At 69.7% G+C, this 54,697-nt stretch carries 54 protein-coding genes, 1 tRNA gene and 3 pseudogenes (2 of these 58 running past the window's edge); 22 read left to right on the forward strand and 36 right to left on the reverse strand.

What is annotated here, in order from left to right; genetic code table 11:
* A protein-coding gene (locus QA634_RS14515; protein ID WP_012332687.1) for a NosR/NirI family protein crosses the window boundary here: on the reverse strand, positions 1–1,298 show its 5' portion. Its footprint begins 952 nt before the window's first position; the window shows 1,298 of its 2,250 coding nt (coding positions 1–1,298); the start codon lies at positions 1,296–1,298; its stop codon lies beyond the left edge, outside the window.
* Positions 1,299–1,607: 309 nt separating this feature from the next.
* Here QA634_RS14515 and QA634_RS14520 point away from each other — a divergent pair, with 309 nt between their 5' ends.
* Positions 1,608–2,426, forward strand: coding sequence for a ferritin-like domain-containing protein (locus QA634_RS14520; RefSeq protein ID WP_012332688.1), 819 nt, complete (start codon positions 1,608–1,610; stop codon positions 2,424–2,426).
* A gap of 219 nt (positions 2,427–2,645) precedes the next feature.
* On the opposite strand, the gene hmpA is transcribed toward QA634_RS14520, so the two are convergent.
* The gene (gene hmpA, locus QA634_RS14525) at positions 2,646–3,881 is read right to left on the reverse strand and encodes an NO-inducible flavohemoprotein (RefSeq protein ID WP_012332689.1); all 1,236 of its coding nucleotides are present in this window, start codon (positions 3,879–3,881) and stop codon (positions 2,646–2,648) included.
* Positions 3,882–3,976: 95 nt separating this feature from the next.
* Between hmpA and QA634_RS14530 the strand changes: the two genes are divergently transcribed.
* The gene (locus QA634_RS14530; protein ID WP_012332690.1) at positions 3,977–4,450 is read left to right on the forward strand and encodes an Rrf2 family transcriptional regulator; all 474 of its coding nucleotides are present in this window, start codon (positions 3,977–3,979) and stop codon (positions 4,448–4,450) included.
* Positions 4,451–4,724: 274 nt separating this feature from the next.
* On the opposite strand, the gene QA634_RS14535 is transcribed toward QA634_RS14530, so the two are convergent.
* The 3 genes from QA634_RS14535 to QA634_RS14545 all read right to left on the reverse strand — a co-directional run bounded on the left by QA634_RS14535 (position 4,725) and on the right by QA634_RS14545 (position 6,281).
* Positions 4,725–5,240: a hypothetical protein gene (locus tag QA634_RS14535; RefSeq protein WP_150108652.1), complete on the reverse strand. Its 516-nt coding sequence runs from the start codon at positions 5,238–5,240 to the stop codon at positions 4,725–4,727.
* A gap of 206 nt (positions 5,241–5,446) precedes the next feature.
* Positions 5,447–5,809, reverse strand: coding sequence for a response regulator transcription factor (locus QA634_RS14540; RefSeq protein ID WP_012332656.1), 363 nt, complete (start codon positions 5,807–5,809; stop codon positions 5,447–5,449).
* A gap of 79 nt (positions 5,810–5,888) precedes the next feature.
* Entirely contained in the window at positions 5,889–6,281 is a 393-nt protein-coding gene (locus QA634_RS14545) for a LuxR C-terminal-related transcriptional regulator (protein ID WP_050777486.1), read from the reverse strand.
* A 274-nt stretch (positions 6,282–6,555) separates the two neighbouring features.
* Here QA634_RS14545 and QA634_RS35555 point away from each other — a divergent pair, with 274 nt between their 5' ends.
* The 4 genes from QA634_RS35555 (at position 6,556) to QA634_RS14560 (ending at position 10,430) form a co-directional block, all read left to right on the forward strand.
* Positions 6,556–6,717: a hypothetical protein gene (locus tag QA634_RS35555; RefSeq protein ID WP_415926908.1), complete on the forward strand. Its 162-nt coding sequence runs from the start codon at positions 6,556–6,558 to the stop codon at positions 6,715–6,717.
* Complete coding sequence (locus QA634_RS14550; RefSeq protein ID WP_012332691.1) at positions 6,702–7,442, forward strand: HAD family hydrolase; 741 nt, start codon at positions 6,702–6,704, stop codon at positions 7,440–7,442. The genes QA634_RS35555 and QA634_RS14550 overlap by 16 nt, the downstream gene beginning before the upstream one ends.
* Positions 7,439–9,721 (forward strand): glycoside hydrolase family 65 protein, encoded by a 2,283-nt coding sequence (locus QA634_RS14555; protein ID WP_012332692.1) that lies wholly within the window; start codon positions 7,439–7,441, stop codon positions 9,719–9,721. Before QA634_RS14550 ends, QA634_RS14555 begins: the two co-directional genes overlap by 4 nt.
* Positions 9,722–10,088: 367 nt before the next feature.
* On the forward strand, positions 10,089–10,430 hold the full coding sequence (locus tag QA634_RS14560; protein WP_012332693.1) for a DUF1476 domain-containing protein: 342 nt from the start codon (positions 10,089–10,091) through the stop codon (positions 10,428–10,430).
* A 121-nt stretch (positions 10,431–10,551) separates the two neighbouring features.
* Here the strand turns inward: QA634_RS14560 and QA634_RS14565 are convergent, their stop codons facing one another.
* The 4 genes from QA634_RS14565 to QA634_RS14580 all read right to left on the reverse strand — a co-directional run bounded on the left by QA634_RS14565 (position 10,552) and on the right by QA634_RS14580 (position 14,205).
* Positions 10,552–10,782 carry a hypothetical protein gene (locus QA634_RS14565; RefSeq protein ID WP_012332694.1) on the reverse strand — a complete coding sequence of 77 codons (231 nt, stop codon included), beginning with the start codon at positions 10,780–10,782 and terminating at the stop codon, positions 10,552–10,554.
* Positions 10,783–10,961: 179 nt separating this feature from the next.
* Positions 10,962–12,968 (reverse strand): erythromycin esterase family protein, encoded by a 2,007-nt coding sequence (locus tag QA634_RS14570; protein WP_012332695.1) that lies wholly within the window; start codon positions 12,966–12,968, stop codon positions 10,962–10,964.
* Between the two features lie 48 nt (positions 12,969–13,016).
* Positions 13,017–13,472, reverse strand: a complete 456-nt coding sequence (locus QA634_RS14575; RefSeq protein WP_012332696.1) for a host attachment protein — start codon at positions 13,470–13,472, stop codon at positions 13,017–13,019.
* A 214-nt stretch (positions 13,473–13,686) separates the two neighbouring features.
* Complete coding sequence (locus tag QA634_RS14580; RefSeq protein WP_012332697.1) at positions 13,687–14,205, reverse strand: hypothetical protein; 519 nt, start codon at positions 14,203–14,205, stop codon at positions 13,687–13,689.
* 585 nt (positions 14,206–14,790) lie between these two features.
* Here QA634_RS14580 and QA634_RS14585 point away from each other — a divergent pair.
* The 3 genes from QA634_RS14585 (at position 14,791) to QA634_RS14595 (ending at position 20,076) form a co-directional block, all read left to right on the forward strand.
* On the forward strand, positions 14,791–17,667 hold the full coding sequence (locus tag QA634_RS14585) for an AMP-binding protein (RefSeq protein ID WP_012332698.1): 2,877 nt from the start codon (positions 14,791–14,793) through the stop codon (positions 17,665–17,667).
* Positions 17,668–17,670: 3 nt separating this feature from the next.
* Positions 17,671–19,509, forward strand: a complete 1,839-nt coding sequence (locus QA634_RS14590; RefSeq protein ID WP_012332699.1) for an AMP-dependent synthetase/ligase — start codon at positions 17,671–17,673, stop codon at positions 19,507–19,509.
* Positions 19,510–19,836: 327 nt separating this feature from the next.
* The gene (locus QA634_RS14595; RefSeq protein WP_012332700.1) at positions 19,837–20,076 is read left to right on the forward strand and encodes a hypothetical protein; all 240 of its coding nucleotides are present in this window, start codon (positions 19,837–19,839) and stop codon (positions 20,074–20,076) included.
* A 52-nt stretch (positions 20,077–20,128) separates the two neighbouring features.
* Here QA634_RS14595 and QA634_RS14600 read toward each other — a convergent pair whose 3' ends face one another.
* The 3 genes from QA634_RS14600 to QA634_RS14610 all read right to left on the reverse strand — a co-directional run bounded on the left by QA634_RS14600 (position 20,129) and on the right by QA634_RS14610 (position 21,696).
* Positions 20,129–20,269: a hypothetical protein gene (locus tag QA634_RS14600; protein WP_012332701.1), complete on the reverse strand. Its 141-nt coding sequence runs from the start codon at positions 20,267–20,269 to the stop codon at positions 20,129–20,131.
* Between the two features lie 223 nt (positions 20,270–20,492).
* On the reverse strand, positions 20,493–20,828 hold the full coding sequence (locus QA634_RS14605; protein ID WP_012332702.1) for a c-type cytochrome: 336 nt from the start codon (positions 20,826–20,828) through the stop codon (positions 20,493–20,495).
* A 52-nt stretch (positions 20,829–20,880) separates the two neighbouring features.
* Positions 20,881–21,696, reverse strand: coding sequence for a universal stress protein (locus QA634_RS14610; protein WP_012332703.1), 816 nt, complete (start codon positions 21,694–21,696; stop codon positions 20,881–20,883).
* A 213-nt stretch (positions 21,697–21,909) separates the two neighbouring features.
* Here QA634_RS14610 and QA634_RS14615 point away from each other — a divergent pair, with 213 nt between their 5' ends.
* Both QA634_RS14615 and QA634_RS14625 read left to right on the forward strand, forming a co-directional pair.
* Positions 21,910–22,560: a BON domain-containing protein gene (locus QA634_RS14615; protein WP_012332704.1), complete on the forward strand. Its 651-nt coding sequence runs from the start codon at positions 21,910–21,912 to the stop codon at positions 22,558–22,560.
* Between the two features lie 496 nt (positions 22,561–23,056).
* A complete protein-coding gene (locus QA634_RS14625; RefSeq protein ID WP_012332705.1) occupies positions 23,057–23,515 on the forward strand; it encodes a cytochrome c in 459 nt (152 codons plus the stop codon).
* A gap of 331 nt (positions 23,516–23,846) precedes the next feature.
* On the opposite strand, the gene QA634_RS14630 is transcribed toward QA634_RS14625, so the two are convergent.
* The 5 genes and pseudogenes from QA634_RS14630 to QA634_RS14650 all read right to left on the reverse strand — a co-directional run bounded on the left by QA634_RS14630 (position 23,847) and on the right by QA634_RS14650 (position 27,137).
* Positions 23,847–24,887, reverse strand: coding sequence for an ABC transporter substrate-binding protein (locus QA634_RS14630; protein WP_168169155.1), 1,041 nt, complete (start codon positions 24,885–24,887; stop codon positions 23,847–23,849).
* Between the two features lie 917 nt (positions 24,888–25,804).
* Positions 25,805–26,002 (reverse strand): hypothetical protein, encoded by a 198-nt coding sequence (locus QA634_RS14635; protein WP_012332707.1) that lies wholly within the window; start codon positions 26,000–26,002, stop codon positions 25,805–25,807.
* Complete coding sequence (locus QA634_RS14640) at positions 25,999–26,265, reverse strand: hypothetical protein (RefSeq protein ID WP_012332708.1); 267 nt, start codon at positions 26,263–26,265, stop codon at positions 25,999–26,001. Before QA634_RS14640 ends, QA634_RS14635 begins: the two co-directional genes overlap by 4 nt.
* Before the next feature lie 25 nt (positions 26,266–26,290).
* Positions 26,291–26,700: pseudogene (locus QA634_RS14645) on the reverse strand (hypothetical protein); the annotation flags it as partial.
* A 116-nt stretch (positions 26,701–26,816) separates the two neighbouring features.
* Positions 26,817–27,137 (reverse strand): hypothetical protein, encoded by a 321-nt coding sequence (locus tag QA634_RS14650; protein WP_012332709.1) that lies wholly within the window; start codon positions 27,135–27,137, stop codon positions 26,817–26,819.
* A gap of 615 nt (positions 27,138–27,752) precedes the next feature.
* On the opposite strand from QA634_RS14650, the gene QA634_RS14655 reads away from it, so the two are divergent.
* Positions 27,753–28,271 carry a Cache 3/Cache 2 fusion domain-containing protein gene (locus QA634_RS14655; protein WP_043702402.1) on the forward strand — a complete coding sequence of 173 codons (519 nt, stop codon included), beginning with the start codon at positions 27,753–27,755 and terminating at the stop codon, positions 28,269–28,271.
* Positions 28,272–28,788: 517 nt separating this feature from the next.
* Entirely contained in the window at positions 28,789–29,022 is a 234-nt protein-coding gene (locus tag QA634_RS14660; protein WP_150108654.1) for a hypothetical protein, read from the forward strand.
* Here the strand turns inward: QA634_RS14660 and QA634_RS14665 are convergent.
* The 4 genes from QA634_RS14665 to QA634_RS14680 all read right to left on the reverse strand — a co-directional run bounded on the left by QA634_RS14665 (position 29,006) and on the right by QA634_RS14680 (position 33,866).
* The gene (locus QA634_RS14665; protein WP_012332710.1) at positions 29,006–29,731 is read right to left on the reverse strand and encodes a recombinase family protein; all 726 of its coding nucleotides are present in this window, start codon (positions 29,729–29,731) and stop codon (positions 29,006–29,008) included. The two genes, QA634_RS14660 and QA634_RS14665, sit on opposite strands and share 17 nt — an antisense overlap.
* A 942-nt stretch (positions 29,732–30,673) precedes the next feature.
* The gene (locus tag QA634_RS14670; protein ID WP_012332711.1) at positions 30,674–31,609 is read right to left on the reverse strand and encodes a class I SAM-dependent methyltransferase; all 936 of its coding nucleotides are present in this window, start codon (positions 31,607–31,609) and stop codon (positions 30,674–30,676) included.
* On the reverse strand, positions 31,606–32,559 hold the full coding sequence (locus QA634_RS14675; protein WP_012332712.1) for a class I SAM-dependent methyltransferase: 954 nt from the start codon (positions 32,557–32,559) through the stop codon (positions 31,606–31,608). Before QA634_RS14675 ends, QA634_RS14670 begins: the two co-directional genes overlap by 4 nt.
* Positions 32,559–33,866: a glycosyltransferase gene (locus tag QA634_RS14680; RefSeq protein WP_012332713.1), complete on the reverse strand. Its 1,308-nt coding sequence runs from the start codon at positions 33,864–33,866 to the stop codon at positions 32,559–32,561. The genes QA634_RS14675 and QA634_RS14680 overlap by 1 nt, the downstream gene beginning before the upstream one ends.
* A 551-nt stretch (positions 33,867–34,417) precedes the next feature.
* Here QA634_RS14680 and QA634_RS14685 point away from each other — a divergent pair.
* The 3 genes and pseudogenes from QA634_RS14685 to QA634_RS14695 all read left to right on the forward strand — a co-directional run.
* A pseudogene (locus QA634_RS14685) lies at positions 34,418–34,603 on the forward strand (IS5/IS1182 family transposase); the annotation flags it as partial.
* A 600-nt stretch (positions 34,604–35,203) separates the two neighbouring features.
* Positions 35,204–35,398: a hypothetical protein gene (locus QA634_RS14690; protein ID WP_083784677.1), complete on the forward strand. Its 195-nt coding sequence runs from the start codon at positions 35,204–35,206 to the stop codon at positions 35,396–35,398.
* 76 nt (positions 35,399–35,474) lie between these two features.
* Positions 35,475–35,795 (forward strand): hypothetical protein, encoded by a 321-nt coding sequence (locus QA634_RS14695; RefSeq protein WP_012332714.1) that lies wholly within the window; start codon positions 35,475–35,477, stop codon positions 35,793–35,795.
* A gap of 31 nt (positions 35,796–35,826) precedes the next feature.
* Here the strand turns inward: QA634_RS14695 and QA634_RS35870 are convergent.
* Positions 35,827–36,094: pseudogene (locus QA634_RS35870) on the reverse strand (hypothetical protein).
* 1,765 nt (positions 36,095–37,859) lie between these two features.
* On the reverse strand, positions 37,860–39,260 hold the full coding sequence (locus QA634_RS14705; RefSeq protein ID WP_012330561.1) for an IS30-like element ISMtsp4 family transposase: 1,401 nt from the start codon (positions 39,258–39,260) through the stop codon (positions 37,860–37,862).
* Between the two features lie 322 nt (positions 39,261–39,582).
* Between QA634_RS14705 and QA634_RS14710 the strand changes: the two genes are divergently transcribed.
* Entirely contained in the window at positions 39,583–39,909 is a 327-nt protein-coding gene (locus tag QA634_RS14710; protein ID WP_026190613.1) for a hypothetical protein, read from the forward strand.
* A gap of 70 nt (positions 39,910–39,979) precedes the next feature.
* On the forward strand, positions 39,980–40,591 hold the full coding sequence (locus QA634_RS14715) for a 5-formyltetrahydrofolate cyclo-ligase (protein WP_012332718.1): 612 nt from the start codon (positions 39,980–39,982) through the stop codon (positions 40,589–40,591).
* Here QA634_RS14715 and QA634_RS14720 read toward each other — a convergent pair.
* Positions 40,578–40,892 carry a helix-turn-helix transcriptional regulator gene (locus tag QA634_RS14720; protein WP_150108656.1) on the reverse strand — a complete coding sequence of 105 codons (315 nt, stop codon included), beginning with the start codon at positions 40,890–40,892 and terminating at the stop codon, positions 40,578–40,580. The genes QA634_RS14715 and QA634_RS14720 overlap by 14 nt on opposite strands.
* Before the next feature lie 58 nt (positions 40,893–40,950).
* Here QA634_RS14720 and QA634_RS14725 point away from each other — a divergent pair, with 58 nt between their 5' ends.
* Entirely contained in the window at positions 40,951–41,913 is a 963-nt protein-coding gene (locus QA634_RS14725) for an ABC transporter substrate-binding protein (protein WP_012332720.1), read from the forward strand.
* 628 nt (positions 41,914–42,541) lie between these two features.
* On the opposite strand, the gene QA634_RS14730 is transcribed toward QA634_RS14725, so the two are convergent.
* Positions 42,542–42,617, reverse strand: a tRNA-Glu gene (locus QA634_RS14730).
* Positions 42,618–42,734: 117 nt separating this feature from the next.
* Here QA634_RS14730 and QA634_RS14735 point away from each other — a divergent pair.
* Entirely contained in the window at positions 42,735–43,556 is an 822-nt protein-coding gene (locus QA634_RS14735) for a TrmH family RNA methyltransferase (protein ID WP_018260626.1), read from the forward strand.
* Between the two features lie 15 nt (positions 43,557–43,571).
* On the opposite strand, the gene QA634_RS14740 is transcribed toward QA634_RS14735, so the two are convergent.
* From QA634_RS14740 to phnG, 9 genes are all read right to left on the reverse strand, one after another.
* Entirely contained in the window at positions 43,572–45,107 is a 1,536-nt protein-coding gene (locus tag QA634_RS14740) for a CYTH and CHAD domain-containing protein (RefSeq protein ID WP_012332722.1), read from the reverse strand.
* A 151-nt stretch (positions 45,108–45,258) separates the two neighbouring features.
* Positions 45,259–45,792, reverse strand: coding sequence for a phosphonate metabolism protein/1,5-bisphosphokinase (PRPP-forming) PhnN (phnN, locus tag QA634_RS14745; RefSeq protein ID WP_012332723.1), 534 nt, complete (start codon positions 45,790–45,792; stop codon positions 45,259–45,261).
* 1 nt (position 45,793) lies between these two features.
* A complete protein-coding gene (locus QA634_RS14750) occupies positions 45,794–46,930 on the reverse strand; it encodes an alpha-D-ribose 1-methylphosphonate 5-triphosphate diphosphatase (RefSeq protein ID WP_012332724.1) in 1,137 nt (378 codons plus the stop codon).
* A gap of 13 nt (positions 46,931–46,943) precedes the next feature.
* Positions 46,944–47,648, reverse strand: coding sequence for a phosphonate C-P lyase system protein PhnL (phnL, locus tag QA634_RS14755; protein ID WP_012332725.1), 705 nt, complete (start codon positions 47,646–47,648; stop codon positions 46,944–46,946).
* Positions 47,645–48,418 carry a phosphonate C-P lyase system protein PhnK gene (phnK, locus tag QA634_RS14760; protein WP_012332726.1) on the reverse strand — a complete coding sequence of 258 codons (774 nt, stop codon included), beginning with the start codon at positions 48,416–48,418 and terminating at the stop codon, positions 47,645–47,647. Before phnK ends, phnL begins: the two co-directional genes overlap by 4 nt.
* Positions 48,415–49,302 (reverse strand): alpha-D-ribose 1-methylphosphonate 5-phosphate C-P-lyase PhnJ, encoded by an 888-nt coding sequence (locus QA634_RS14765; protein ID WP_012332727.1) that lies wholly within the window; start codon positions 49,300–49,302, stop codon positions 48,415–48,417. Before QA634_RS14765 ends, phnK begins: the two co-directional genes overlap by 4 nt.
* A complete protein-coding gene (locus QA634_RS14770) occupies positions 49,299–50,411 on the reverse strand; it encodes a carbon-phosphorus lyase complex subunit PhnI (protein WP_012332728.1) in 1,113 nt (370 codons plus the stop codon). Before QA634_RS14770 ends, QA634_RS14765 begins: the two co-directional genes overlap by 4 nt.
* A gap of 3 nt (positions 50,412–50,414) precedes the next feature.
* Complete coding sequence (gene phnH / locus QA634_RS14775; RefSeq protein WP_012332729.1) at positions 50,415–51,020, reverse strand: phosphonate C-P lyase system protein PhnH; 606 nt, start codon at positions 51,018–51,020, stop codon at positions 50,415–50,417.
* Positions 51,020–51,433, reverse strand: coding sequence for a phosphonate C-P lyase system protein PhnG (gene phnG, locus QA634_RS14780; RefSeq protein ID WP_012332730.1), 414 nt, complete (start codon positions 51,431–51,433; stop codon positions 51,020–51,022). Before phnG ends, phnH begins: the two co-directional genes overlap by 1 nt.
* A 142-nt stretch (positions 51,434–51,575) precedes the next feature.
* On the opposite strand from phnG, the gene phnF reads away from it, so the two are divergent.
* Both phnF and QA634_RS14790 read left to right on the forward strand, forming a co-directional pair.
* Complete coding sequence (phnF, locus tag QA634_RS14785; protein WP_012332731.1) at positions 51,576–52,325, forward strand: phosphonate metabolism transcriptional regulator PhnF; 750 nt, start codon at positions 51,576–51,578, stop codon at positions 52,323–52,325.
* A gap of 522 nt (positions 52,326–52,847) precedes the next feature.
* Positions 52,848–53,267, forward strand: a complete 420-nt coding sequence (locus tag QA634_RS14790; protein WP_012332732.1) for a tellurite resistance TerB family protein — start codon at positions 52,848–52,850, stop codon at positions 53,265–53,267.
* A gap of 78 nt (positions 53,268–53,345) precedes the next feature.
* Here the strand turns inward: QA634_RS14790 and phnE (QA634_RS14795) are convergent, their stop codons facing one another.
* Positions 53,346–54,206: a phosphonate ABC transporter, permease protein PhnE gene (gene phnE, locus QA634_RS14795; RefSeq protein ID WP_012332733.1), complete on the reverse strand. Its 861-nt coding sequence runs from the start codon at positions 54,204–54,206 to the stop codon at positions 53,346–53,348.
* Positions 54,203–54,697 carry the 3' portion of a phosphonate ABC transporter, permease protein PhnE gene (phnE, locus tag QA634_RS14800; RefSeq protein WP_012332734.1) on the reverse strand. It continues 390 nt past the right edge of the window, so 495 of the gene's 885 nt are visible here — the last part of the coding sequence; its start codon lies beyond the right edge, outside the window; it ends in the stop codon at positions 54,203–54,205. The genes phnE (QA634_RS14795) and phnE (QA634_RS14800) overlap by 4 nt, the downstream gene beginning before the upstream one ends.

Raw genomic sequence — 54,697 nt, forward strand, 5'->3', positions numbered from 1 at the left:
CCGATGGCGATGCTCTTCGAGCGCCAGATCCTGATCCAGAGTGGCTCGTCCTGGATGGTGGTGGCGTCGGATCCCGCCACCGCCGCGGCGGGCGCCGCGGCAGGTCCCGGTGCGCCGGCGGGGGCTGGCTGCTCGGCAGCGGTGACGGCGCGCTGTTCCCGCCGGACGTAGCCGTCCGGTAGCGTGTAACCGACATCGAAGGTGAGAAAGGCCTTGTCCCGCGCGCCGACGGCCCGCTGCACCAGCAGCCGCAGCTGCCAAGGCTCGGTCGGATCGAAGGCGAAGTCCGGCGGGATCGTGAACAGGCCGATCTCCGGCAGGTCCGGCGCTCCGCCTTCGAGCGCGCCGAGCCGCGTGTGATTGCGGTCGCGGAAGCGGACACCGCTCCCGTCCTGGAGGAGTTCGATGCGATCGAAGATGCCGCCCCGGACGTAGGCCGCTCCCTTGAACGAGTAGGCCCCCTCCCCCGCCACGACGATGGCCTGCTGCCCCGGCCTGAGCTGGGAGCGCAGGCGGGCATAGCCGTCCTCCCCGAGCAGGCTGCGGCCGATCGTCGGCACCGAGACCAGGGCGACGTAGAGGTCGATGAAGGTGTCGTCCGGCGCACCAGGCTCCGGGTGCGAGGCCGCGGCCGCGTTGCCGGACTTGGCGAAGGCCTCGTTGATATCGGCGACGGACAGGTGCAGGCGCCGGATCGAGCCGTCGCCGAGCAGGGTCTGCCAGTCCTTGACCTCGCTCCTGTCCATGTCGACGGTCTTGGTGACCGTCGCGGCCGCCGCCGCGCCCGCTCCCGCCGCGCCGCCGAGGCGGCCGCTCTTGATCAGCTTCACGGCCGAGCGCACCGCGCTGTCGCCGATGACGAGCACCGTCACCGTGGCGCCGCTCACGATATCGACCTGCGGCAGCGGCTCCGCCCCGCTCGCGACCGGCCGCATGCCCTTGCCCACCAGCGTGTTGATCGCCTCCACGATCCGCTTCTCGGGGATGCCGATCAGCACGATCGGCTCCTTGTGATCGACAAGCTTCAGGCCGCGCAGCACACCTTGCGGGTCGATGCCGATCAGCACGTGGATCGGCTTGCCGGAATAGCCCGTTGCGCTGCTGAAATCCGTATTGAGGTAGACGTAGCCCTTGAGCGAGCTGCCGGTGTAGACGGGCACGATGGGCGGATCGCCCTGAGGAGAACCGAACCGGTCGGCACCTGCAAAGAATTCACCGGGCTGAACCTTGGCGAGGTAGTCGGTGAGCGGGCTGGTCCCGGCCGCCATGGCCGCCAACGCACCCCATAGGTGGATCATCGCGATGACGATGAATGTGGCCGGACTCCCGTACCGACGGCGGAGCTGCCCCCTGGGATCGCGTGCCGGCACCGTCGCCGCCCCTGCGTGGATGGCAGCTTTTCTAGAAGAATCCCCTAAACACGGCATAGGCACCGGCTCATCGTCACAATCCCGCCGAATCGGTAGGCTGATCGGGCGGTATGGCCAGAAAACCACTTCATTCTGCATCGGTCTTTGCGCTAGATCAAGCTTTCCGATACTGCATGCGCCAGCTCGACGTCAGCTCGATCTTGATTCAGAATTCGACAAATAGGGAGCAAGGCGACCATGCCCACCCTCAAAGCCGAGCCTGCCGGTCGTATCGAAAATCTGAAGAGCTTCTTCGCACTCGCCCACCTGATGGAGAGCGAGGCGGCGCGCAGCTATGCAGAATTTGCGGACCTGATGCGCAAGCAGGGGCGACCCGATCTCGCCGACACTTTCGCACGCATCGCCGGGGAGGAGAGCGGGCACGCCGCCCATATCTCCCATTGGTCGCAGGCGGCCGAGGGGCGCGGACCCGATTCGCAGGATCTGCGATGGCCGCCGCCGCCGACATTCGAGCGTGAGGATGCTGCCGAAATCGCCGGGTCGCGGCTGCTCACGCCCTATCGCGTGCTGACGATCGCGGTCCGCAACGAGGAGCGGGCCTTCGCCTTCTGGGCGTATGTCGCCGCGCAGACCCGCAGCGAGGAGGTGCGCCGGGCGGCGGAAGCCATGGCCCGGGAGGAGCTGGAGCACGTGACGACGTTTCGGCGCGAACGGCGCCGGGCCTTTCACGCCATGCGGCAGGCGGGGGCGGGGCCCGCCGCCAGGAGCAGCGCCGCCGATCTGGAGGCGGCGCTCGCCGCGATGCTGCGTCAGGGCGGCTCGGACGCGCTGGCCCAGGAAACCGAAGCGCTCGGCGCGCTGGCCCGGCCGCTGCAGCTCGACGTGGCACGTCCCGCGACACGCTCGATCGAGGCCTTGGCCGAAGCGCTGGCCGACGCCTACCTGCAGGCGGCGGAGACGAGCAGCGACGAGGACAGCCTCGTGCGGCTGCAGGAACTCGGGCAGCGGGCCATTCTGAGGCTGGCGAAGATCAGGGAGATCTCCTCGCCTTCCTGAATGAGGGCATCCGCACACGACGCGGGCGACGATGCTGACCATTTCTGGACCCGAATGGGACGATGGCGGTCGAACGCGGCGGCCACGCCCGCCGCCTCGGCCAGGGCGGTCTCGGCCAGGGCGGTCTCGGCCAGGGCGGTCTCGGCAATGCGCGCGAACCTCGTGCGCATGCTGCTCAGGAATGGGCGCCGCCCTGCTATGGGGACGGCGCCGTCGCATTCAGGCCGCCTGCTGCTCCAGCAGCTCGTCGGCCGGGCCGAAGAACTCGAACCGGATCCGCTCGGCCGGAACGCCCTGGCGCCGCAATCCGTTCACCAGGGCGCTCAGGAACGGCTTGGGACCGCACAGGTAGTAGGTCGCCGCCTCGTGCGGCGTCTGCCGCACCAGCCACTCCGCGGTGATCAGCCCCTGCCCGTCGTAGTGCTCCCCTGGCCGGTCCTCCGCCGCGGGCTCCGCGTAGAAGGTGTGCAGGCGAAGGTTCTCGTTGCCGGCCGTGAGCTCCCGGACCTGATCCCGCATCGCGTGCACGCGCCCGTTCTGGGCGCCGTGAACGTACCAGGTCGGGCGTTTGGGCGTGCTCCTGGCGATCGTCTCCAGCATGCTCACCATCGGCGTGAGCCCGACCCCGCCGCTGACAAGCACGACCGGACCCACGGACGTCCGGTCGAGGAAGAAGTCGCCCGCCGGCGGCGCCGCGCGCAGCACCGTTCCGGGCGCGGCCTCGTCGTGCAGCCAGTTCGAGACGATGCCCGCCGGCTCCTCCGGTCGGCCCTCGCGCTTGACGGTGATGCGGTAGGCCCGGTCGTTCGGCGCGCAGGAGATCGAGTAGTTGCGCTTGAGCACGCCGTGACCCGGCAGGTCGAACAGGAATCCGAGGTACTGACCGGGCTCGTGCCGCACCACTGGCCCGCCATCGGCCGGCACGAGAACGAACGAGCGGATGATCTCGCTCTCCGGCGTGACGCTCTCGATCACGAAGTCGCGCCAGCCGTTCCAGCCGCCGGGCTTCGCCGCCAGCTCCCGGTAGATCGCGGCCTCACGCCCGATCAGGAGCTCGGCCAGGAACCAGTAGGCCTCGCCCCAGGCCGCGCAGATCTCCGGCGTCGCCGCCGCGCCGAGCACGTCCCCGATGGCGCCCAGCAGCGCGTCGGCCACGTGAGGATAGTGTTCCGGAAGGATGTTGAGCGCGACGTGCTTCTGGGCGATGCGCTCCACCGCTCCGCCGAGTACGCCGAGATTGTCGATGTTGCGCGCATAGGCCAGCACGGCCTGCGCCAGGGCCTTGGGCTGAGAGCCGGTTTCGCCGTGATGCGACTGGTTGAAGAGATCGCGGATCTCGGGGTTCTTGAACAGGCGCTCGTACATGCGCCGGGTGATGTCCAATCCGTGCGCCTCGAGGGCGGGCACGGTGGCCTTGACGAGAGCAACGGTGGCGGGGGTGAGCGGGGTCGGCATCAGCGATTCTCAAAGGTGCATTGACGGCGCACCTTCTACCCAGCTGGCCGGAAAGATGCAAGCGTGATATACCTTATCTCCGTCCCGGAGCCCTCATGCACCTGACCCGCTACACCGACTACGCGCTGCGCACCTTGATCTATCTCGGCCTGCGAGAGCCGCAGCAGAGTTCGATCGCCGAGATCGCGCGGGCGTACGGCATCTCGGAGAACCACCTGACCAAGGTGGTGCATCAGCTCGGGCGCCTGGGGCTGATCCGCACGACGCGGGGACGGGGCGGCGGACTTCGTCTCGGCAAGCCGCCTTCTGAGATCGTGGTCGGCGCGGTGGTGCGCCAGACCGAGGAGGATCTGGCGTTGGTCGAGTGCTTCGCGAGCAGCGCCTGCGCCATCACGGCCTCTTGCCGGCTCCGGCGTGCGCTCGGGGAGGCCCTGGCCGCGTTTCTGGCGGTGCTCGACGGCTACACGCTGGCGGACCTGCTGGAGGATGGATCCGGGCCAGAGATCGCCCGGCTGCTGGGTCTTGCATCGCCGCAGGCTCGCAAGCAAAGCGCGCCCGAACCGGCCTGAGGAAGCTTGGCGCAAGCTGTCTCACGGCAGAAGCCGAAGGCGCGATTCACGAGATTCCGGAAGGTCCGTTTTCCCATGACGGTCGGCTGTCCCAGCGGTAACGGCCAAAATTCCGGAAGCGAATCATCTTGGAGTCTCCGCTCTCGATCAGTTTTTGGCAAAATGCTTGCGGTCAGAATCTGCAATCGTTTCAATGAAGCGGCTGCCCCAATCGAGACATCAGGCACGAAGCAAATTTGGTCGCAGAGTCTTACTCATCGGCGTCACCCCCTGCTCAGCACTGGTGCGGTGCGGTGCCGGCTGCTCTTTGCCCTTCCAACAATGCCTGCACGAACATCCACGCTTGCTCTCTGCATGCAATCAGTCTGTCTAGGATGACCCTGAAGTCTGCCTCCCTCCATTCGAGAAATTTGCCGGTTCGTTCGTCGCGCATCAGCAGCGCATCTGGCCGTTCATCCGCATAGTACCACTTACAATGAACGACCTCATTCCTTTGCTCGGCACATGAACAGCATTCGCTATGTAATATTTTCCAAGACTTTATGACTTCTTCATCCCTTATCAACTCGGCCAGTACGTCATCTACCATCTTTACTCTGGCTCTTATGTCTCTGAGCGATTGTATGGATATATTTGCAAACCGACTGTAATTTAGCCCTACACTCCAGTCGTCAGATACGGCGTGCCCACCCAATACAGACGCAAGCACATCGACAAGCCTGTCTTCTATGTATGTCCACTCCGTCGTGATGGCTGCGAGCAACGCCGCGCATTCCTTGCGCTCCAGCATGCCTCCAGACCGGCAAGAAGCCGAACTAAGGTGACTAGGTTGGGGCATGCTCAGGTTTCCTCAGGTTGGGGCTTTCTCGGCAGCCTTCAAAGTGATGGAACTCCCGATGGACGAGGAGGCGAACCGTCCAGCGTGCGCCTTGGACCGATCCGCACGTCGCCGTGTCCGCAGGGTTTCTGGGCGGGCAGCCTCCGGGAATGGCTCTCTCAGGCAGAGCCCACCTCGCGCGTGCGCGCCAGAACCGCGAGCAGCGCTTCCGACGAGAGCCCCTTCTCGAGCAGGGGGACCCCGGCCTCCCGCGCCCGCTCGCGGATGCTCGGGTCCGGATGGCCGGTGGTCAGGAGGATCGGCGCGTGCACGTCCAGCTCACGCAGCCGGCGCAGCACATCGAGCCCGCTCAGGCCAGGCATCATGACGTCCAGGATCACGCAGCCCGGCGCCGGGCCGGGGAAGGCCGAGAGCAACGCCGCCCCGCTGCCGAAAGCCGCGACCGCGTAGCCCTCGCTCTCGAGCAGGAACTGCAGGGAGCTCAGGACAGCAGGATCATCGTCCGCGATGAAGATGGGCATGACCGGCTCCTGATCCTGCGGTCTGGGGTCTGGGGTCTGGGGCCGGATTGGGCCATCCTCCCCGTCCGCAAGGGGCAATCTACCGGCCCAACCCTGACTCCAAATTGATGTCTCTCAAGGCTCGCTCCAGCCCGCTCAGAACGGCCCGGCGCACCAGCTCGGACAGGCGGCCGGCCTGCCTCTTCTCCATGCTCTCGGCTTGGTAAGCCGCTGCCGCCCGCGGGCGGATGGCGAGGGCCCGGCCGATCTCCTTGGCCGTGCTGCCCGCCACGAGGGGCGTGAGCACCTGCCGCTCCCGCCCGCTCAGTCCCTCGACGGGGCGCGCGAACGCCCGCAGCGTCGGGTCGGCGGTCGGAGGTGGACTTCCGGACGTGAGGGCGGCGCGCACGGCCCGCAGCGGGATCTCGTCGTCGAACGGCTTCTCGATGAAGTCCCTGGCGCCGAGCCGCATCGCCTCGGCCGCGACCGGCACGTCGCCGCTGCCCGTCCCACGATGACCGGCCGCGGGCTGCCGACGGCCTGCACCCGGCGCAGGAGGTGGAGCCCCCCGATCCCGGGCCCGTGGACGTCGGTCAGGATGCAGGCGCCGGTGAGGCTGGGCGGCGCCTCCCGCAGGGGCTCCGCGCGGGCGTAGAGGCGCGGGGCGAAGCCTGCGGTGTTGACGGTCCACTAACATTCCAACCGGGCCACCCAGTGGGGGCTGGTCACCGTCGCTTCTGCTCCAGGCCGGTGCCATCGACGGTCCCGTGCTCCAGCGGGCTTTCTCGACCGCGAGCTTGAGCGGCGGCGACTGGATGCTCTGTACGGCCGTCGCCAGCTCTGTTCTCCTCCTCGGCGAGGTCAGGAAACGGCTGATCCGCATGACACGCCGCCGGGTCGGGGGGAGGTCAGAATGGTGCCGCTCATGATGGCGTTCGAGACCCGTGCGCCGACCGATTCTCGCGCTTTCATCTTCGACGTGGATGGGGTTCTGCTGGCCTCCCCGCACGAACGCGCCTGGCGTGAGGCGCTCGACGGGCTGGCAGATCCTGACCGCTTCACCACCGCCCTGTACCAGGCCCACGTCGCCGGCAAGCCGCGGCTCGATGGAGCCCGTGCGGCCCTTTCCGCCTTGGGTCTGCCCGACGTGCAAGGCCTCGCAGGGGCCTACGCCGATGCCAAGCAGCACTGCCTCGACAGGATCATCGCGGCCGAGGGCGTCACCGCGTTTCCGGACGCGCTCCGCTTCGTCCGGGTCCTTGCCGAGCGGGGATGGCCCATGGCGGCAGCCTCGTCCTCGAAGAATGCCGAGAGGATGATGCGCATGGTTCCGCTGAGGGAGGACCGCACGCTGCTCGACGCGTTCGCGGCGCGCGTCTGCGGCCGCGCCCTGCGACACGGCAAGCCCGACCCGGAGATCTTCCTGCTCGCCGCCGCCGAACTGGGGGTCGAGCCGGCCCGCTGCTTCGTCGCGGAGGATGCCCCGGCGGGAATCCGGGCGGCCCGGGCCGGCCGCATGACCGCCATCGGCATCGCGCGGCTCGGCGATGCGGCCGGATTGTGGGCGGCCGGGGCAGACCGCGTGGTGGCGAGCTTCGACGAGATCCGTATCGCCGACCTCGCCCTGGACCGCCCTTCGGGAGACGCATCATGACGGTGACCGACACGCCGGCGCAGGCCGTGCTCCCCGGCGACGATCCATCCTGGCTCCTGCGCGAGACGGGATACGAACTCCTGCGGGAGAGCACCTTCGAGACGCGGTTCGCGGTCAGCAACGGCTTTCTCGGCTTGCGGGGAGGCTTGGCGACCCATCTCGGCGCCTGCCGGGCCATCCCGCCGCGCACCTACGTGGCCGGGCTGTTCGATACCCCCACTCCGGACAGCGCGGTGCCGGAACTCGTCCCGGCTCCCGACTGGACGCAGGTCCGCATCCTCCTGCCGGACGGCCCGCTGATGCGCTGCCCGGACCGGTCCTCCCGTGCCCTGACCTTGGATATGCACCGCGGGCTGCTCTTCATGGAAGCACGCCAGACCTGCAATGCCCCTCTCGACGTCTGCCTGCGCTCCCTGCGCCTCGTCTCGCTGGATGCGCGCGCGGTCGGGATGCAGGTGATCGAACTCCGGATCGAGAGCGGGGTCAGCGATCTCACGCTCGAAGCCGCGTTCGGGCCGACGGATTTCGAACTCGCGCCAGAGCGGGCGGAACTCGACCTGAAAGCGTGGCGCACGTGGCGGTCCGGCCGAAGCCTCGCCATCGCGGCGGCGGCCTCGCTGGAGATCGACGGCGTGGAGCGCCAGCCCGTGGCGCGGGGCGATCTGATCTGGACCTGGAGCTGGACGGCGCAGCCGGGGCAGGTGGTGAGCTTCAGGCGCGTCGTCGCGGTGACGCGCCACCACGGCACCGACGTCCATTCGGGCGCCCGGGCCCGCAGGGAGCTGGCTGCGGCACGCACGCTCGGCTGGCAAGGCCTCATCGCCCGCCACGAGGCGGCCTGGGCCGAGCGCTGGCGCCGCAGCGACGTGCGGGTGGAGGGCGACGAGGGCGCGCAGGCCGCCCTGCGCTTCGCCGTCTTCCACCTGAACGGGGCGGTGAACCCGGACGACCCGCAGGTCTCCGTCGCGGCCCGCGCCCTCACGGGCGACGACTACCGTGGCCACGTCTTCTGGGATACCGAGATCTTCCTGCTGCCCTTCTACACCCTGACGTGGCCGGAGGCGGCGCGCACGCTCCTGATGTATCGCTTCCGCACCCTGGACGCGGCGCGCGCCAAGGCCGCCCGGATGGGCTGGCGGGGTGCGCTCTACGCCTGGGAATCCGCCGATACCGGCGCGGAGGTCACGCCCCGGCAGAGTGTCGGCCCGGATCGCAAGATCCTCGACATCCGGTGCGGCAGCCAGGAGCAGCACATCAGCGCCGATGTCGCCTATGCGGTGTGGCAGTACTGGCAGGCGACGGCCGACGAGGCCTTCCTGCGCGAGGCCGGCGCCGAGATCATCCTGGAGACGGCGCGGTTCTGGGCCAGTCGGGCCGAAGCGGATCCGGATGGCAGCCGCCACATCCGCGGCGTGATCGGGCCCGACGAGTACCATGAGGACGTGGACGACAACGCCTTCACCAACATCATGGCCCGCTGGACCATTGAGCGCGGCCTCGATGTCGCGGCATTGCTTCGGGAGAGGTGGCCGGAAAACTGGGATGGCCTGTCGGGGCGGCTCGCCCTCGACGCTGAGGAACTGAGCCAGTGGAGCGAAGTGGCGCGGACGATCGCGACCGGTTACGACCCGCAGACGGGGCTATTCGAGCAGTTCGCCGGCTTCTCGGCGTTGGAGGAGGTTGACCTCGCGGCCTATGCGGGGCGCTCGGTCCCGATGGATGTGGTCCTCGGGCGCGAACGGACGCAACGGACGCAGGTCATCAAGCAGGCCGACGTCGTCGCGCTTCTGGCGCTGCTGCCAGAGGTCTTTTCCGCGCGGGAGGCCGAGGCGAATTTCGACCATTACGAACCGCGCTGCGGGCACGGGAGTTCGCTGAGCCGGGCCATGCACGGTCTCGCCGCCGCACGCCTCGGCCGCCCCGAGACAGCGCTGCACTACTTCCACCAGAGTGCAGCGATCGATCTTGCGGATACGCATGTGGCGATCAGCGGCGGCATTCACGTCGCGGCTCTCGGGGGGGTGTGGCTGATCGCGATCTTCGGGATCGCCGGGCTGTCCCTGCGCGACGACGGGCCGGCCTTCCACCCGCGCCTGCCGGCGTCCTGGCGCAGCCTCGCATTCCGCCTTCAATGGAGAGGCCGGTCTCTCCTGATCACCATCGATCGTGACGCCCGGGTTTTCCGAGCGACGCTCGAGAGCGGATCTAGTATGCCGATTTACTTTCATCACAAACGATACGTCGTTTCGAGCGATCACGATATCGAGATTCCAGTTTGAAACTGCAAATCTAAAGCTGATACGACGGTTCTGAGGTTTGAGCCGGAGGAAAATGCGGGTGCCTTGGCGCGGACCGGCGAACGCCGCCGCGCCGCCGATTGAGGGCGGGGCGCCGTCCCGGCACCCCAAAAGGGCGAAGCAGGCGCAAGTGCCGCCTCGACGGCCGTCACGCCGCGCCGTCCGCCAACACCCGCAGCGCGTCGCGGATGACGGCACCGGAATCGGCGGCGCGGCGACGCGCAGGCTGGCGGAACGGGCATGCCCTGCCGTCTACGGGTGCTTGATCTGCCGCAAGGTGGCGGCGGCTTTCACGGTACAGAATCCAGGCCGTCGAGGGCGTCCTCACTTCCATCCTGGAGACTGAGCCATGCCAACACTGTTCAAGGAACGCAAGCGGGCGTTCGAACAGCGGTTCGCGCACGAGGAGGATGTGCGATTTCACGTCCGGTCGCGCCGAAACCGGCTCATGGCTGCCTGGGCCTGCGAGCGCATGGGGCTGACAGGCACGCTGGCGGAGAAATACATCAGCGGCTTCTGCGACGCGGCCGTTGTCGCATCGGACGAGGACCTGATCGGCCGGTTTCGTGCGGACCTCGCGATGGCCGGTATCGAGGAGACGCTTCCTGGCCTCCGAACCCGGCTGGAGCGCTGCGCCGCCACGGCGCGGGCCGAGCGGCGCATGGGCGAGACGCTCGAGCGGGCCCGGTAGCGTCGGCGACGGCCGCCCTCCAACGCATTCTCGCCACCGCCCCTGCCGGGACGGGCTGAATGCCGCCCCGGGCGCCCCTCGCCCCCTCCTGCTGCGGGAGATGCACGGCGCATGCCCCGTCTCAGGCGCCGACCTTGCTCCTCTTCGTGAACACGACGGCATGGTCGAGCACCGCCGCGTCGCAGCCGTGGCCCTTGCCGAAATGCAGCAATCGCCGACTGGCGACGTCGTTCGTGCCGAAGATCCGGTCGTAGGCAGCGCGGTCGATCATGACCTGCTCGCCGACCGAGAGATGGGCGAGGAGGCGGTCGAGCGTCTGCAGCGAGATCCCCGGCGGGCCGTTCGTCGTCATAGCGTCCTCCTCAGGTCCCATCGGCGCGCAGAAACCGCTCGAACCAGTCCCGCGCCGAGCGCGGTCGTCTCCTCGAAAAGGTGCGTGGCGCCCAGGTCCAAGCGAGGTCCCTCGCGCAGGTCATGCGGCTCGGAGCCGCCTCGTCGAGTGCGAGGCCGGTCTCCCTCGTTGCCGGGCCGTCACAATCCTGCCGGGAAGGTCTCGGGCACTTCGCCGTCCTCCCACAGGGGTGTCGTCTCCAGCGGCGTGACCGCGCGCGTCTCGTCGAAATGCAGCACGACGTCGAACTGGTCCGGAAGGTGAGCCCTGACATAGTGGCTCTGCCGCTCGGTGTCCGGGCGATAGACCACGCCGATGGCGCGCTCGCTCCGCGCCGGCCCCAGGGCCCGCGCGGCCGGAGACCCCGGCGCGAGGGGAAGGCAGAAGCGGCCGAGGCCGAGCGCGTGGAACAGCGCCTCGTAGCTGTCGGGCAGGGCCGGGCGGACGCGCTTGCGCTCGACGGGGGCGCCCCAGTCCGATGCGGCGGTGACGCTGCCCGCGTAGGTGGTGAAGCCGACCCGCACGACCTCGGCCCCGTGGCGTTCCCGCAGGATCTGGCCGAGGTTGAGTTCGCCGCGCGCGCTCATCTCCGTCGCCCGCGCGTCGCCGAGGTGCGAGTTGTGGGCCCAGATCGCAATCTTCGGGGCGCTCCGGTCCCGGCCGAGATGGGAGACGAGGGCCGCCACGCATTCGGCCATGTGGCTGTCGCGCAGGTTCCAGGACGAGACCTCGCGCAGGAATATCGTGCGGTAGTATTCCTCCGCGTTCCGGACCACGCGGGCGTTCTGCCCGGCGCTGAACAGCTCCTCGGGGTCGGGGCTGCCGGCCCATGCGAGGCTGTCGGCGGCCCGGCGCTGCAGCGCCGCGAGCTGCGCGACCGCTTGGTCCTGGCAGGAGGGCGCGAGCTTCAGGCCGGTTATCAAGCCGTAGGCCTGGCCGTCCGGGCCGAAGCGGTCGAAGCAGGCGTAGCGGGCGCGGGCCTGGGCGGCGGCGGCTGGATCGACGGTCTCGAGGAAGCCCAGCACCGCCTTCATTGAGGCGCGCAGGCTGTAGAGATCGATGCCGTAGAGGCCCACCTTCTGCGCACCCGGAGGGAGTGCCAGGTTGTGGGCGCGCAGCCACTCGACGAAGGCGACCATCTCGGTGTTGCGCCACATCCAGGTCGGGAAGCGCCGGAAGCCGGCGAGGGCCTCGACGGCATCGAGGTCCTCGCTGTCGGCGCGCACGTAGCGGTTGACCCGCCACGCATCCGGCCAGTCGGCCTCGATCGCGACGGCCGTGAAGCCCTTCTCCCGGATCAGCCGCTTGGTGATCTCCGCCCGCTCCCGGTAGAATTCGTGCGTGCCGTGCGTGGCTTCTCCCAGGAGGGCGAACGTCGTCGCGCCGACGAGGTCGAGGAGCGCATCGTAGTCGTGCGCGCCTCCGGTCAGCGGGATGGCGGCCGCGCGCAGGGTCTCCACGAGCGCGGGGTCCGGTTCGGGAGCGCCGGCCACGGGCTGCACCTCGGCGGACCGGCCGAGAAGCCGCCGCACCTCGTCGTCGCGCGTCTGCGAGAAATCCTCGTAGGCGGCGCCCACGGCCCAGAACGGCTCGGGCATGTCGGCGCAGACGACCGCGTCGGCCTCCCTCTCCAGCCGCACGACGGTGTCGCGCGACCCGGTCGGCACCGCCACGACGATCCGCGCCGGATGGAGCTGCCGGACGGCCTCGATCGCCGCCTGCATGGTCGCGCCGGTGGCCAAGCCATCGTCGACGAGGATCACCGTGAGACCGCGCAGCGCCACGACCGGCCGGCCGCCCCGGTAGGCCCGCTCGCGCCGCCGCAGCTCCTCCGCCTCGCGCGCGCAGGCCGCGTCGATGGCGTAGGGCGGGATTTTCAAGGAGGCGACGACGTCGGCGTTGAGAACGCGGACGCCGCCACTCGCGATCGCGCCCATCGCGAGTTCCTCGTTGCCGGGAACGCCCAGCTTTCGCACCACGAACACGTCGAAGGGCACGCGGAGCGCCCGGGCGACCTCCGCGGCGACCGGAACGCCGCCGCGCGGGAGCGCCAGGACGACGACGTCCGGCCGGCCCTCGTAGGTGGCGAGCCGGCCCGCGAGCACCCGCCCCGCATCGGTGCGATCGTGAAAGACACGTGGGCCCATGCTCGCCTCCGGCCGCCCGTCCGCCCTGCTCGCCGATCCACCGGCCGCTCAGCCGGGCATCCCGCAGAGAAGGTGCTGGATCTCGGGCACGGTATGCTTCGTGAGGTCCTTGTCGACCTCGGCGAAGACGGCCTGTCGGAGCCGGTCCGGCAGGCCCTGCCGCAGGTCGGCGAGGGTTCGCGGCGGCGCGACGAGCGCCAGCGCGGTGATCCGGGTTCCCATCCGCTCCAACCCCGAGACGACCGCCTCGACGAAGCGGTGCTCGCCGAGATCGTGCCAGTCCGTCTGCGCGATCGCGCTGCGGCGTCCGTCCTGCACGACCCTCGGCGGCTTGTCGCAGCCTTGCTCGCGGGTCGGCGGGTTGGGGGGCGCGCGGAACACCTCCTCGACGTGGAGGTCCGGCGCGAGAGGGTGGCCGAGGTTCCGCAGAACCAGGACTTTGCGCCCGTCTCCGACCACGACGCAGCCGCCATGGGGGATGCGCAACCGCTCCGATCCAGTCATGGCATGCCTTCCTGTTGCCTCTGCGGGCCGACAGCGCGGCCTCCCCGGCGACGCGGCGCCGGACTGCCCGCCCCGGATCGGCCGCTGCGGCTGTCGGCCCTCGCCAGCCGGAGCGGGCCGAATCCGGGCCTCCTTCGCCGAAGGGGGCACCGATCCGGCGGAGGACAGGGTGCAAGCACGAGAGCCTCGGCAGACCCGCGGTGCACCGCCCTGCTCAGTAGGCCCATCCCCAGGACCCGATCGGGCGGCAGACGCCGTAATACGCGTCGAAATAGGCGTAGGGACCGCAGCCGCCGTAGTAGGGAAATCCGCTCAGGGCGTAGCCGGCGGCGAGCCCTAGTCCAGCCAAGCCGTAGCCCCAGCCGGGATACCAGCGGCGATAGGCGCCGTACCGATAGCCGTATCCGGGGTACCAGCGGCCGTAACGGTAGCCGAATCCGGGACCCCAGCCAACGCGGCCATAGCCGAAGCGACCGACGCCGCCATAGGGTCCGCGGAAGCCCCCGATCGCGACCCCGCGATAGCCGCCGACCGGGCCGAAACGCCCGGCGCCGACGCCGCCACCGCGAAATCCCGCACCGCCGAAGCCGCCGCGGAAACCGCCGCCGTGAAAGCCGCCGCCGTGAAAGCCGCCGCCGTGAAAGCCGCCCCCGAACGAACGGGCGTCCGCGCCGGTTCCGGACAGGACCAGGGCGGAGGCGATTGCTGCGGAGACGATGACGAGCCGCTTCATGGCACGCTCCCCTGTTGTTCGGCCAGGCGGGCTGGCACTCCTCTTGCCGCCGGCGCCATCGGGCGACCGATCTCGCCCAGTGGCAGCATATTCCCGTCCGCGCGCCCGCCTTTGATCCCGATCAAACGCCTCGCGGACACGGCTTCGGCGAGAGGATTGGCCAGCCCTGGGCGCTCGCCCGCGGCCGGAGATCGCGGCCGCCACGGCGCGGGGCCGGGGGACGCGCGCCGCAACCGGGGCAGGGACGCGGATCAGGTCTGTGATCCCGCGCGTTTCGCGTCAGTGCGTCAGCTTTCAGGTCGGCGGGCCCATCGCGTCCGGCTCGCCTCCTCGGATGCTCCCTCATCGGCGCCGGCATCCGGCTCGGCCGCACCGGCCTGGATCAGCAGCTTGGCGGCCGTCGACACGGGCCTGCCGAGCCGGCGGCGAGGCGCGGTCCCAGCGAGGCACGACGTCGCGACCGCCCGTTGCGCCAGATCAACGCGGCCTCGCGGGCGGATGGTACCCCTGTTCCGCGGGCCGGAAGCCCCGGGCCGGCGCGCACGGGCGGCGGGAAGTCGTGCGGGAGGTCGTGCGGGAGTCGTCTTGCCGGAGGTCGCCTTGCCGGAAGTCGCCTTGCAGAACGTAACCCCTCAGGCGGGTGATCCGGCCGAGCGGCATCGCGAGCCGACCGCGGCGGACGTCCTCGAGGTGATCCGGTCTCTCCTGCTCGAACTGCATCCTGAGCGCCGCCGCTCCCCGGCCGTGGACCTCGACAGCGACCTCGAGCGGGATCTCGGCCTCGACAGCCTCGGCCGCGCGGAGCTCCTGCTGCGCCTCTCGCGCCGCTTCCGGATCCTGCTGCCGGAGCGGCTCATCGGCGAGGCCTCCACGCCGGACGACCTGCTCGCGGCCCTCCGGTCCGCCGGTGCGGCGCCCCGTCCGGGGGCCGTGCCGTCCCGCACCGAGGCCCTCCCCCCGGCATCCGAGCCGCACCGGGCCGAGACTTGGCCCGAGGTGCTCGCCTTCCACGTCCGCCACCATCCGGACCGGCCCCACCTGCGCCTTCGTGAGGGGCCCGACGCCGAGACCGTCCTCACCTACGCGGACCTCGACCGGCGGGCGCGCCGCGTCGCGGCCGGCTTGCTCGGCCACGGCCTCGCACCCGGCGACCGGGTCGCCATCATGCTGCCGACCGGACCCGACTTCTTCCCGGCTTTCTTCGGCTGCCTTCTCGCGGGCGGTGTCCCGGTGCCGCTCTATCCGCCGTTCCGGCGCGCCCAGGTCCAGGACCACCTCGAGCGCCAAGCCGGCATCCTGACGAATGCCGCCCCCGGGATCCTGATCACCGATTCGGCGGTCGCACCCTTCGCCCGGCTGCTGCCGGACCGCGTCGAGGGATTGCGGGTGCTGACGACCGCGGCGGACCTCGCCGACGCGGAGCCCCTGGCCGAGCCCGTGCCGGCGACGGGCGCGAGCCTCGCGCTGATCCAGTACACCTCCGGCAGCACCGGCGATCCGAAGGGCGTGACGCTGACGCACGCCAACCTGCTCGCCAATGTCCGCGCCATGGGCGAGGCGCTCGGCGCCTCCTCGGCGGACGTCGTGGTGAGCTGGCTGCCGCTCTACCACGACATGGGGCTGATCGGCTGCTGGCTGGGAAGCCTCTACTTCGGCGCGCCCGCCGTGATCCTGCCGCCCCTGGCCTTCCTGGCCGATCCCGGAAGCTGGCTGTGGGCGATCCACCGGCACCGCGGGACGATCTCCGCCGCTCCGAACTTCGCCTACGAGCTCTGCCTCAAGAGCCTGCGCGACGAGGATGTCGCGGGACTCGACCTCGGCTCCCTGCGCGTCCTCACCAACGGCGCCGAGCCGGTGAGCCCCGACACCCTGGCGCGGTTCGCCCGGCGCTTCGGCGCCTTCGGCCTGCAGACCTCCGCCCTCACCCCGGTCTACGGCCTCGCCGAATGTGCGGTCGGACTGGCCTTCCCGCCGCTCGGACGGGGGCCGCGCATCGACTGGATCGACCGCGCGGCGCTGTCGCGCGAGGGAACCGCGCGCCCCGCCCCGCCCGGCGAGGCGGGGTCGACCGCCTTCGCGGCCTGCGGGCGCCCGTTGCGCGGCCACCAGATCCGCATCGTGGACGAGGCCGGACGCGAACTGCCCGAGCGGCGGGAGGGCCGCCTCCAGTTCAGGGGGCCGTCCGCCACGGCCGGCTACTTCCGCAAGCCAGAGGCCACGCGCGTCCTGTTCGCCGGAGACTGGCTGGAGAGCGGCGACCTCGCCTACATGGCGGGCGGCGACGTCTACGTCACGGGGCGCACCAAGGACATCGTCATCCGGGCGGGACGGAAGATCCATCCGCACGAACTCGAAGAGGCCGCGGGCGCGGTCGAGGGGGTGAGGAAGGGCTGCGTCGCGGCCTTCGCCTGCCCCGACCCGAAGACCGGGACGGAGCGGCTGATCCTCGCCGCCGAGACGCGGCTGACGGACGCGCCGGCCCTGGCGGACCTGCGCCGCGCCCTCGCCCGGGCCGCCGGGGCGGTGCTCGATCAGCCCCCCGACGAGATCCTGCTGTGCGCGCCCCACTCGGTCCCCAAGACGTCGAGCGGGAAGATCCGGCGCGCGGCGGCGCGGGCGCTCTACGAGGCGGGCGAACTCGGCCGGGCGCAGCCCGCTCTCCGGGCGCAGCTCGCGGGGCTCGCCGTCGCCGGCATCGCGGCGCGGCTGCGCCGGATCGGCCGCCTCTGGTCGGACGCGTGCTACGCGGCCCTGTGGTGGGGCGTGCTCGGGGGGCTCGGCGCCGTCCTGTGGCTCCTCGTCCTCGTCCTCCCGAACCGCACGTGGCGCTACGCCGCGCTGCGCGCGGGATCGCGCGCCTTCTTCCGCCTCACCGGGACACCCCTCGCCGTCGAGGGCAGGCCGATGGCGCGTGCCGCCATCGTGGTGGCGAACCACGCGAGCTACCTCGACGCGGCCGTTCTGGCCGCCGTCCTGCCCGGGACACCGGTCTTCCTCGCCAAGCACGAACTGGCGCGCCAGCGCGTCGCCGGACCCTTCCTGCGGCGGCTGGGAACGGCCTTCGTGCATCGCGGCACCGCCGAAGGCGTCGCGGAGACGCAGCAGGTCCTTGCGCGCGTCCGGGCGGGCGAGCAGCTGGTCGCCTTCCCGGAGGGTACCTTCACCCGGAACCCGGGCCTCCTCGGCTTCCATCTCGGCGCCTTCCTGGATGCGTGCCGGGCCGACATCCCGGTCGTGCCGGTCGCGATCACCGGCACCCGGTCGCTGCTGCGCGCCGACCAGTGGTTCCCGCGCCGCGGCGCCGTCGGGGTGCAGTTCGGCGAGCCGATCGCACCCGACGGCAGCGACTTCCACGCCGCCATCCGCCTGCGCGACCGGGCGCGCGCGGCAATCCTGGCGCGGTGCGGCGAACCGGATCTGGCCGACGAGTCCGTGATTCCCTCCGCACCGCCCACGGCCTGAGCCATGCCCCCTGTCCTCGCCACATCCGATCCCTCGCCCCGGCCGCCCGGGGCCGAGGCGGGCACGATCCCGGCCCTGCTGCAGGCGCACGCGGCCCGCCGCCCCGCGGCGACGGCTTACGTGGCGTACGATCCCGACGCGGGCCGCTTCGCGAGCGTCAGCTGGGCCGAACTGGCCGCGCGCGTCGCCGCGCGGGCCGCCGCGCTCTCCCGCGAGGGCCTGACGGCCGGCGACCGGGTCGCGCTCTGGCTGCCGAACGGCGTCGAGTGGGTGGCCTTCGACCAGGCCGCGCTCTCGCTCGGCCTCGTGGTGGTGACTCTGTTCTCCGACGACGCGCGGGCGACCACGGCCGCCCTGCTGACGGATTCGGGCGCCCGCGTCGTGGTCGCGCGCCGCGCGGAGGAGTGGCACGGCCTCCGCTCCTGCGCGGGCGCGCTCGGCACGGTGCGACGCGTCATCGTGATCGAGGAGGCCGGGGCGTCCGGTACCGCGGATCCGCGCCTGCGCGGCCTCGGGGCGTGGCTCGCGAAGGCGCGCGGGTCCCTGCCGCCCCGCGTGCCCCTCGATCCCGACGCTCTGGCGACCATCATCTACACGTCCGGGACGACGGGATTGCCGAAGGGAGTGATGCTCTCCCACCGCAACCTCCTGTCGGTGGCGCAGGCGGTGCTCGACCGCAACCCGGGGTCGGACCGGGACGTCTTCCTCTCCTACCTCCCGCTCGCGCACGTCTTCGAACGGGTGGTCGGCTGCTACCTGCCGCTGATCCTCGGGGCGCGCGTCGTGTTCGCACGCTCGGTCGAGCACCTGCCGGACGACCTCCGCGTCGCGCGCCCGACCATCCTGCTCGTGGTGCCGAGCCTCCTCGACCGCCTGCGCCGGACCGTCACCGAGAGGGCCGCGAGGACGGCGCCGACGCGCTGGCTCCTGCGCGCCGCGCTCGCACGCGGCTGGGACCTTTTCGCCGCCCGCCGCGACGGCTGCCGGCTCGGCCTCGCCCGCACCGCCGCGGGCGCCCTGCTGCGCGCCGTCGCGGCGGCGCCGATCCGCCGCTCGCTCGGCGGCCGCCTACGGCTCGCGGTCTCGGGCGGGGCCCCGCTTCCGGACGAGACGGCGCGCTTCTGCCTCGGCCTCGGCCTGCCCCTCGTCGAAGGCTATGGCCTGACCGAGGCGGCCTCGGCGGTCACCGGATTTCAGGTCGGCCGGACGGTGCCGGGCTCCGTCGGTCCGCCCCTGCCCGGGATGGAGGTGCGCATCGCCGACACGGGCGAGATCCTCGTGCGCTCGCCGGGCGTGATGATCGGGTACTGGCGCCGCCCGGATCTGACGGCGCAAGTCCTGCACGGCGGCTGGCTGTACACCGGCGACCTCGGCGTCCTGCGAGGCGGGTGCCTCTACGTCGCCGGCCGAAAGAAGGAGATGATCGTCCTGTCGACCGGCGAGAAGGTCTCGCCCGAGGCCGTCGAGGCCGCGATCACGCGCGATCCCCTGTTCCGGCAGGCCATGGCGGTGGGAGAAGGCCAGTCGCGCCTCACGGTTCTGGCCGTCGTTGATGAAGCCGCGTGGGCGCCGCTCGCGCGCCGTCTCGGTCTCGATCCGGAGGCCGAGGACGCGCTCGACCGCCCGGCCGCGCGGCAGGCCGCGCTGGCGCGGATCGCCGCGGCGCTGGAGGGCTGTCCCCGCGCCGCCCGCGTGAAGGACGTCCGCCTCCAGCGCACGCCCTGGACCGTCGAGGCCGGCCTCGTCACGCCGACCCGAAAGCTGCGCCGGGCCGCCCTGCTTGGCCGCTTCGCGAACGAGATCGCGGCCATGCGGGGCGGCCCCGCGGCCCCGGCAGGCTGAGAGCGGAGCGGTGCCGGTCTCCCTATCCGCCTTGCGCTGGATCAAGGCCGTGCCGCGCCCGCGCGAGCACGATCTCCGGCACTCGCCATGGGCCTGATCGCATACGCATCATCGCCTCCGAATTCCGCAAGATCGTCTCGGATGATACCGGGCACCACCCCTGCATTCTCCCGTCGAGATACGCAGTCCAGGCGCCTTCGGAGAATCAGGCCGCTGCGGATATCGAGGCGAGGCTGTGTGGCCGGCTGGGCGTGACCGATGAGCGGGTCCGCGCCGATAGCTGCGACCGCGCGAGATCTCGGACAGCGTCGCTTGAGGAGGACGACGATGAACTCATCCCTGACGGAGCCCGTATATTGGCAGGGCCGGCAATGGGCCGTGACCGGCTACGGCATCGAGACGCTCGATGGCATGTACCACGTCGCGGCCGCGGAGGTCGGCGCGGTCGGCGACGCGCCGCCTCGGTGGCTCGACGCCCTCTGGCGCCGCTACGGGACCGATCGTGACGACCTGAGCGCCGCGCTGGCCGTGGCCCGGCAGGTTTTCGCCTGCCCGGACGCGGCGTGACGCCGGGATCCTGCGGGCGAGGGCTCGATTGTCCCCCTCGCGGCACTCCCGTTCACCGGGGCGCTACGGCAGCCTCGGTCTCGCTGGAGGGGGCATTGGCCCAGGCCGCCGCGATCACGCGGACCACGACGCGGAGCGTCCAAATCCTGTTCGCGAGGCCGAGGGTGCTCTGCGCGGCCAGGGCCGTCATCATGCCGGCCGCGGTCCCGCATGCGAAAGGTGCGGCACTCTCCCGCGCGAGAGCCTGTTTTCCGCGCGAGAGCCTGTTTTCCGCGCGAGAGCCTGTTTTCCGCGCGAGAGCCTGTTTTCCGCGCGAGAGCCTGTTTTCCGCGCGAGAGCCTGTTTTCCGCGCGAGAGCCTGTTTTCCGGGCAGAAGCCCGGCGATGAGGTCGGTCGCGTGCAATCCGATGCCGCCCTCAGCGCCGGAGGGACTTGAGATAAGCGGTCAGATCCGAGGCTTCGTCCGGTTCGAGGCGGAACTCCGGCATGGCGGGGTGCCGATACGCGACGCCCTCGACCAGGACGTCGGCGAGATCGTCGACCGGGACCCGCCCGGCGAGGTCGCGGAATGGGGGTGCCGCGCGCAGGCGGCTCCTCCCCGAGCGATCGACTGCGTGGCAGCGCGCGCAGTGCACCAGCGCAAAGGACAGGCCCCGTTCGGCCTTCGCATCGCGGGCCGATGCGGCGAGGGCCGGCCAGACTGAGACCGCCGCGAAGAAGGCGAAGAGGCTGACAAGGCCCGCGCGCATCATACCGTTCTCCTTCGCGTCCGCGTCGTCCGGCAGCCTCTCCGCCGCCGCAAGGTCAGTGGGACAGGAGGCAGCAGACCGGCGCCGACAGCAGGAGGTTTCGCGTCACGCCACCGAAGATCCACTCAGCCAGCCGCGCGTGGCCGTAGGCCCCGCTCACAATCAGGTCGGCCTCGTTCTCTCGCGCGAAATCCAGGATGGCATCGGCCACGCGCTCGCCCGTCCGGGACAGCAGGTGCGCCGTGGCGCGCGCGCCATGGCTGCCGAGATGCGCGGCGACCTCCTCCGTGCCCTCGTCGAAGCCGCCGTCGCGCACGCTGACGACGAGCACCTGATCGGCCTGGCCGATGAAGCCGAGCGCTGCGGAGACCGCCCGGCGCGCCTCGACAGTGTCCTTCCAGGCGACCACGATGCGAGAGCCCGGCGCGCTGGTAACGCCCGGCGGCGCGACGAGCACGGGCCGGCCGACCTGCAGGACAAGCGGCCCCGGCGCGACGCCGAGCGCGCCGGGATCGGGGTCGTTTTCGCCGCGGCGGCTCACCACCAGGAGGTCGGCACTGCGCGCGTAGCGCACCATGTACGTCTGAGGATCCCACGCAGCCTGGTGCCAAGCGAGGCGAAGGCCGCTCCCCGCGTGACGCTCGAAGCGGGCGCGCATGCTCCCCAGCTCCGCCCGAACGAGTTGGGCGTTCGCCTCGAACCGGATCTCGGCGTCGTGCACGTCGGTGACGAGGAGCGGATAGGGAACCTCCCGCGCCGCGATGCCGGTCAGCCTGCTCCGGAACTTGCGGGCGAGGTTGGCGGCGAGTTTCACTCGGTCGGAGGCGGCCTCTCCTGGATCCAGCGAGACCAGAACATTCGCATACGTCATCGCGGCCTCCCTGCACGGCGGCCATTCCCGAACCGGGACATCCTCCACCCGGATCGCGCACGCTCCATTGATCCAGCGCAAGGGACCGTCTCCGCATGCCGCCAGCACCGGCATCGGGGCGCGCCGGTCTTGCGCTGGATCAAGGCTCGTCGGCGCGGGACGCACAGGATCGGACTCGGCCAGCCCCGCCATCATGAGACCGGGAGAGACGCCATGACCGACAAGGACCTGCGCCGCGACGTGCTCGACGAACTCGATTTCGACCCCAGTCTGGACGCGACCAATATCGGCGTAGCCGTCTCGGACGGCGTCGTCACCCTCACCGGGCACGTCGGCAGCTACGCCGAGAAAGTCGAAGCCGAACGGGCCGCGCGGGGCGTCAAGGGCGTGCGGGCGATCGCCCAGGACATTCAAGTCCGCTCCCCTGAGGCCAAGAAGGTCGAGGACGACCAGATCGCCGCGCGCGCCCTCGCGATTATCGACTGGTCCGTGCACCTCCCGAAGGACACCATACAGGTCAAGGTCGCCAAGGGCTGGATCACCCTAACCGGGACGGTGGCTTGGCAGTACCAGCTGATGGGCGCGGAGGCGGCCGTGCGCAAGCTGTCCGGCGTGGTCGGCGTGACGAACCTCATCGCGTTGAGGCCCGCGGTCAAACCGACGGCGGTCCGGGACAGGATCGTGAAAGCGTTCAAGCGCCACGCGCTCGTGGAGGCGGACGCGATCACGGTGCGGGTCGAGGGCGACAGGGTCACTCTGGAAGGGGCCGTCGCGACGATGGCGGAGCGCGACGCCGCCGAGCGGGCGGCGTGGTCGGTGCCGGGCGTGCGGTCCGTCGAGGACCGGATCGTCGCGCTCGCCTGAGGAGACCGACGACGCACGCAGCGCCCGGCTATCCTGCGCCTCACGACGTCGGGCCTCTCGGGGAGGCTGGCTCCCTGGCCGGACTGCGCCGCGTGCCCCCGTCGCCGGCGCGCTGCCCGAAGCATCCGGATGGCGGTGCCGGGTGCGGCTACGAGATCATCGCGGACCTCAGCCCGGATGGCCGCCTCGACGCAGCGCTGCGCACGAGGCTCGCGACCGCCGCCGCAACCGTCTCCGCTGGACCGGCGCGCTCGATCGCCACGGCCGCCTCGTGCACCGCGCCGGGGACGAAGGCGGCGCGACGTGGCTGATCGCCTGCGACGACCGCACGACGGAGGACCACGAAGCTCCCGCAACACCTTGGTTCGGTTCAGCCCCCCGCTTTGCACGGTGGCCTCGCCTGAACGCCGAAGGTCGAGAGATGCCGCACGACTTGGGATTCTCGGGATGATCCTGCACCGATCCGCCGCCTCCCTCCGCTGGAGATCAAGACGCCATGAAGCGAGTCATCATCCTCCTCGGCAGCGTTCTCCTGAGCCCGGTCGCCGAGAGCCAGACGACTCCGTTTGCGGAGCCGCGCTCAGTTCAAACCCCCGACTGGTCTCTCTTGAGCCTCGCGAACATCATGCAGCTGATCCAATCACGCCACATCAAGCTCTGGTACGCCGGACGGGCGCAAGATTGGGATTTAATAAATTTCGAGTCCGATCACATTTCGGATGATCTCACATCTGCGGCCATGCTCTACAAAAATATACCGCTGGAGTTCGTCTCGAATGCAAATCGAGCCCTAGCCCGCTTGAAAAAAGCCGCAAAGGAAAGAAACATACAGGGTCTACAAGCGGCTTATGCGGACCTGACCACATCTTGCAATTCCTGCCATGCGGCTGGCGGCGTTGCTTTCATTCGCATCCAGCCGCCGACGCATATGCCTTTTACAAACCAGAAATTTTAATCGGTTGGTCGATTATCGGATATCGAGGCTGCAGGGCAGGCGGTCGCGAGAATGGTGCCACTCTCCGGCCGGTTCGCGGCATCCAGATGCCCCTCGTGAGCGTCGACCAGCTGACCGCCGGAGTGATGAGGCCTGCGCGCGAAGCGCTCGAATCGTACCAAATCCGCTTGATCCCTTCGGGATGGCGGATTTGGGCTTCGCTCAGGCGCCGCGCAGGCGTGTGACACGGGATCCGCTTGATCAAGCGGATCCCGTGTCACAGCATCTTGGGCCTGCCCTGTGCCACAAGATACTAGGAATGGTAGCTCCGCGAAGCCGCGCACAGGTCTCATCATTCCATCAGCTCATCAGCACGGACGAGAATGGAGAGTGGAATTTCCAGTTGTAATGCATTAGACGTTGAAATATTAACTACAATCTCAAATGTAGTTGGCTGCTCAATGGGCAGGTCGGCCGGTCGCACCCCTTTCATAATCTTGTCAACGAGCGCCGCCGCTCGGCGAAAGACGGCCGAGTAGTTTGGGCCGAAAGAAAGGAGGCCGCCTTCCTCAACGAATTCACGAGTCGGGTAGATTCCAGGCAGCCGATAATGGTTGGCGAGCTCCACTATCTGTCTCCGCGCTTCAGTAAAAACAGAGTCATCCATCGGAACGATGGCATCCGCTCCTAACGCTCGGATGCTTTCAAACGCACCGTCGAGATCGGTCCTAGATCGTACAGAAATTACGTCTAGTTTGAGACCAAGGGCCGTTGTAGCCTTTTTTGCTTCCCTTACGTAATCAGCGCATCCAGGATTGCCGTCGCGGATCAGGAAGGCGATCCGCTGAAGAGCCGGCAGCATCTCCTTGAGCAACTCGATGCGCTTGGCCGTCAGGTCAATCTGAACCGTAGTTAGGCCGGTCACGTTCGAGCTATGTTGAGCAAGGCCGCCGCTAGCCAGCCCGGCCGCCATCGGGTCGATCCCCGCTACGAAGACAATCGGGATTGTTCCGGATGCATGCCACGCCGGAAGCACAGCCGCCGCGCCCGATGCCACGATGAGATGGACGTTCTTGCTCACCAGCTTTGCGGCCGCTTCGGGCAATTGCTCCGCCGTCGTAGCTGCCTCAAACTCGATGACCAAGTTCTTCCCCTCCACATAACCGAGCTCGCTGAGACCTTGCCGGAACGGCTCGATGAAGCTGCGAGGCGGCGTGCCGATACGCAGGAAGCCGATCCGGTAGGTGTGAAGGGATGGCTGCGCGAAGGCCGAGCGACAGGCGATTGCGCCAAGCCCCGCAACAAATGCCCGCCGCCTAATCCGCACGGGCGGCAGGGGATGCGGCGACGGCAAGGCCGCAGACGACGTTTCACGGACAATGCGCCGTCTCATTCGAAGAGTGCTGTGAGGTCGAACTGCCTCATCTGAATACTCCGAATGTTGTCGCATACCCTGCCACGACAGCACGGCCCGGGCTAGTGGCGCATCAGACGGACCATAAGTCCGCCACCCGACCCGCTCAATAGCGGCTTCAATCCTCTTCTTGAACAGGGCCGGTCCGCTGTCGGCCTGAACCGGAGCCGATGGCCTGCCAGACGCAACGCCCGAAGCAGGTCGGTTTCGGTCCGAGGCCCGCAGGCGGGCGGCGCGCGATCGCCCCGGGCGTGCGGGTGCACGATGCCTTCAATCCTCAATCATGTGGGGATGCCTTCGGCCCGCCCGGCTCCGCCCACGGCGGGCCATTCGTGTTTCTGCCGCAGATTCGGCCACGGCACGTCTCGCCCATGCCTCCGCCTGTCCACGCATGAAGCCGGGACCAAGCCTGCTTCCGTGCGTTCTCCTCCTGTAGTGAGGAGCGGCATCATGGCAAGCATAACCAAAATCTCCGCCGCCGATCGAAAGCTCTTCGCGCGAGCGGGGTTGGCGGAGCTCAACAATGCCCTGGCGAAATTGACACCCTCTAAGCGCAGGGCGTTCTGGATCGCTGTTCGGGGCTACTACGAACCTCCGCCAGAGGACCAGCACGAGTGATCTTGGTCCTGGCCCTGCCCTCCGCTCATCTGCGGGGTCTCGCGGCCTGCTCGTGGAGGCGCGGCGGGGGTTGCGGCGGCTCACAGGCGGAGAGGTAGGCGGCGTCCGTTGCGCGGCGATAGCGTGCGCGAGCTACGCGGGCCGTGTCAGGGCGGCAGCCGCGCCCGCCATAGGCGCACGGCGTGCACAACGCCCTCGATCTCGCCGGCATAGGGCAACGTCCAGGCCCGCGCCCTATCCCTCGTTCAGGGAGGCGTCGGCGATCCGGCGCTCGATCGTCAGGACGGGTCGCGCGTTGGCACTCGCAGCTCCCCCGTCACCAGCGCGATGATCTCGCGGGCGAGGGTCTGGGCATCGGTATCGCCGAGCGGGTGGTGGCCAGAGACGTCCCAGATCCGCTCCTGGATGAGCCGAGCGATCCGCAGTTCGAGCTTGTCCGGCTTGCGCGGCGGCTCTGTCGGGGTCTCGTCACTCATGCGCCTCCCTCCACCCTCGCCAGCAGGATGGCGGTGCGCACCGCCATCCGTCGCTGCGCCTCGAGGGCGTTGGTCAGGGCCAGCACCTCCCGGGCGTAGGCGTTCGCCGGGATCACCGCCGCGAGGTCCACGGCGACGCCTTCGGCGATCAGGCGCAGCCCCGGCGTGGGGCCGTCGAGGGAGGCGGCGACTGCGGATTTCACCTGCTCGTCCGTGACGGCCTTGAGCTTGAACAACTCGCCGATCGTGGGTCTGTCTGGCATCGCGCCGCCTCTCCGTCCAGGGGCATGGCCCGCGGAAGAGATCGCCCGCCGCCTTGCGGCTGAACAGGGCGAACCGGCGCCGCCGCTCCGGCCGGTCGTGCAGCATGTGCCAGTGCTGGCAGGAGGCGGCGAGGGTGCCGGGCGCGCTGTCGGCCGTGTCGTGGTTGAGGTGCGCCGTCGCCAGGACCACGCGGGTGAACCGGACGGTGTGGAGCAGGTCCTCCGGGAGCATGCGGCTGCGCAGGATCCGGCCGCGCCCGTCGCGCCGCGTCTCGGTCGCGGCGTCGAACCAGCGCCCGCCCTGAAGGCGACCCGTTGCAGGTGGGGCCGCCCGCAGCCCTCGCAGCGCCCGCCGGCGCGGCGAAAGCGGATCACGTCGGAGAGCCGGGGCCAGTCGATCGGGTCGAAGCCGCGGTGCTCGGGTCGGATCGGCACGGGTGAGATCGGCGCCCTGATCGGCGCAGGCTACGGCCGAGTTTGAGATCCCGCTAGGCCGCCTTCCCGAACTCCCAGACGGTCACGCCGCGGCAGCGCCCGGGCTTGGCCTTCCGCTAGGTCCAGAGGTGTTTTTTCAGGTACGCCTCCGCCAGCTCGAACACCGGGTAGGAGCACGGCATCATCACGCCGCAGCAGTCGCCCCGGACGATGCCGGCCTGCGGGTGCGCCGAGAACAGGGTGAGCGTGTCCCAGCCGAGCCGCGCCGCCTCGGCGCCGAACTCGTCGACGAAGCGGCGGCAGTTCTCCAGGCTGGTGGCCCACTCGTCGGGGCGGCCCCCCGGGCAGGGCGGCTGGCCGGGCGAGAGGGCGGCGAGGCCGCGGCTCCACGCGGAGACCAGGGCGGCAAGATCGGCGATCGGGTTGGCGGTCAGCATGGCGGCCCGGCACGGCCCGGGGGTGTCGGGGAGCTTGCCGCCTCGCCTCCGGCAATGCGCCCGCGCCGGTGCAGGATGCGCCTTAACAGCCGCTTCCGACCCTCGGCGGCCCTTCATGCGGCCAAGCTGATTGAGTTCAGACCCTCAGAGCAATGGCCGAGTCTCAATGGATCAAGCGGTGCACGAGAAAAGCGCAAATAGTGGGACAGCAGCGCTCATTTCCAGGATCGCATTGAGGCAAAGGAGATGACTATGGGTTATCTGAAACTTGCAGGATTGTCTATTGCTGCGGCGCTTGTGCTTGGACTGGGGAGCGGAGCAAAGGCGACTCCACTCAGCAGTTCTTCGGCCGGAGTTGCAGCATGTGAGGTGTCCGACGGATTGGTCATCAAGGCACTGACCAGGGCCGGAGTTGCGCATCGGTCGGCTCGAAGGACGGCCCGGCGTGTTAACCGCCGCCACGGCTACTAGCTGCTGGCTCAATCGCGCGCGAGGGCAGCCCATTTGCATAACTCCCACTCTAGAACGTGAGAGGCTGTCCCAGCGAGTGCCACAGGGGGACGGATTTTTCGTCTCCATTACGGGGATGTCGCGTTAGCAATAAGGGAGATGACCATGAAAGCGCCTTTGCTTACCCTATCACTCCTGGCTTTCCTGGCCAGCGCGGCCGTTCCGATACTTACCAGTGTCTACGCTGGTCCCGCCGAGGACGTGCAGGCCGCCATGCAGCGCCTGAAGTCGAAGGCCGCTACCCTCGGAGCCCCGAGCGCAAAGGGCGAGGACACCGTCGCCGGGAAGACCGTTCCGGTTCTCTATTTCGGACAGACGAAAGTGAACGGTGACTTCACTCTCGTCGATAGCGTGCAGAAGGAGGTGGGTGGAACCGAAACATTGTTCGTCAAGAGCGGTGGTGAATTCGTCCGCGTCTCAACGAATGTGAAGAAGGATGACGGATCGCGCGCCGTTGGGACCATTCTGGATCCGAAGGGCAAGGCCATCGCGGCGATCAACAAGGGCGAAGCCTATTTCGGAGAGGCCGATATTCTTGGCCACCCCTACATCACCGGCTACGAACCGATCCGTGATGCAAGCAGCGGCATTATCGGGATCTATTACGTGGGATATCCGAAATAGTGAGGCTTGGCCGCGGGAGGGGCTTGGCAAGAAGGCCGCGATGCGGCGAAGCGTTTCAATAGGACGTGCCGGTATGGAGCAATCCGGATCCGCCAAGCCCCCTCAACGGATAACGCAGCATTTTAGAACATCTCACCCTTTGAGGCCCCAGGATCTGAACTCAATCAACTTGATCATTACAACGGCTGCTTTCCACCCATAGCGGCCGGTTCGTGTGGTACGATTTGGGTATACCCCTGGAGAACCAGCCCGGAGCCGGTTCACCAAGCCCCGATTCACCATCCAAAGGAAACCGCCGATCAGGAGACCGTCTGCAGCGAACTGATCAGCCCACCCGTGTACCTGAGGGCCTACTCTGCGCCTCCACGGACGAGCAGGACGCGCAGCGCGCCCGTGCACAGCTCGAACCTTCGCTGGGCCGGCCATCCTCATCCTCTCGATGTGTGCTTTCGTACGGCAAGATAGCCTTATGCCCTCTACACCGTGGAGCGACAGCCCGCCCTAATGGAGACGGCACATGCAAGCCCAGCTCAGAGGGAAGATTAGCGACTCCTCCGAACTGCGTCTTGATGAACTGGACGCTGCTTCTGGCGGCGAAACAAAAATGGTGACCGATTTTCAATTCAAAGTTTTCGGAGTAGACATATTTGGAGGCCACTACGAGTCTGGCGGCAAGACAACAGGAACCTATTCTGGGTATTGTGTTGGATCGAGCTGCACCGCGACAAGCAACTTTACCCGTCCATCATGAACTGCCTCCTGCAATGCCGGACTGCGATTAGCCTCGGAGCCGGCCTGCCGGAAGCGATCACGGTCGAGAGTTGGGGCCGGTCGATCGGGTCGAAGCCGCGGGGCTCGCGCCGGATCGGCATCTCCCAACTCTCCCCCGCAACCTGGTTGCGTGCCCGCGCCTGCGGAAAGTCCTGGTAGAAGGTCATCCGGCTCACCCCCAGCCGCTTGGCGATCGCCGCCACCGAGATGGTGCCCGAGGCCCGCAGCGCCCGCCCGACCTCGAAGTCCCCCTCGGACGGGGCCTTGAGCCTCCCGCCCTTGCGGCCGCGGGCGAGGGCAGCCCTGTGCCCCTCCAGGGTCCGCTCGCGGCTGAGGGCGAGGAAGTACTCGGCCATGGCGCCGTGCACCTGGCGGGCGAAGCGGCCGTGGGCGGTGTCGCTGTCGAACTGCTCGGTGAGGGAGCGGAAGTGGACCTCCTGCCGGCGCAGGCCGTCGATGGTGGGCATCGTCTCGACCAGGGAGCGACCGAGGCGGTCGAGCTTCCAGATTACGCGCACGTCGTCGGGACGGAGATAAGGCGAGGGCGGCCTCGAACTCGGGTCGCTTGGTGCCGCCGTGCCGGACTTCTTCTCCTCGAAGACGCGCTGGCCTCCGGCGCGGGCGAGGGCATCGCGCTGGAGGTCGAGGTTCTGGTCGTGGGTTGAGACGCGGGCGTATCCGACGAGCATGTCAGGATGGTCTCGCGGGAGGGTATTGCCGACAGTCGTTTTGTTTACACACCGGTTCGCGATTGAGTTCAGGCGTGTCTCGCTTGGGTCCCGATAAGGGCCTGATGGGGTGCTGAGTGCCGCCTGACGTTCGGCGCCGGCCACAGTTGGTGTTTCACGCCAATGTCTCGCTTGAGCACGCCGTTGCGTGACACGAGACCCTGAGGGTGGCGGCCGGGCCATGGGAGCGCCGGTCGCTTCGGAGCCCAGCCGCCTGCCGTACCATCCCGCAACCGGGAGAAGAAGCCGCGGCGGCACGACCAGTCTCAGCTACCGCACGACTGCGGCGAAGGAAGAGCGCCGGCACGAGCGAGATCCCGGCCGGCGCGAAGTTCAGTTTCCGTCCCCTGTCAGCGTCCTCGCGAGCCCTGGCGTGCTCGATACCGGCGCGCTGGGCCTGCTCGGCGGCAACGGCCTGGGCCTGGACAGTCGCCGCCATAAAGCCGATCAGCGCGTCCCTAACGGCCTGCTGTTTCGGATCCGTAGTGGCGCCGTCCAAAGTCAAACAATTGGCGACCACGAGGACGATGACGCCTCAGCGCGTGAGCCCGCGGACCTCCCGCAGACGTCCCTAGAGTAGCAGCTGATTCGATTGACCTACCTCATATGCAGCGTGTCGCCCCGGCGCAGGAGTTCGAGCAGCCTGGGTCTTAAATTTGGAGATGATCCGGGATCCGCTTGATCGAAGCGGATCCCGGATCACAAGCCTGCGCGGCGCCTGAGCGACGCCGACATCCGCATTGCGAAGCAATCAACCGGATGTCGAATGAGATCCGTATAAGTCAACGTTCGTAAGCCGAAAGTACCTCATACAGGCGGGTTTTCGCTGTCTTGCCAAGAGTTCGTATGGGAATGCCCATGCAGACACAACTGGTGCATTGAGTGCACCTTAAGGCGGATCGATCATGCGATTGCGGGCTTGCGCGCCACCAGCAGCAGTGATGCACCCTCATCATCGGGGCGGAACGGCTCCGGCTTGAGCTTCCGCATCACGAACCCACCCATGAAGCCGATCAGCGCGGAGGCGTGCCACGCCCAGGAGTGCCGATAATGAACCTGGCGGCATTTCACCGGTGAGCAGCGCTCCATCCAGTACACGATCGCATCCACGTCGCTCCAGGGCGCGATCTCGACCGCGGCGCTGACCAGACCGGCGCGGGCTGCGACCGCCTCAAGCGCCGCCTTTGTCCACCACGTGAGGTGATGCGGCACCGCGTTGATCAGGTAGTTCGGGATCCGGGTGTGCGCCGCCGGCACGTGCGGCACTCCGACGATCACGGTGCCACCTGGTCGCACCGCCCGCATCATCGCCTCTACCATCGCCACCGGCTGCTCGACGTGCTCTAGCACCTGGAAAGCGGTGACCACGTCGTAGTGGCCGGCATGCGTCCGCAGGTGGTCGTCCAAGTTCTCGATCCGGGCCCAGGACGCGCCGGGCTCGCCGGAGAAGTGCGGGTCCAGACCCGTGTAGTCGGCGTGGCGCACCTCGTGGCGGAACGCGCCGAAGCCGCAGCCAACATCAAGCACCCGGTTGCCCGCCGCAACGTGGCGGGCGGCCAGTCGGAACTCGGCCCGCGGGTGTCCTTCGCGCGGGTAGTGGCGGATATTCAGACGGCTGTAGAGGGTCGTGTAGAAGCCGGCATCCCCCTGCCGCATGGGGTCGAAGAAGTAGAGGCCGGTCGGCGACTCCCACAGGCCGAAGCGCGTTACGCCGCGGAAGCTCGGGCGCACATCGACCCGCAGCGTGTAGCGCCAGAGGTCCGCGAGCAGGCGCGCGCTCACCCACTGCACGAGGCGGACCGCTGGTTCGCCCGTGACGGGACAGGGTGGGGTCGTCATGGGGTGTCCTGCAAGTCAGTGGAGAGGTCAACGGTGCGCCGAGCGACTAGCAGCAGGGCGACGCCCTCGTCCGTTCCCGGCTTTGGTAGGGGTAGGAAGGACGCCGCGACGACTCCGCCAAGCGCTCCGACCAGGGCCGCAGCGTACCAGGACCAAGCGTGGCGGTAGTAGTGCGCGCGGCAGCGCACGGGCGAGAGGCGCGCCATCCAGTGCACGAAGACATCGCCACGAGACCATGCGGATTCCCGCACGATGGCGTCGGTCAGTCCGACGCGGCGGGCGAGCGCCACCAAAGCCGGCTTGGTCCACCATGTCAGGTGGTGGGGCACGGCGTTGGTGAGCCAGTTCGGAATGCCGGTCTGCGCCGAGGGGACGTGCGGCACGCCGGCAATGACGAGGCCGCCCGGCCGCGCGGCCCGCGCCATCTCAGCCATGAGGCTGACCGGGTCGGTCACGTGCTCCAACACCTGGAAGGCACAGACGACGTCGTAGCTCCCCGCGTGCCTCACGAGATGGTCGCTCAGGAGCTCTGCCCGTGCCCAGGGACGATCCTCCCCGCCAGCAAAATGCGGGTCGAGCCCGACGTAAGTCGCGTGAGGCACGTGATGCCGGAAGGCCCCGAAACCACATCCGACATCAAGCACCCGGTCGGCGGGCCGCACGTAGGCGGCTGCGGTCCGAAACTCGTCGCGATCGGGGTCCCGCAGGTACTGGCGCATGCCACGGCTCCGGTAGAAGGCCGCGTAAAAGTCCGCGTCGCCCGCCCGCATCGGGTCGAAGAAGTGGAGGCCGGTCGGCGACTCCCACAGGCCAAAGCGCGTCGTGCCGGAGAAGCTTGAGCGCGGATCAGCCCGGAATAAGAGCCGCCACAGGGCGGTGAGGTGGCGGGCGCTGACCCATTGCACGAGGCGCACGGCGGGCTCACCGGTGACTGGGCAGGATGGCGGCATCAGGTCGCCCCCGCGCGCGCGGTGTGCCGCTCGATCAGGTCCGCGGCGGCGCTGACTCCCGGTTCGCGCGCCATCGCCGTCGCGATCGCCACCACAGCCGCAGAGCGAGTTCCGGCCGCAGCTCGGGCGATCCGCCCGGCGAGGTCCTCCGGTGTCACGCGGCCGAGCGCCACGGGAGCCTCGCCCGCTCCAACTTCGGCGACGCGGCGACCCCAGTAGAACTGGTCGCCCAGCACCGGCAGCACCACGTTCGGCCGCCCGGCCCGAAGCGCCGCGGCCGTCGTTCCCGCTCCGCCGTGGTGAACGACCGCGGCGACATGGGGAAAGAGCAAGGCATGGTCGCTCTCCTGGATCGGTAGGATGCGGTTCTCAGCAGTGTGGTCGTCCGGCATCGGGCCGGCAAGGGCGAGCCTGCCCGACCCCGTGTGAAGGATCGCCCGCCCGCCCCAGAGGTCGAGCGCGCGCCGCACCACCTCGGTGTTGCGCTTGGCGCCCCAGAGCATGGAGCCGAACCCGATGTAGACCGGCGGAGGTCCGGCATCGAGGAAATGCCGGATCTTCTCGGGCAGCGCTGCTGCGGGATCCTGCTCCCGGAACCAGAAGCCGGTCTGCGTCGCCGGAACGGGCCAGTCCTTGGCGGGCGGGCTCAGCGCGGCGCTGTAGGCGAGCACCACGGGTGTTTCGGAAAGGCCGTGCGTGACCGGGTTCGTGAGCAGGTGCAGGTCTCCACCCACGCCGCAGCGCCGCAGCGCCCGCAGCGGGCCGTGCATCAAGGGCGTGAGCAGGCGAAACACCTCGTAGGAAAGGCGGTTGCCGACTCGCCCGAGGTTACGTCCGCCGAACAGTGAGAGGCTCTCCCGCGTTGTTGGCAACAGGGGCTGGCACATCACCAGCAAGGATGCGATGCCCCTCGCGCGCGCGATGGCTCCGGCGAAGAACCCAAAGCTGTTGTAAACCACGAGGTCGGCCCGGCCGACCTCGTCAAGGGCGCCGAGCATGAGGTCAGTGATTTGCGCCTCGACCCGGCCAGCAAGGGCACGCACATTTCGCAGCAGGCCGGACCGGGGTACGAAATTGCTGCGAAACAGCTCGTCGAAGGCCGGGTCGCGCAGCACCTCGGCAAAGGGTACTCCCATGGTGACGGGATCAAGACCGAAGCGGCGTACCAGCCCGGCGTAGTCGCTGGTGGTCAAGATGCGGACGGCGTGACCCCGCGCCTGCAGCTCGCGGCCGAGCACACAGAAGGGCTGTACGTCGCCTCTGGTTCCGAAGCTGACGAGGAGCATGCGGCGCGCGGGAACCGACATAGCTATCTGCCTCCGCCGCAGCTGCATCGCTGAGGGTGAAGTCGCTGGCTGCCTGCCGGGCAGAGACAAGCCACGCCTGCCGCTGCAACCTCCCCGGAGGCTTGAGGCGGCGTGAGGAAGTATGCCGCTTCGCGCGTTAGTTTACCCGATTGTGGGTGCGTCGGGCTTGCAGGCAGTTGAGCCTACCGAATATGGGGACCGCGCTCAGAAAAGAAAAAGGCCGCCCTCGCGAGCGGCCCGAAGTCTAGGGAGGAAACGCCCAAGGAGGGCACACCCGGCCGCGACGGCATCGCGGTTGGGCGCTCGTCATATGCCATGGGGCGAGGATTACTATAAGCGATGATAATAGCGTGCTGCATTGCAGGGAGTGCATAACAGGTGGACGTTCGGCTGATTGGCAGGACGGAGACGCATGCGCACCTGGCCGAGCAGGCCATCAGCAATCCCGTCCCGACCGAAGCGCCCATTCGGATCGGGGAAGGCGTAGAGCAACAGCGCAGCGGCGGCAGGGCAGCGATCCCCTTCCAGTGTTGGTTGGCTGGAAGCGCCCCATGCTGGGTCGGCGTGATCGGGAGCAACCTGAGTTGTTCGTAGAGGGCTCGCTGCGCCAGATCTTGCCGGATGATCACATCCTGGTGCGGGTCGACCGGATGCTCGGCCCGTCCTGGCTGCGGGAGAGCGTGGCTGACTTGTACTGCGCGACCAACGGCCGGGCATGGATCCCGGGCTTGGCGGTAGTGTCGCCGATCCCGCCCTCAGCGCCGAGCCGGTAGAGCAGCTTGAAGGCGCGGTCCGTCGGTGTCTCCCGCTGGGACCGATAGCCGGGCCCGGGGCTCCCAGCGATCCAGGTCGAAGGGCCTTCTCGCTTCGACGTCACACGGGGCGATCCTGCGCGGGGGACACCGCGCCGCCGGGATGCTGTTCGCTGGGCCGTAGAGGGCGGCGGTTCCGGAGCGACCTGGATCAACACCGCCCCACGCTGCCGTGACACGCTCGCTGATCCGGTCGGGCCGGGGAAGGCGCTGCCTCCACTCAGCTTGCCTTGGGCCGGTCCGCGCAAGCCGCCATGCCCGCAGGGTCCCGTGGCGGGCTTATCGCCTGCAGGTGCATGGCGGCCGGGCCGAAGCCCTACTCAGAACCCGGCCGCCAGCTCCAGCGACCAGCCCGCCACGGGCTCAAAGCGGTCACCAGTCGCTGCCTTCGCCCGCTCTCGTCGTCGACACGAGCGGGCGGTCCCGGAAGATCAGAGGCGACGACCCGGAGATCTCATCCCGGAGCACCGGGCCGCCGCCGTGCCGGCTGGGTGTTCAGCGCCGCAGGCGAAACGGTGGGCCAGGATGGTCAACGAAGTCTTACCGGCAGCAGAACGCCCGGCGGTCATTCCGTACCGCCGGGCGTCTGTTCGGAGACGAGCCGGCTCCTGGTTTCTGGAAACCGGCTTCGGTCCGGTTGACGATCCCAATCCGCCCAAGTTCGCGGACCTGGACGAGGCACAAGCCTGGATCGAGGAGCGGCGAGCTCGCGCGTCCTGAGCCTTACGACTGGAGTTGCAGTAACGCCTGATGTGCGGGCTGGCGCTTACCAGATGCGCTCCCCACGTGTGTGCACATGACACCCGAGCAGAACCTCCGGCCGGAGTGCGAGTGCGGTCCCGAAGAGCGCGTGGTGCGGGCGGAGATCGCCTACTGCCTGCTGGAGCGCGCCTATCAGACCTTGGCGCTCGCCTTCGAGCGTGCCGCCCCGGGCCGGTTCGCCTGCCTCAACCGGGCGGTGATGCGCGATGTCATGGCCGATCTACGCGAGATCCAGGAGACGCTCCCCGAGGGGATCGCGGCTGGGACCGCGCTCGCGGACATCGCGGCGGAGTTGCGCGAGACACTGCTTGCCGCTGAGAACATCGTCTGCACGCCCCAGGACGGAGAACGGTGAACCGCTGGGCTGTGTGCGGCGATTGCGTCCGTCAGGCAGGCCGCGCGAGCAGGATCGCCGTCCTGATCACTATGCACCGCGCGATCGAGGGTGGGATCGTCCAGCACGTCCCTGGCGATTTCGCGGTTCGCCACGGCCGCGGCAATGTCGATCGCCACGCCCTTCGCGATCAGGCGCATGCCGGGCGTGGGATCGTCCAGGTACTCCCGCATGGCGGCATCGAGCTGCTCGTCGGTGACGGCCTTGAGGGCAGGGAGCGCTTTGAGGTGTAGAAGCGGGGGCCTGAGGGCCCCTCCCAAGCCGACGGAACCGCCCGGAGCCGCCGCGCGGCTATCCGCTTTTCAGGGATCTCCACTCGACGCCGGCCGGGCTTCCCTCCCGAGCCGGCATTTCGTTGTGCGGGCCGGGTCTTCAGTGCCGCTTTCGGACCCGGCCCGCGGCCCTGCCCCGGGCGTGCGGGCCTGGAGCGGACAGCCAAAGACTAGTGCACTGACGCATTCAAACGTACATGGCTCAGCGCGATTTCTCCCTCATTTTCAGGCGAGTAGCGGCTGAGCACATGGTGTTTTCGTCGGCGTCTGTGCACTAGTACGGTCGAGGCAGCGGCTTGCAAGACTCCACTGAAAGCCAATAGACTGGCCCTCGACTGGCGGCCGGTTCGAGGCCCGCGCGAGACCTTCGGAACGCTGTCCGGAGGCACCATGACGCGTCCCATACTGGGGCTTGTGCGAATAGCGGGTTTCGCCGACGCGACGGCGCTCAGCCTGCGGAACGTGCAGACGGCGACGAGATGAAGATTGTGTCGGAGGCGACTCGGTAGCGCCTTGCCAACTTGACCGCCAGCATACTTTTCTGGCGGAGTTCTACTCTACAGAGCCTCAGCCCGCCCGGCACCTCTCCACCGTGGCGGACTTTCTTTCGCTAACGTGGCTCAGGTCCGAATACGAGGTGCGACGGCACTCAAAATGTGCTTGAGGTACGCGCGATCCATTTGCCCAAACGTGGATCGCAGCCTTTCAGCCCGCCCGGTCCTGCCGCGGCGGGCTTCCCTCATTCGCTTGGGCCCACAGAGCGTGACAAAGGTCGGGACCAGCACGATCTCGCAGCTGAGCGCGATAACGTGGCTGGAGCGCCCGAACGGCTCGAGGAAGCAGGCGTAGCACGCGCTCGTGGCGAAGAGCCTGAGCCGGGCAGCGGCGGCGGACATGCCGCAGTGGGCCAGCAGCTGCGGGACATCCTTCATGGCTCAGCTTACGGTTCCATAAAGGCCGGTTCGCGCCTTCATGCGCGCCATCGCACTCTCGGATCGGAGACGCGCTGATCCGCGTCAAGGCGGGCCTGCCCCGTTGACCGGCACTTTCACGCGTGTCGTGGCGCACGTCGGGCCGTTTACGGTTTCCTACCTCGATCGGCACACCCTGGTCGTTCCTCTTGAGGGGGCGTGCATGGCGCAGATCCGCATCCTGGACCCACTGAGCGGTCGCGTGGTCTCGGTTGATCTCCCGCTGCCTGCCGCTGCCCGTCCCGCTCCACGCCCCGCCGAAGCCGTTCGAGAGCCGCGTCCAGGGCCGGCGCAGGGCACGACGGCGCCGGAGAAGCCGCTGGCGGTGCCGCCGACCGCTGTCCCGGCGGCCTGAGGACGGTTGCCGCGGGGCGCTTCGATCAAGAACCCTCCTGCCCGGCGCGGCCGCTCCAGAGCTGCTTCGAGCCCTGATGCCCTGGCTGCCGAACCCTTCTCGGCCACAAGCAGAAGGCTTCCGCCTTGGGGTTTGATTATGGCGACGAGCGGTGTTGGCACGCCTCTGGAGGGCGCAGGAATGGCCGTGGGCGGCCGTTGTAACGGGACGGAACGGCGGGGCGAGCCGGTGCCGTCCAACTCGTGCAGCAGCTCCGCCAGCCTTGCTCCAGCGGTTCGTCGAGAACGGGCTCGTACAGCGCCTGCAATCGGCGTCCCAGGCGGTCGCGCGGTTGCGAGCCCGCGCGAGGTGGCTCCATACGCCCGCCTTGCGCGAATGGCCGAGAGCCGAATTCTCCGCAGGATTATACGCCGGAGACATCTTGGGTTCAAGCGGTCGTCGCAACACCATCTTGCACGGCAGCCAGCACAGCGTCGAGCGCCTCTGCCGGCGTCTTCCAGTTCAGCGTCTTGCGCGGTCTGCTGTTGAGGGCTGCGGCCACAGCAGCAAGATCGTTCGCGCTGTGGGCGCTCAGATCCGTTCCTTTCGGGAAGTACTGTCGCAGTAACCCGTTCGTATTCTCGTTCGTCCCCCGCTGCCAGGGTGAGCGTGGATCGCAGAAGTAGACCTGCAGACCCGCGTCGATCCGCAAGCGCGCGTGCTCGGCCATCTCGGTACCCTGGTCCCAGGTCAACGAGCGCCGCAGCTGCTCGGGCAAGCGCGCGATCGTGCCGGCGATCGCCTCGCGCACCGCCTGGGCCCCGTGCCCCGCCAGCGCCGGGCCGTTCTTCGCACGCGGTGTCACCCCATGGCCGTCCATCGGCGGAAGATGCAGCAGCATCGTAAAGCGCGTCGTGCGCTCGACCAGGGTCCCGATCGCCGAACTCTTCAGACCCAGGATCAGATCTCCTTCCCAGTGCCCCGGCACCGCGCGGTCCTCCACCTCGGGCGGACGCTCGCTGATGAGCACCTCGGGGGTGACGAACGACCTGCCTCGGCCCAGGCTGCGGGCCCGCGGCACACGCAAAGCCCGTCCTGTGCGAAGACACGCGGTCAGCTCACGCTTCAGCGCGCCCCGGCCCTGGATGTAGAGCGCCTGATAGATCGCCTCGTGACTGATGCGCATCGTCGTATCGCCCGGAAAGTCGAGCCGTAGGCGCTCGGCGATCTGCTGCGGACTCCAGGATCGACCCCATCGGCGGCTCTGGCGTCGCCCGTGCCGCCGTCCCTTCCAGGCAACGCTAGGGCCAGGCAGAGCGCTCCCGCCCGGTGTCGCGACAGTTCCGGCGAGCCGCTCCTGCACGTACGTCCGCAGCGCTGCGTTCCCCGCCAGTTTTGCTGGCTTGGGCCGGCGTGCCGCGCGTTCAGCGTGCCACTGCGCGGTCGTGGCGCGATAGTCCAGGCCGCCACTGCGGGTCGCCGCATTGCGGCGCAATTCCCGCGAGATGGTCGACGCCGCCCGTCCCAGACGCCGAGCGACGTCCCGGACCCCGTGACCTTGCGCTTGTAGGATCGCGATCTCCTCCCGCTCAGCCAACGACAGGTAGCGCGCAGAAGGCGACTTGGATGATGGTGACAGGTGGGAAGGTGCCATTCCGCCTGCTGTCCGGAACCACCGCGAGCCGACCGGTGGCGAGATCCCGAGCTTCATCGCTGCGACCTCGCTGGAGAGACCCTGCGCGAGGAACGCCCAGAACCCCCGCCGCGTCTCGCGCAGACCGACCCCGGGACGACCCGGTGACCGCAGCTTCTCGCGAAGTGCCCGATCCGAACGCCGCCGACCTGCCATCACAACCGCCCTCCGCCAAGCCGTTGCGACGACCACTTGAATCCACCCATTGTGCCGCGCATAAAATGATGCCGGCCCGAGTAGGACCCGGCCGGCAGTGTGGGCCTTCAAACCTCCTCTTCGGGCCGACGAGGGCCCCCTCCGAGTCGAGCTGCTTCAACTTGGCAGTAACGGATCCACCGCATTGGAACGAACGACTTATCTCCGCGCCTGCGGAGGAATCGTCTGCTAAGATGGGCCTGCTGCAGGCCGACAGCGCCGAGCCCATGGGGCAGGATGCAGCGCTTCCACGGGGGCGCCCATGCTGGCAGGACGTCCGAACATGAACAGATATCCGGGTCGGCCCGCGGATGAGTGGGCCAGGATTATCGCTGAAGCCTATGCTGCTGAGGCACGGCCACCTCTTACACAGCGCCTGCTGGAGGAGATGCGCGTCATCATCACCGAGGCACTCAGGGAGGCGGAGGTGGCCAACAGCCCGGATGCCGAGCGCTGCGAGCGCGTGAACTTGGTTCTGGATCGCAGCGAGATGTCCCTCCACGCTGCCGTCGGACCTCGCCTCGCCGCCATCGATGACGCCGCCGGACAGGCTGTGATGGTGCACCGTTCGGAGGCTGGGCGGCCGTTGCGCCCCTATGGCGGGCAGTAAGCCGGTCACGCGGCGCACCGGCACGGCTGACATCCTCCGCAGCTAGCCCGGGACAGGCGGGAGCAAGCCCATGAGCGACACATCCAAGATCTCGGACGCCAACACGGGGCTGCCGAATGCCGGTGCGGATTGGCCAACGATCCGCGATTGGCGCAAGGAGACGCGAACCAAGCTGATCGAGCAGCGCATCGGGCTCTCCGCCCAGGATCGCGCGGCGCGGAGCCAGAGGGTCAGTCAGGCGCTCGGAGCGGCACTGGAGCCTTACGCCGGCAAGCTGATCGGCTTCTACTGGCCATTTCGCGGCGAGTATGACCCGCGAGCGGTTCTCTCGTCGATGCGGGAGCGGGGCACGCGCCTTGCGCTGCCGGTGATCGTGGAGCGGGGACAACCGCTCGTGTTCCGCGAGTGGTCACCGGGCCGCTTGATGGCGCAAGGCGTTTGGAACATCCCGGTGCCGGAATCTGGCGAGCCGGTGTTTCCCGACCTCCTGGTCGTCCCGCTCGTCGGCTTTGACGAGCAGGGCTACCGGCTTGGCTATGGTGGTGGCTTCTACGATCGCACGATCGCTGCGATGTCGGTCAAGCCGCGCACCATTGGTGTTGGCTTCGAGCTCGGGCGCGTGAGGACGATCTACCCGCAGCCACATGACATCGCTCTGGAAGAGATTGTCACTGAGCGCTGACACGAATGCTGACGCCGTCAGCGGGGCCCGAGCGCTCGTGAGGGTACGCGCCTCTGAGACAGGTCAACACGGTCGCGAATCGTTTGCGGACCGTCCCGACCGCCACGTGGGCTGCGTTCGCGATCTCCTCCGCGCTCCTGCCGCCCGCGATCTCGTTGACCAGGCGCGCTTCGGAGGAGGTCAGGTTGAGGATCCTCTTCAGCACCTCGGGCGAGGGATGTGGGTTGGCATCCAGATTGCCGAGAATGACGACCTTGTGGGGTCCGCCCGGGGCGGGCTGGTTGATGGAGACGGTGCGCACGATTAACCTTTAGGGCGGCAATTGGCCCGCGAAGACGGTCGCGCTGGCGAGATGACCGATGAAGCGGAGAGACTTCCTCGCAGCGCTGTTCTTCCCGTGCTTGGCGCATCGGGTCGCGGCGGCGGCGAAGGCTCGCATCGTTATCCTACACAGCGGGTTTGCTGACCGCACACCCATCCACCAGCTTTACTCCGCGCTGAGTGACCTTGGGCATCACCAGGGGCAAACTGCCGATATTGAGCTTCTCAGTGCGGACGGCGATCCCGACCGCCTCACCTCGTTTGTAGCTCACATATCCCAGGTCCAGCCACAGGTCATCATTGCAGTGACATCACCTGCCGCACTTGCACTCAAGCGCGCGCATGTCTCTAAGCCGGTAGTGTTCTTGTTCGTGTCCGATCCAATTCGCCTTGGCCTGGTGAAGAGTCTACCCAGACCGGGAGCCAACTACACGGGAGTGACATTCAGTGATGCGTTTCTGGGGGCGAAACGCCTCCAACTCCTGACCGACACCGTCCCAGAAATGCGCACAGTCGCTGTCCTTTGGAGCCCGCAGTTTCAGGAGAACGCTGCCCTCGTGGAGAGTATCCTCATTGCAGGGAAACGGTTCAGTATCGAGGTGGCGACCATAGAAATCAGCGGCGCTGCTGGCTTGCCTGCTGCATTCGATGGTGCGGTAGCCGCTCGGGCGCAGGCCGTGATCTTCATCACCGAAAACGCCCTTTTCAACCACCGGCGCACGATTGCTGATTTGGCTTTGGCTCGGAAACTTCCAACTATCCACACCTTCCCGCCTGAGGTGCATGATGGCGGCCTGATGTCATTCTGCCCCGATCTCAGGGAGAGCTATCATCGCGCAGCGGCTCTGACCGATCGTGTACTTCAGGGAGCGCTGCCGCGTGATCTCCCGGTCGAGGAGCCTTCCAGGTTTACGTTGTGCGTCAACATGAGGACGGCAGCAGCACTCGGCTTAAACGTGCCCGATTCCATCCTGGCCCTTGCCGATGAGGTGATCGATTAGGCTGCAGTCCCCGCATCCGAGCTATCACGTCGGCGGGCAGAGCGCGCGGCGGACGGACCGAGGCTTTGAGACGACGAGGCCCGCCCGGTAGGCCGCCGGGCGGGCTTTGACGCGAGACCGATGGCGGGTTGCCACTGAGTGAATGGTGCCCCCGATATGGTTAACGAGCGATCGCATGGCACCCTGGCCCGGGTGGCCCTTCGCCTTCCGCCAAGCAGACGCCCGCGGCCCGTTGCATGACGGCCACGCATGAGCTGCCGATCGTGCCGCGCTCCGCTGCCGCGATGGCCGCGATGGCACGGTTGGCGCGCCGTGCACTCGGGCTTCACCGCCGGGGCGCTCTCCTCGGCGGCGGGGTCAAGGCGTGCCGCCAAAGGGCCGGCCTACGGCTCGACCGCATCGAGCGTTGACGTCAGGCGGTGTGATGCGGGATCCGCTTGATCGAAGCGGATCCCGCATCGCGAGCCTGCGCGGCGCCTGAGCAAGGCCCAAATCCGCCATCCCGAAGGGATCAAGCGGATTTGGTATGACCAAGTGCGTGTGGGTGAGCCCACCCTCGTGCACGCCCACATATGGGACATACGTTGGACACGGGCAGCACCGAAAACAGCTAAGTGATTGATTCTGCTGGCGCGCCCTACGGGACTCGAACCCGTGTTTTCGCCGTGAAAGGGCGACGTCCTAGACCGCTAGACGAAGGGCGCTCGCGGTGAGCGACCCTATAGTGAGCTTCCGGGCCGACGGCAACCGCATTGATGGGGTTGACGCGGTCGTCGCCCTGCTGTGTGTCGGCGCGCCGCAGGGCGGCGGGAGGGCACAGCATGGCGATCAAGCGGATGCCGCCGCGCGAGCGGCGCGGCGGGCCGGACCGGCGGACCGGCGCGCCCGCCCGGGCGCCCGCGGGCGCGCGGGCCGGCGCGGGCCCGCGGAGGGCCGACGAGGACACGGTCGTCCTGTACGGCTGGCACCCGGTGGCCGAGGCCCTGCGCAACCCGCGGCGCCGGCTCACCCGCCTGCTCGCGACCGAGAACGGACTCGCACGCCTCACGGAGGAGGTCGGCGAACTGCGAATCGCCCCGGAGACCGTGCGGCCCGGCGAGATCTCGGCCCTGGTCGGGCCCGATGCCGTGCATCAGGGGCTCTACCTGGAGGCGGAGCCCCTCCCGGTCCCGCCCATCGAGGACCTGCCGGCCGACGCCGTGCTCCTCGCCCTCGACCAGATCACCGACCCGCACAATGTCGGGGCCATCGTGCGCACCGCGGCGGCCTTCGCGGTCACCGCCATCGTCACCACCGCGCGGCACTCCCCCGCCGCCACCGGCGTCCTCGCCAAATCCGCCTCGGGCGGGCTCGAACACGTCCCCTTCATCACCGTCCGCAACCTCGCCGAGGCGCTGATCCGCTTCGGCGAGCAGGGCTTCACCCGCATCGGCCTCGATTCCGAGGCGCCGGTCCCCCTGTCGGAGGTGACGCCGACGCGCCCGCTCGTCATCGTGCTCGGCGCCGAGGGCAAGGGGCTGCGCCAGCGCACCCGCGAGTGCTGCGACGTGATGGCCCGGCTCGACTTCCCCGGCGCCATCAAGAGCCTCAACGTGTCGAACGCCGCCGCCATCACCCTCTACGCCCTGGCGCCGCGGCGCTGAGGCCGGCCCGCCCGGTCAGCGCCAGAAGGGCCGCACGTCGATCAGGGCCGCGTGGGCCTCGGCCGCCGCCCGCAGCAGGCGGGCGGTGCGCTCCTCCATGTCCGCCGCCGTGAGCCCGGCCGCGAAGACGGCCGAATCCGCGGCGCCCTCGGTCAGTGCCGCGGTGAGCGTGTGCGCGGTCGCGATGTCGTTGAGGTCGCCCAGGCAATCCTGCAGGTCGGCCAGCGCCTTCACGAAGGTCCTGTGCCGCTTGACCGCCTTCGGCTTGGGATAGAGGCTGCCGAAGAACTCCGCCCCGTAGCGCAGCTTCTTGGCGGCGATGCGCACCCGGTGGCGCGCCTCCGGGTCGAGTTCGTCGAGGTGGCGCCCGCGCTTCTTCACCTGGCGGCGGCGGCGCTCCAGCTCCTCCGTCGCGAAGGCCCGCGCCGGCCCGTCCCGGCGCGCCGCCTGCGGCGCCCCCGCCTCGCGCCAGGGCCCCGCATCGATCCAGGCGATCAGGTCGAGGAGGAAGAGCCGCCACTCCTCCCCCCGCAGGACCGCGCCCACCGCCTCGTAGGCGCGGCTGCGCTCGCCCTCCAGATGCGATTCCAGCCGCAGCAGGCCCGCCTCGTCCGGGCGCCGGGCCCGCTCGGCCGGGAGCGTGCTCGCGAGGAACACGTCGAGGTTGCGGGCTTGGCCGAAGGGCTCGCCGAGCCGCCGCAGCTCCGCCCGGATGGTGGGCGTCCGGTGATCCTCCACGAGGTCGCCGAAGAGCGAGAAGGCCGAGCGCAGGCGGCGCAGGGAGACCCGCAGCTGGTGCAGCGCGTCCGCGTCGCGGTGGTCGAGCAGCACCGCCTCGTTGAGCCGCATGTGGCGCAGGCAGGCATGCGCGACGGCCTGGAAGGCTTCGCCGGCGCTCGCCTCGGGGTCGAGCCGCACCGGCTCCGCCTTGCTGGCGCGGTCGAGGCGCCCGGCGAGGAGCGAGTAGCCGCGCTCGGCCTTGGTCATCACCCCGAGGCGCAGCGGCACGCTCGCGCCGATCTCGCGGGCGAGCCCGAACAGGTCGGCGGCCGAGCCGTCCTTGAGTTCGAGTTCGAGCTCGTGGATCGGGGCGACCCGGTCGCCCTCGCCGTCGAGCAGGGTGATCCGGCCGCGGTCGAGGGCGACCTCGATGCGCGAGCCGCCGCGCGCGATCACCCGGGTCGAGCGCTCGACGCCCGCCGAGAAGAGCGGCCGCAGCACGCTCTTGCGGCCCAGAACATCCCCCGCCGGGGTCTCGCCGAGGCGCGCGAGGTCGGGCTCGGCCCCGTCGACAGGCCATTCCCATTCGGGCCGGTCGAACAGCCCGGCGCCGGTGCCGGCCGCCTTCACCGTCTGGACGTGCCGATCCCCGTCGCGGCGCACCCGCAGCGTGAAGCCCGCCTCGCGCAGGCGCCGGTCCTCGGTGTCGAAATACACGGAGGTCAGCCGCGCCTCCCGCTCGTCGCCGCCGAGGAGCGGGTGCTCGCTCAGCGCCGCGAGGTCGGAGGCCTCGAATTCGAGCTTCAGTTCGGTCTCCCGCGGCGTGCTCATCCGGTCCTTCCATTCTCCCGCTGCGGCGGTGGGCGCGCCGGCCCGCCGCCCGGGCCCCGAGGGCCCGAGCCGCCCGGGCAGGAACGCCCGAGACGAGAGAACGATATGGGCTCTCGGCACGCCGCCGCGCAAGCGTCCGGTTTCCGCTCGGTCAGCGCGCGCGCAGATGGGCGACGAGGGCGGCCGCGCCCGCCTCGGGCGGCCCGTCGTTGAGGATGGTCAGGTCCGCCGCGTCGGGCGCCCGCCGCGCGAGGCGCGCGGCGAGGTCGCCGTCCTCCGGCCGGCCGCGGGCGGCGAGGCGCCGCGCCAGCACCTCGGGCGGCGCCGTGACGCTGACGACGCTCACCCGCGGCAGGCGCGCCCGCGCCTCCGCCACGGCCCGCCGCGAGATGTTCGCGGTTACCACGTGTCCGGTCTCCGCCAGGGACAGGCAGGCGGCCGGCAGCGCGTAGCCGAGGCCGTGGGCGCGCCAGGCCAGCGCGAAGCGCCCCTGCGCCTCCCCGGCGGCGAAATCCGCCTCGCCGATCTCGCGGTTGTCCTCGTGCGCGGAGGGCGGCCGCGTCACCAACCGGCGCGGGAAGACGTAGCGGGGCTCGGCCGCGAGCGCGTCCCGCGCGAGGCGGATCAGCGTGTCCTTGCCCGCGCCGCTCGGGCCGACGATCAGGACGAAGCCGCCCGGGCGCATCTCAGGCCACCCGCTCGCCGCCGCGCCAGACCTGGCGCACGACCGGCACGCCCCCCGCGCGCCGCACGCGCACGAGGTCGGCCCGCAGGCCCGCCCGCAGGGCGCCGCGGTCGTGAAGGCCGGTGGCCCGGGCGGGATTGGCGGTCACGGTCGCGATCGCGGCGGGCAGGGTGATGCCGGGCACCCGCTCGGGCAGGGCGAAGGCCGCCATCAGCAGGCTCGCCGGCACGTAGTCGGAGGACAGGATGTCGAGCTGGCCCTCGCGGGCGAGGTGCTCGGCCGCGACGTTGCCCGAATGCGAGCCGCCGCGGATCAGGTTGGGCGCCCCCATCATCACGGTGATGCCGGCCTCCCGGGCCGCCCGCGCCGCCTCGGCGGTGGTCGGGAACTCGGCCAGGGCCACGCCCTCGCGCCGGGCCAGGGCGACGTCGTCGAGGGTGGTGTCGTCGTGGCTCGCGAGGGCAATGCCGTTCTCCCGCGCGATCTCGACCAGGGCCGGGCGGTTGACCGCGTTGAGGGCCTGCCCCTCCCGGATCTTGCGCTCGGTCCCGGCCTTGATCGCCTCCAGGGAGCGCCCGCCCCGGCCGGCATATTGGTAGTACTTGGCGATGTCGCGGAACTGCCGCTGGCCCGGCGTGTGGTCCATCAGCGAGAGCAGGCTGACGGGGAAGCGCGCCGCGAAGTCCCTCACCGTGTCGACGACGTCGTGGGACGGGATCTCGCAGCGCAGGTGGGTGAGGTGCTCGGCGCGGAACAGGCCGGCCTCCCTGGCCTCGGCGATCGCCCGGGCGAGCTGCATCAGCTCCGGCCCGAGCCCGCTCCCGTCCGGGTCGCTGCCGGCGCGCAGGGAATCGAACACCGTGGTGATGCCCGAGGCCGCGATCTGCGCGTCGTAGGCCAGCACCGCCCCGAGGGGATGCCAGCGCACCCCGGGACGCGGCGCGTAGTGGCTCTCCAGGTGGTCGGTGTGGAGCTCGACGAGGCCCGGGATCAGGTGGTCGCCGCCGAGGTCGAGCCCGCGCGCGGGCGCCCGTCCCTCGCCGATCTCGGCGATGCGCCCCTCCGCCACGGCGAGCCAGCCCGCCTGCACCCGGTCGGGCAGGACGAGGGTCGCGTTCTCAAGGATGGTCTCGGTCATGCAGTCTCGCCCTTCAGGCCGCCGCGCGCTCGCGGAACCGGGTGACGTCGATGGTGCGGGTCGCCACCGCCTCGCGCACGTCCGCGTCGTGGAAGATGCCGATCAGGCCGGCGCCGGCCGCCTGCTTCTCGCGGATGAGGTCGATCACCACGGCGCGGTTGACCGCGTCGAGGGAGGCGGTCGGCTCATCGAGGAGCAGGAGCGGCTTGTCGGCGATGAAGCCCCGCGCGATGTTCACCCGCTGCTGCTCGCCGCCCGAGAAGGTCGCGGGCGGCAGGTCCCAGAGCCGCCCCGGCAGGTTGAGGCGGGCGAGCAGCTCGGCGGCCCGGCGGGCGGCCGCCTCCGGGGCGAGGCCGCCCTCGCGGCCGGCCGCCTCCACTACCTCGCGGGCGCCCACGCGGGGGATCACCCGCAGGAATTGCGACACGTAGGCGACCACGCGGCGGCGCAGGGCCAGCACCTCGCGCGGGGCGGCGCTCGCCACGTCGACCACGCGCGCCCCGTCGCGGATGCGGATCGCGCCGCGATCGACCCGGTAATTGCCGAAGGCCATCTTGAGCAGCGAGGACTTGCCGGCGCCCGAGGGCCCGCCGAGCACCACGCACTCGCCCGGATGCACGGCGAGGCTCACGGCGGCGACGACCGGAAGGGCGAGGCCGCCGCGCAGGTGCAACGTGAAGGTCTTGGCGACGTCCTCGAAGGCAATGAGCGGGATCATGCGGCGAGCACCGAGGAGACGAGGAGCTGCGTGTAGGGCTCGGCCGGGTCGTCGAGCACCTGGTCGGTGAGGCCGGTCTCGACGATGCGGCCGGCCCGCATCACGATCATCCGGTGGGACAGGAGCCGCGCCACCGCGAGGTCGTGGGTGACGATCACCACCGCGAGGCCGAGCTCCGCGACGAGGCGGCGGATCAGGTCGAGGAGCCGCGCCTGGACCGAGACGTCGAGGCCCGAGGTCGGCTCGTCCATCAGCACGAGGCGCGGGCCGGTGACGAGGTTGCGGGCGATCTGCAGGCGCTGGCGCATGCCGCCCGAGAAGCTGGTGGGCGGGTCGTCGACGCGGTCGGCGGCGATCTCGACCTTGCCGAGCCAGTCGAGGGCGGTGGCGCGGATCCGGCCGTAATGGCGCGCGCCCACCCCCATCAGGCGCTCGCCGACATTGCCGCCGGCCGAGACCGCCATGCGCAGGCCCTGGGCCGCGTCCTGCCGGATGAAGCCCCAATCCGTGCGCATCAGGTGGCGCCGCTCCGCCTCCGAGAGGCCGGCGAGGTCGGCGAGCCGCCCGTCGCGCAGGCGGTAGCGGACCGTGCCCGCGTCGGGCGCGAGTTCGCTCGCGATCAGCGACAGCAGGGTCGACTTGCCCGAGCCGGATTCGCCCACGATGGCGAGCACCTCGCCCGGATCGAGGTCGAAGGCGACGTCGGCGCAGCCGAGCCGGGCGCCGTAATGCTTGGTGAGGCCGCTGACGCTCAGGAGTGCGCTGGTCATTCCCCGGCTCCCCGGTGGCCGGCATCCCGGCGCTCCTCGCAGAAATCGGTGTCCGAGCAGACGAACATCCGCCGGCCGCGATCGTCGAGCAGCACCTCGTCGAGGTAGACGCCCTCCGCCCCGCACAGGGCGCAGGGCCGCTCGAAGCGCTGCACCCGGAACGGATGGTCCTCGAAGTCGAGGCTGCGCACCCGGGTGTGGGGCGGCACCGCGTAGATGCGCTTCTCGCGCCCCGCGCCGAAGAGCTGCAGGGCCGGGCAATCGTCCATCTTCGGGTTGTCGAATTTCGGGGTCGGCGACGGGTCCATGACGTAGCGGCCCGCCACCTCGACCGGGTAGGCGTAGGTGGTGGCGATGTGGCCGTGGCGGGCGATGTCCTCGTAGAGCTTCACGTGCATCAGCCCGTACTCGGCGAGCGCGTGGAGCTGGCGCGTCTCGGTCTCGCGCGGTTCGAGGAAGCGCAGGGGCTCGGGGATCGGCACCTGGTAGACCAGGACCTGGCCCTCGGTCAGGGGATGCTCGGGAATGCGGTGGCGGGTCTGGATCACGCTCGCCTCCCGGGTCCGCGTCGTCACCGCCACCCCGGCCGTGCGGGCGAAGAAGGCCCGGATCGAGACCGCGTTGGTGGTGTCGTCCGAGCCCTGGTCGATGACCTTGAGCACGTCGCCGCGCCCGAGGATCGCCGCCGTCACCTGCACGCCGCCGGTGCCCCAGCCGTAGGGCATCGGCATCTCGCGCGAGGCGAAGGGCACCTGGTAGCCCGGCACCGCGATCGCCTTGAGGATCGCGCGGCGGATCATGCGCTTGGTGCCCTCGTCCAGGTAGGCGAAGTTGTAGCCGGTCCCCTCTTCCGGGCCGGACTCTCGTGCGGCGATCCCGCTCATTCGGCGGCCTCCCCCTCGGCGGCGTCCTCGTGCGCGGCGGTCCGCGCGGCCGCGTGCTCGGCCCGCATCCGGCGCACCAGCTCCAGCTCGGCCTGGAAATCGACGTAGTGGGGCAGCTTCAGGTGCTCGACGAAGCCCGTCGCCTGCAGCGCGTCGCAATGGGCGAGCACGAATTCCTGGTCCTGCGCCGGCGAGGCGATCGGCTCGCCGAGTTCCTCCGCCCGCAGGGAGCGGTCGACCAGGGCCATCGCCATGGCCTTGCGCTCGCACTGGCCGAAGGCGAGCCCGTAGCCGCGGGTGAATTGCGGCGGAGCCTCCGCGCTGCCCTTGAACTGGTTGACCATCTGGCACTCAGTCAGCGTCACCCGCCCGAGCGGCACCGGGAAGCCCAGCTCCTCGGGCGTGAAGTCCAGCGCGACCTCGCCGACCCGGATCTCGCCGACGAAGGGATGCGTGCGTCCGTAGCCGCGCTGGGTCGAGTAGCCGAGGGCCAGCACGAAGCCCTCGTCCCCGCGGGCCAGGGCCTGGAGGCGCACGGCCCGGTCGGCCGGGAAGCCGATCGGCTCGCGGGTGAGGTCGCCCACGGGCTCGCCCGCGTCCGGGGGCGAGGGTTCGATCAGCCCGTCACGGCCGAGGAGGTCGGTGACGCGGGGCGCCGGCCCCGGCTCCGGCTCGGCCTCGGCGGCCCGCGGCACCTCGCCCTCGGCGGCGAGCGCGAAGTCGATCAACCGGTGCGTGTAGTCGAAGGTCGGCCCCAGCACCTGCCCGCCCGGCAGGTCCTTGAAGGTCGCCGAGATCCGCCGGTGCAGGGCCATGGCGCCGGTCTCGACCGGCTCGCTCGCGCCGAAGCGGGTGAGCGTGGTGCGGTAGGCCCGCACCAGGAAGACGGCCTCGATCACGTCGCCCCGGGCCTGCTTGAGGGCGAGGGCGGCGAGGTCGCGGTCGTAGAGCGAGCCCTCGGTCATCACCCGGTCGACCAGGAGGCCGAGCTGCCCGGCGATCTGCGCCACGGAGAGCTCCGGCACCGCGGGGTTGCCCCGGCGCCGCTCGGCCAGCAGCCGGTGCGCGTTGGCGATGGCGGCCTCGCCGCCCTTGACGGCCACGTACATGGGTCAGCCCTCCGTCACGCGGGTCGAGCGCGGCAGGCCGGCGACGCGCCCGGGCGCCGTGAGCAGCAGGTCGAGCCCGAGCGGGAAGGCCGCCCGGTTCGCCCGCATGCGGGCGGCGAAGTCCGGCGGCAGCGGCGCCGCGCGCAGCCGCGCGCGCGCGCGGATCCCCGGCCCTTCGAGGACGAGCCCGCCCTCCTCCGCCGGATGCGTCTCCGCCAACTCCGCGCAGGCGAGGACGAGGGTCGCGGAGCGGTCCGGATAGGCGGGCTCGCCCTGCGCGAAAGCCGCGAAATCCGGGCAGGCGGCGGGCGCGGCGACGAGCGCGAACTGCGCCGCCGCGGGCTCGACCACCAGGGGCGCGCCGGTGTGGAAGCGCAGGAAATCCGCCACCGCCCCGCTCGCCGCCAGGACGGGATCCAGCCAGAGCGGCGCCTCGGCATCCGCCAGGGCGAGCGCCACGGCGGCGAGTTCGGGCGTCAGCGGCCGCGGCGGGGCGAGGTCGGGCGCGAGGCGCTGGATCCGGCCCGGCCGGGCGAGGGCGTCCATCACGGCCCGGAAGACGGCCTGCGCGTCGTGGACGGGGTCGCGCAACCCGGGAGCGAGCGTCATCAATCCTCTCCCCGCGCCATGGTGAAGAAGTTGACCCGCGTCGCCGCGACCCGGCGCGCCTCCGCCTCCGCCTCGGCGGCGCGGCGGGCGGCCACCGGGGCGAGCGCCCGCTCGACCGCGGGGCGCCGCCCGGGCTGCTGCCAGAGGGCGTCCAGGATCGCCGCGAGGCGCGCCTTCCGGCGGTCGCGGCCGAGATGGTAGGCGAAGCCGGTCGCGCCGTCGGGCAGCCGGACCGCCGCCCGGGTCACCGTGACCTCGCCGAGGTTGAAGGGCCGCCCGTCGCCCCCGATCCGACCGCGCGCCATCACGAGGCCGGTCTCGACGGGGCGGAGATCCTCCGCCTCGCCGACCGGGCCGATCCCGTCGAGGGCGCGGGAGAGTTCGTCCGCGCTGGCCTCGCCGCAGAGGGCCATGGCGGCCCGCCGCGCCGCGATCTCTGGCGCCTCGCCGCCGTTGCGTGGTGAAGTGCGATCCGGCATCGGTGTCCCGGGTGTCCTGATTTGTCTAATCGTATAGACAAGTGGGGCGCGGGGCAAATGAAGTTTGGATGACGGTATGGGCGACGGCGATGGCACCCCGGTGACGGCCCTGAGCCGCGGCGAGGGCTTGGCGGCGTGGCGGCAGATCGCGGACGGGCTCTCGGCGGAGATCGAGGCGGGCCGGCTGGCGGCGGGCGCGCAACTCCCGACCGAGGCGGCGCTGGCGGCGCGGTTCGGGGTGAACCGGCACACGGTGCGCCGGGCCCTGGCGGCCCTGGCGGAGCGCGGGCTGGTGCGGGCGACCCAGGGGCGCGGCACCTTCGTGGAGGCGCCGCGCCTGACCTACCCGATCGGGACGCGCACCCGCTTCTCCGAGATCGTCTCGCGGGCGGGCCGGGAGGCCTGGGGCGACCTGATCGCGGCGGCCGAGGTGGCGGCCGAGGAGGGGATCGCGCGCGACCTCGGCCTCGCGCCGGGCACGCCCATCCTCGAACTCGTGACCGTGCACCGGGCCGACGGCACGCCGATCTCCACGGCGCGGACCTGCCTGCCCCTGCCGCGCTTCGCCGGCTTCGACCGCGCCTACGCGCGGCGCGGCTCGATCACCCGCGCCTACGCGGATTACGGGGTGGCGGATTACACGCGGCTCTCGACGCGGATCGGGGCCCGGCTCGCCGCGGCCGACGAGGCGGCGCGGCTCGACCTCGCGCCGGGCCGCGTGCTCATCAGCATCGCGAGCGTGAATGCCGACGCGGACGGCGCGCGGATCCAGGCGACCCGCGGCCTGTTCGTGGCCGACCGGGTCGAGCTGGTCGTGGAAGCCTGAGATGATATCGGCCCGATACGGGATCCGCTTGGTCGAAGCGGATCCCGTATCATTCCCTGCGCCGCCTCGGCAGAGGGACCGTGGGCGGTGTCATACCAACGGCTCAGGATGCTGACGCATCGAGCCGTTGCTCCATCTCGAATTTTCGATTTCAAGCCAGAGGCTTGGCGAACCAGAGGCTTGGCGAAAATTCGAGAGCCGCACCACCGGTCATGAGAAATGACCGGTGGTATCATCTCGCATCCCGGCAATCGGGCCGGCGTCGCAACCTGGCAGGAGAGATCGCCGGCAGGAGAGATCGGCTGCGCCGAACGACCCGCCGGGGGGCGTTCCGCCCCGGACGCAGGGGCACGGCGCGCGCGGGAGCGATCCGATCCGATCCCCACGTCTTAGCCCCCTCCGTAATCCAGTTCAGGCGCAATAAAATCTCGGATGTCTCGCGATCTGACCCCGTCGACAAATCGCGACATCTTAACTATGAACGGCCCGCACGCGACGCGAACTGTGCAGGGAGACCTGACGATGTTCAATATGTTCAAGTCACAAGTGTCCCTCGATCTGAGCCCGCGGAACTGCCTGGCGGTGTCGCTGATCCACTGCATGGCCGCCGACGGGGAGGTGGACCCGGAGGAGGTCGGGCACCTGATGTCGGTGCTCGGCCGCCAAGCGACCCGCCAGCAGCTCGACGCGGCCATCCGCTACGCGCGCGCGACGCCGCCGGCCCAGTTCCTGGCCGAGGCCGCGCCGAGGCTGCGGCCGGACCAGCGGCTCTGCATCCTTCTCAACATGATCGACAGCGCGATGGCGGATGGCGAGGCGGAGCCGGAGGAGCAGCGGCTCATCATGCAGTACGCGCAGGCGTTCGGCCTCGGCGAGAGCGAGCTGACCCCCTACTTCAAGGCCCTCGTGGCCAAGAACGATCGCGCCGTCCTGGACCGCTGATCGGCGGGCCCCGTCCTCGGCGACGGGCGTCGCCGGGGATGGCCCCCGCCCACCCGGTCCCGCCGCGTCCGGCCGCCCTCACCGGGCGGCCGGCCCGATGATCGCCCGCCGCAGCCGCGCCGAGACGAAGTCGATCGCCGCCACCGTCACCAGGATCATCGTGACCAGGAAGGCGACCTGCTGCAGTTCCAGCACGCGGATCAGCTCGGTGAGGTAGGTGCCGATCCCGCCCGCCCCGACGATGCCGATGATGGTGGCCGAGCGGGTGTTCGATTCGAAGAAGTAGAGCACCTGGCTCGCCAGCACCGGCAGCATGCCGGGCAGCAGGCCGAAGCGCAGGCGGTCGAGGGTGCTCCCGCCCGAGGCGGTGACGCCCTCCTGCGGCTTGCGGTCGGCGGTCTCGATCGCCTCGGCGAAGAGCTTGCCCAGCGCCCCGAAATCCGAGCAGGCGATGGCGAGGGCGCCCGCGAAGGGGCCGAGCCCGACCACGTTGATCCAGATCAGCGCCCAGATCAGCACGTCGACCGAGCGGAGCACGTCGAAGCCGCGCTTGGTGGCGAAGCGCAGGAAGGGGTTCGGGTTGGCGTTGCGCGCCGCCAGGAAGGCGAACGGGAAGGCGAAGAGCGCCGCCGTGAGCGTGCCCAGGAAGGCGATGGCGAGCGTCTCGCCGAGCGCCTGGAGGAAGGCGAGGAAGCGCCCGTCCGGCGAGGGCGGCAGCATCAGCGCGGCGAATTCCCCGAGCCGGCCGAGGCCGCGCAGGATGCGCAGGAGCGAGAAGTCGAGGTACAGCATCGCGACGATCGCGAGGCCGGCCGCGGCCGCGGCCGCGCCGATCACCGCCAAGCGCTGCCGGAGCGGCACCGCGAAGGCCTGCGGGTGGCGCGCCCTGAGGCCGCCGATATCGGCGAGCATCGCCCTGCGGAACGCGGCACCGCTCATCGGGCGCTCTCCCGTCCGAGCAGGGCGTGGCGCAGGCGCTCGGTTCCGAGATCGATGCCGATCACGGTGACGATGATCATCAGCAGGATCGCGCTCACGTCACTGTAGTAGAAGTTGCGGATCGCCACCAGGAACTCCTGGCCGATGCCGCCCGCGCCGACGAAGCCCATCACGCCCGCGCCGCGCACGTTCATCTCGAAACGCAGGAGCCCGTAGGAGGCGAAGTTCGACAGCACCTGCGGCACGACGGCGAAGCGCGCGGTCTCGACCCAGCTCGCCCCGCTCGCGGTCAGCCCCTCGACGGGCTTCATGTCGATGTTCTCGACCACCTCGGAGAAGAGCTTGCCGAGCGCCCCGGCCGTGTGGATGGCGAGGGCCATCACGCCGACCATCGGCCCGAGCCCGAAGGCGATCACGAAGAGCAGCGCGAACACCACCTCCGGCACCGTGCGGCACAGTTCCAGGAAGCGCCGCGTCGCGAAGCAGAGGAG

It is taken from the genome of Methylobacterium sp. CB376, assembly GCF_029714205.1.
Lineage (GTDB): Bacteria > Pseudomonadota > Alphaproteobacteria > Rhizobiales > Beijerinckiaceae > Methylobacterium.

Coding starts and splice junctions, on each gene's coding strand:
- QA634_RS14520 (WP_012332688.1), top strand. CDS start 1,608: ATGCCCACCCTCAAAGCCGAGCCTGCCGGTCGTATCGAAAATCTGAAG.
- hmpA (WP_012332689.1), bottom strand. CDS start 3,881: ATGCCGACCCCGCTCACCCCCGCCACCGTTGCTCTCGTCAAGGCCACC.
- QA634_RS14530 (WP_012332690.1), top strand. CDS start 3,977: ATGCACCTGACCCGCTACACCGACTACGCGCTGCGCACCTTGATCTAT.
- QA634_RS14535 (WP_150108652.1), bottom strand. CDS start 5,240: ATGCTGGAGCGCAAGGAATGCGCGGCGTTGCTCGCAGCCATCACGACG.
- QA634_RS14540 (WP_012332656.1), bottom strand. CDS start 5,809: ATGCCCATCTTCATCGCGGACGATGATCCTGCTGTCCTGAGCTCCCTG.
- QA634_RS14550 (WP_012332691.1), top strand. CDS start 6,702: ATGGTGCCGCTCATGATGGCGTTCGAGACCCGTGCGCCGACCGATTCT.
- QA634_RS14555 (WP_012332692.1), top strand. CDS start 7,439: ATGACGGTGACCGACACGCCGGCGCAGGCCGTGCTCCCCGGCGACGAT.
- QA634_RS14560 (WP_012332693.1), top strand. CDS start 10,089: ATGCCAACACTGTTCAAGGAACGCAAGCGGGCGTTCGAACAGCGGTTC.
- QA634_RS14565 (WP_012332694.1), bottom strand. CDS start 10,782: ATGACGACGAACGGCCCGCCGGGGATCTCGCTGCAGACGCTCGACCGC.
- QA634_RS14570 (WP_012332695.1), bottom strand. CDS start 12,968: ATGGGCCCACGTGTCTTTCACGATCGCACCGATGCGGGGCGGGTGCTC.
- QA634_RS14575 (WP_012332696.1), bottom strand. CDS start 13,472: ATGACTGGATCGGAGCGGTTGCGCATCCCCCATGGCGGCTGCGTCGTG.
- QA634_RS14580 (WP_012332697.1), bottom strand. CDS start 14,205: ATGAAGCGGCTCGTCATCGTCTCCGCAGCAATCGCCTCCGCCCTGGTC.
- QA634_RS14590 (WP_012332699.1), top strand. CDS start 17,671: ATGCCCCCTGTCCTCGCCACATCCGATCCCTCGCCCCGGCCGCCCGGG.
- QA634_RS14595 (WP_012332700.1), top strand. CDS start 19,837: ATGAACTCATCCCTGACGGAGCCCGTATATTGGCAGGGCCGGCAATGG.
- QA634_RS14600 (WP_012332701.1), bottom strand. CDS start 20,269: ATGATGACGGCCCTGGCCGCGCAGAGCACCCTCGGCCTCGCGAACAGG.
- QA634_RS14605 (WP_012332702.1), bottom strand. CDS start 20,828: ATGATGCGCGCGGGCCTTGTCAGCCTCTTCGCCTTCTTCGCGGCGGTC.
- QA634_RS14610 (WP_012332703.1), bottom strand. CDS start 21,696: ATGACGTATGCGAATGTTCTGGTCTCGCTGGATCCAGGAGAGGCCGCC.
- QA634_RS14615 (WP_012332704.1), top strand. CDS start 21,910: ATGACCGACAAGGACCTGCGCCGCGACGTGCTCGACGAACTCGATTTC.
- QA634_RS14625 (WP_012332705.1), top strand. CDS start 23,057: ATGAAGCGAGTCATCATCCTCCTCGGCAGCGTTCTCCTGAGCCCGGTC.
- QA634_RS14630 (WP_168169155.1), bottom strand. CDS start 24,887: ATGAGACGGCGCATTGTCCGTGAAACGTCGTCTGCGGCCTTGCCGTCG.
- QA634_RS14635 (WP_012332707.1), bottom strand. CDS start 26,002: ATGAGTGACGAGACCCCGACAGAGCCGCCGCGCAAGCCGGACAAGCTC.
- QA634_RS14640 (WP_012332708.1), bottom strand. CDS start 26,265: ATGCCAGACAGACCCACGATCGGCGAGTTGTTCAAGCTCAAGGCCGTC.
- QA634_RS14650 (WP_012332709.1), bottom strand. CDS start 27,137: ATGCTGACCGCCAACCCGATCGCCGATCTTGCCGCCCTGGTCTCCGCG.
- QA634_RS14655 (WP_043702402.1), top strand. CDS start 27,753: ATGAAAGCGCCTTTGCTTACCCTATCACTCCTGGCTTTCCTGGCCAGC.
- QA634_RS14660 (WP_150108654.1), top strand. CDS start 28,789: ATGCAAGCCCAGCTCAGAGGGAAGATTAGCGACTCCTCCGAACTGCGT.
- QA634_RS14665 (WP_012332710.1), bottom strand. CDS start 29,731: ATGCTCGTCGGATACGCCCGCGTCTCAACCCACGACCAGAACCTCGAC.
- QA634_RS14670 (WP_012332711.1), bottom strand. CDS start 31,609: ATGACGACCCCACCCTGTCCCGTCACGGGCGAACCAGCGGTCCGCCTC.
- QA634_RS14675 (WP_012332712.1), bottom strand. CDS start 32,559: ATGCCGCCATCCTGCCCAGTCACCGGTGAGCCCGCCGTGCGCCTCGTG.
- QA634_RS14680 (WP_012332713.1), bottom strand. CDS start 33,866: ATGTCGGTTCCCGCGCGCCGCATGCTCCTCGTCAGCTTCGGAACCAGA.
- QA634_RS14690 (WP_083784677.1), top strand. CDS start 35,204: ATGGTCAACGAAGTCTTACCGGCAGCAGAACGCCCGGCGGTCATTCCG.
- QA634_RS14695 (WP_012332714.1), top strand. CDS start 35,475: ATGACACCCGAGCAGAACCTCCGGCCGGAGTGCGAGTGCGGTCCCGAA.
- QA634_RS14705 (WP_012330561.1), bottom strand. CDS start 39,260: ATGGCAGGTCGGCGGCGTTCGGATCGGGCACTTCGCGAGAAGCTGCGG.
- QA634_RS14710 (WP_026190613.1), top strand. CDS start 39,583: ATGAACAGATATCCGGGTCGGCCCGCGGATGAGTGGGCCAGGATTATC.
- QA634_RS14715 (WP_012332718.1), top strand. CDS start 39,980: ATGAGCGACACATCCAAGATCTCGGACGCCAACACGGGGCTGCCGAAT.
- QA634_RS14725 (WP_012332720.1), top strand. CDS start 40,951: ATGAAGCGGAGAGACTTCCTCGCAGCGCTGTTCTTCCCGTGCTTGGCG.
- QA634_RS14735 (WP_018260626.1), top strand. CDS start 42,735: ATGGCGATCAAGCGGATGCCGCCGCGCGAGCGGCGCGGCGGGCCGGAC.
- QA634_RS14740 (WP_012332722.1), bottom strand. CDS start 45,107: ATGAGCACGCCGCGGGAGACCGAACTGAAGCTCGAATTCGAGGCCTCC.
- phnN (WP_012332723.1), bottom strand. CDS start 45,792: ATGCGCCCGGGCGGCTTCGTCCTGATCGTCGGCCCGAGCGGCGCGGGC.
- QA634_RS14750 (WP_012332724.1), bottom strand. CDS start 46,930: ATGACCGAGACCATCCTTGAGAACGCGACCCTCGTCCTGCCCGACCGG.
- phnL (WP_012332725.1), bottom strand. CDS start 47,648: ATGATCCCGCTCATTGCCTTCGAGGACGTCGCCAAGACCTTCACGTTG.
- phnK (WP_012332726.1), bottom strand. CDS start 48,418: ATGACCAGCGCACTCCTGAGCGTCAGCGGCCTCACCAAGCATTACGGC.
- QA634_RS14765 (WP_012332727.1), bottom strand. CDS start 49,302: ATGAGCGGGATCGCCGCACGAGAGTCCGGCCCGGAAGAGGGGACCGGC.
- QA634_RS14770 (WP_012332728.1), bottom strand. CDS start 50,411: ATGTACGTGGCCGTCAAGGGCGGCGAGGCCGCCATCGCCAACGCGCAC.
- phnH (WP_012332729.1), bottom strand. CDS start 51,020: ATGACGCTCGCTCCCGGGTTGCGCGACCCCGTCCACGACGCGCAGGCC.
- phnG (WP_012332730.1), bottom strand. CDS start 51,433: ATGGCCCTCTGCGGCGAGGCCAGCGCGGACGAACTCTCCCGCGCCCTC.
- phnF (WP_012332731.1), top strand. CDS start 51,576: ATGGGCGACGGCGATGGCACCCCGGTGACGGCCCTGAGCCGCGGCGAG.
- QA634_RS14790 (WP_012332732.1), top strand. CDS start 52,848: ATGTTCAATATGTTCAAGTCACAAGTGTCCCTCGATCTGAGCCCGCGG.
- phnE (WP_012332733.1), bottom strand. CDS start 54,206: ATGAGCGGTGCCGCGTTCCGCAGGGCGATGCTCGCCGATATCGGCGGC.